Source organism: Wenzhouxiangella sp. XN79A (assembly GCF_012272825.1).
GTDB lineage: Bacteria > Pseudomonadota > Gammaproteobacteria > Xanthomonadales > Wenzhouxiangellaceae.
Map to the genome: position 1 here is coordinate 1 of NZ_JAAWWS010000125.1, position 57671 is coordinate 57671.

The 57671-nt window shown below is 67.9% G+C and carries 46 protein-coding genes and 1 pseudogene (1 of these 47 running past the window's edge); 28 read left to right on the forward strand and 19 right to left on the reverse strand.

Going from position 1 to position 57671, the window contains the following annotated elements; translation table 11 throughout:
- Positions 1-302 precede the first annotated feature (302 nt).
- The 6 genes from HFP89_RS01400 to coaBC form a co-directional block, all read right to left on the reverse strand.
- On the reverse strand, positions 303-773 hold the full coding sequence (locus HFP89_RS01400) for a hypothetical protein (protein WP_168715855.1): 471 nt from the start codon (positions 771-773) through the stop codon (positions 303-305).
- The gene (gene glyS, locus HFP89_RS01405) at positions 770-2848 is read right to left on the reverse strand and encodes a glycine--tRNA ligase subunit beta (RefSeq protein ID WP_168715856.1); all 2079 of its coding nucleotides are present in this window, start codon (positions 2846-2848) and stop codon (positions 770-772) included. Before glyS ends, HFP89_RS01400 begins: the two co-directional genes overlap by 4 nt.
- A complete protein-coding gene (glyQ, locus tag HFP89_RS01410) occupies positions 2845-3744 on the reverse strand; it encodes a glycine--tRNA ligase subunit alpha (RefSeq protein WP_168715857.1) in 900 nt (299 codons plus the stop codon). Before glyQ ends, glyS begins: the two co-directional genes overlap by 4 nt.
- Before the next feature lie 84 nt (positions 3745-3828).
- On the reverse strand, positions 3829-6531 hold the full coding sequence (locus tag HFP89_RS16140) for a hypothetical protein (RefSeq protein ID WP_277347454.1): 2703 nt from the start codon (positions 6529-6531) through the stop codon (positions 3829-3831).
- 101 nt (positions 6532-6632) lie between these two features.
- The gene (gene dut / locus HFP89_RS01420) at positions 6633-7088 is read right to left on the reverse strand and encodes a dUTP diphosphatase (RefSeq protein ID WP_168715858.1); all 456 of its coding nucleotides are present in this window, start codon (positions 7086-7088) and stop codon (positions 6633-6635) included.
- The gene (coaBC, locus tag HFP89_RS01425; protein WP_240955830.1) at positions 7085-8326 is read right to left on the reverse strand and encodes a bifunctional phosphopantothenoylcysteine decarboxylase/phosphopantothenate--cysteine ligase CoaBC; all 1242 of its coding nucleotides are present in this window, start codon (positions 8324-8326) and stop codon (positions 7085-7087) included. Before coaBC ends, dut begins: the two co-directional genes overlap by 4 nt.
- A gap of 91 nt (positions 8327-8417) precedes the next feature.
- Between coaBC and radC the strand changes: the two genes are divergently transcribed.
- A complete protein-coding gene (gene radC, locus HFP89_RS01430) occupies positions 8418-9092 on the forward strand; it encodes a DNA repair protein RadC (RefSeq protein WP_168715860.1) in 675 nt (224 codons plus the stop codon).
- Positions 9093-9454: 362 nt separating this feature from the next.
- On the opposite strand, the gene rpmG is transcribed toward radC, so the two are convergent.
- Entirely contained in the window at positions 9455-9622 is a 168-nt protein-coding gene (rpmG, locus tag HFP89_RS01435) for a 50S ribosomal protein L33 (protein ID WP_168715861.1), read from the reverse strand.
- Positions 9623-9634: 12 nt separating this feature from the next.
- The gene (rpmB, locus tag HFP89_RS01440; protein ID WP_168715862.1) at positions 9635-9871 is read right to left on the reverse strand and encodes a 50S ribosomal protein L28; all 237 of its coding nucleotides are present in this window, start codon (positions 9869-9871) and stop codon (positions 9635-9637) included.
- A 360-nt stretch (positions 9872-10231) separates the two neighbouring features.
- On the opposite strand from rpmB, the gene HFP89_RS01445 reads away from it, so the two are divergent.
- Complete coding sequence (locus HFP89_RS01445) at positions 10232-12952, forward strand: M14 family zinc carboxypeptidase (RefSeq protein ID WP_168715863.1); 2721 nt, start codon at positions 10232-10234, stop codon at positions 12950-12952.
- Positions 12953-13012: 60 nt separating this feature from the next.
- Entirely contained in the window at positions 13013-14764 is a 1752-nt protein-coding gene (locus tag HFP89_RS01450; protein ID WP_168715864.1) for a GGDEF domain-containing protein, read from the forward strand.
- Between the two features lie 103 nt (positions 14765-14867).
- On the opposite strand, the gene HFP89_RS01455 is transcribed toward HFP89_RS01450, so the two are convergent.
- Positions 14868-16976 carry a prolyl oligopeptidase family serine peptidase gene (locus HFP89_RS01455; protein WP_168715865.1) on the reverse strand — a complete coding sequence of 703 codons (2109 nt, stop codon included), beginning with the start codon at positions 16974-16976 and terminating at the stop codon, positions 14868-14870.
- Between the two features lie 416 nt (positions 16977-17392).
- Between HFP89_RS01455 and HFP89_RS01460 the strand changes: the two genes are divergently transcribed.
- Positions 17393-18037: a hypothetical protein gene (locus HFP89_RS01460; protein WP_168715866.1), complete on the forward strand. Its 645-nt coding sequence runs from the start codon at positions 17393-17395 to the stop codon at positions 18035-18037.
- Between the two features lie 105 nt (positions 18038-18142).
- On the opposite strand, the gene cmoB is transcribed toward HFP89_RS01460, so the two are convergent.
- The gene (gene cmoB / locus HFP89_RS01465; RefSeq protein WP_168715867.1) at positions 18143-19081 is read right to left on the reverse strand and encodes a tRNA 5-methoxyuridine(34)/uridine 5-oxyacetic acid(34) synthase CmoB; all 939 of its coding nucleotides are present in this window, start codon (positions 19079-19081) and stop codon (positions 18143-18145) included.
- An 83-nt stretch (positions 19082-19164) separates the two neighbouring features.
- On the opposite strand from cmoB, the gene cmoA reads away from it, so the two are divergent.
- From cmoA to HFP89_RS01480, 3 genes are all read left to right on the forward strand, one after another.
- Positions 19165-19911, forward strand: a complete 747-nt coding sequence (gene cmoA / locus HFP89_RS01470) for a carboxy-S-adenosyl-L-methionine synthase CmoA (protein ID WP_168715868.1) — start codon at positions 19165-19167, stop codon at positions 19909-19911.
- A complete protein-coding gene (locus HFP89_RS01475; protein WP_168715869.1) occupies positions 19904-21262 on the forward strand; it encodes a hypothetical protein in 1359 nt (452 codons plus the stop codon). Before cmoA ends, HFP89_RS01475 begins: the two co-directional genes overlap by 8 nt.
- 262 nt (positions 21263-21524) lie before the next feature.
- Positions 21525-22661, forward strand: a complete 1137-nt coding sequence (locus HFP89_RS01480) for a hypothetical protein (RefSeq protein WP_168715870.1) — start codon at positions 21525-21527, stop codon at positions 22659-22661.
- Between the two features lie 116 nt (positions 22662-22777).
- Here HFP89_RS01480 and HFP89_RS01485 read toward each other — a convergent pair whose 3' ends face one another.
- Genes HFP89_RS01485 through HFP89_RS01510 form a run of 6 tightly spaced genes read right to left on the reverse strand, consistent with a single transcriptional unit; the run spans position 22778 to position 30347 of the window.
- The gene (locus HFP89_RS01485; protein ID WP_168715871.1) at positions 22778-23674 is read right to left on the reverse strand and encodes a ribose-phosphate diphosphokinase; all 897 of its coding nucleotides are present in this window, start codon (positions 23672-23674) and stop codon (positions 22778-22780) included.
- Positions 23671-25197: a thymidine phosphorylase family protein gene (locus HFP89_RS01490; RefSeq protein ID WP_168715872.1), complete on the reverse strand. Its 1527-nt coding sequence runs from the start codon at positions 25195-25197 to the stop codon at positions 23671-23673. Before HFP89_RS01490 ends, HFP89_RS01485 begins: the two co-directional genes overlap by 4 nt.
- Positions 25194-26570 carry an MBL fold metallo-hydrolase gene (locus HFP89_RS01495; protein ID WP_168715873.1) on the reverse strand — a complete coding sequence of 459 codons (1377 nt, stop codon included), beginning with the start codon at positions 26568-26570 and terminating at the stop codon, positions 25194-25196. Before HFP89_RS01495 ends, HFP89_RS01490 begins: the two co-directional genes overlap by 4 nt.
- Positions 26567-27952, reverse strand: a complete 1386-nt coding sequence (locus HFP89_RS01500; protein WP_168715874.1) for a choice-of-anchor B family protein — start codon at positions 27950-27952, stop codon at positions 26567-26569. The genes HFP89_RS01495 and HFP89_RS01500 overlap by 4 nt, the downstream gene beginning before the upstream one ends.
- Positions 27949-29577 carry a M14 family zinc carboxypeptidase gene (locus HFP89_RS01505; protein WP_168715875.1) on the reverse strand — a complete coding sequence of 543 codons (1629 nt, stop codon included), beginning with the start codon at positions 29575-29577 and terminating at the stop codon, positions 27949-27951. Before HFP89_RS01505 ends, HFP89_RS01500 begins: the two co-directional genes overlap by 4 nt.
- The gene (locus tag HFP89_RS01510; RefSeq protein ID WP_168715876.1) at positions 29574-30347 is read right to left on the reverse strand and encodes a glutamine amidotransferase; all 774 of its coding nucleotides are present in this window, start codon (positions 30345-30347) and stop codon (positions 29574-29576) included. Before HFP89_RS01510 ends, HFP89_RS01505 begins: the two co-directional genes overlap by 4 nt.
- A gap of 130 nt (positions 30348-30477) precedes the next feature.
- Here HFP89_RS01510 and HFP89_RS01515 point away from each other — a divergent pair, with 130 nt between their 5' ends.
- The gene (locus tag HFP89_RS01515; protein WP_168715877.1) at positions 30478-31533 is read left to right on the forward strand and encodes an NAD(P)-dependent alcohol dehydrogenase; all 1056 of its coding nucleotides are present in this window, start codon (positions 30478-30480) and stop codon (positions 31531-31533) included.
- A gap of 105 nt (positions 31534-31638) precedes the next feature.
- Here the strand turns inward: HFP89_RS01515 and HFP89_RS01520 are convergent, their stop codons facing one another.
- Entirely contained in the window at positions 31639-33009 is a 1371-nt protein-coding gene (locus HFP89_RS01520; RefSeq protein WP_168715878.1) for a glutamate--cysteine ligase, read from the reverse strand.
- 83 nt (positions 33010-33092) lie between these two features.
- Between HFP89_RS01520 and HFP89_RS01525 the strand changes: the two genes are divergently transcribed.
- The 19 genes and pseudogenes from HFP89_RS01525 (at position 33093) to HFP89_RS01615 (ending at position 54892) form a co-directional block, all read left to right on the forward strand.
- Complete coding sequence (locus HFP89_RS01525; protein ID WP_168715879.1) at positions 33093-34583, forward strand: peptide ABC transporter substrate-binding protein; 1491 nt, start codon at positions 33093-33095, stop codon at positions 34581-34583.
- Positions 34584-36350 (forward strand): peptide ABC transporter substrate-binding protein, encoded by a 1767-nt coding sequence (locus tag HFP89_RS01530; protein WP_168715880.1) that lies wholly within the window; start codon positions 34584-34586, stop codon positions 36348-36350.
- A gap of 465 nt (positions 36351-36815) precedes the next feature.
- Positions 36816-37100 (forward strand): annotated as a pseudogene (locus HFP89_RS01535) (GxxExxY protein); the annotation flags it as partial.
- 208 nt (positions 37101-37308) lie between these two features.
- Positions 37309-38232 (forward strand): oligopeptide ABC transporter permease OppB, encoded by a 924-nt coding sequence (gene oppB, locus HFP89_RS01540; protein ID WP_168715881.1) that lies wholly within the window; start codon positions 37309-37311, stop codon positions 38230-38232.
- Positions 38233-38237: 5 nt separating this feature from the next.
- Complete coding sequence (locus HFP89_RS01545; RefSeq protein WP_168715882.1) at positions 38238-39158, forward strand: ABC transporter permease subunit; 921 nt, start codon at positions 38238-38240, stop codon at positions 39156-39158.
- Between the two features lie 106 nt (positions 39159-39264).
- Positions 39265-40254 (forward strand): oligopeptide/dipeptide ABC transporter ATP-binding protein, encoded by a 990-nt coding sequence (locus HFP89_RS01550; protein ID WP_168715883.1) that lies wholly within the window; start codon positions 39265-39267, stop codon positions 40252-40254.
- A complete protein-coding gene (locus HFP89_RS01555) occupies positions 40254-41291 on the forward strand; it encodes an oligopeptide/dipeptide ABC transporter ATP-binding protein (protein WP_168715884.1) in 1038 nt (345 codons plus the stop codon). Before HFP89_RS01550 ends, HFP89_RS01555 begins: the two co-directional genes overlap by 1 nt.
- A gap of 109 nt (positions 41292-41400) precedes the next feature.
- Positions 41401-41967, forward strand: a complete 567-nt coding sequence (locus tag HFP89_RS01560; protein WP_168715885.1) for a hypothetical protein — start codon at positions 41401-41403, stop codon at positions 41965-41967.
- 179 nt (positions 41968-42146) lie between these two features.
- Complete coding sequence (locus HFP89_RS01565; protein ID WP_168715886.1) at positions 42147-42317, forward strand: hypothetical protein; 171 nt, start codon at positions 42147-42149, stop codon at positions 42315-42317.
- A 53-nt stretch (positions 42318-42370) separates the two neighbouring features.
- Positions 42371-43186 (forward strand): dienelactone hydrolase family protein, encoded by an 816-nt coding sequence (locus HFP89_RS01570; protein WP_168715887.1) that lies wholly within the window; start codon positions 42371-42373, stop codon positions 43184-43186.
- Positions 43187-43259: 73 nt separating this feature from the next.
- On the forward strand, positions 43260-44339 hold the full coding sequence (locus HFP89_RS01575) for a hypothetical protein (RefSeq protein ID WP_168715888.1): 1080 nt from the start codon (positions 43260-43262) through the stop codon (positions 44337-44339).
- A 117-nt stretch (positions 44340-44456) separates the two neighbouring features.
- Positions 44457-47753 (forward strand): S41 family peptidase, encoded by a 3297-nt coding sequence (locus HFP89_RS01580; RefSeq protein ID WP_240955836.1) that lies wholly within the window; start codon positions 44457-44459, stop codon positions 47751-47753.
- Positions 47754-47881: 128 nt separating this feature from the next.
- Positions 47882-48145 carry an addiction module antitoxin gene (locus tag HFP89_RS01585; protein WP_168715889.1) on the forward strand — a complete coding sequence of 88 codons (264 nt, stop codon included), beginning with the start codon at positions 47882-47884 and terminating at the stop codon, positions 48143-48145.
- Complete coding sequence (locus tag HFP89_RS01590; RefSeq protein WP_168715890.1) at positions 48142-48456, forward strand: type II toxin-antitoxin system RelE/ParE family toxin; 315 nt, start codon at positions 48142-48144, stop codon at positions 48454-48456. The genes HFP89_RS01585 and HFP89_RS01590 overlap by 4 nt, the downstream gene beginning before the upstream one ends.
- Before the next feature lie 632 nt (positions 48457-49088).
- Positions 49089-52949 carry an Ig-like domain-containing protein gene (locus HFP89_RS01595; protein ID WP_168715891.1) on the forward strand — a complete coding sequence of 1287 codons (3861 nt, stop codon included), beginning with the start codon at positions 49089-49091 and terminating at the stop codon, positions 52947-52949.
- A 31-nt stretch (positions 52950-52980) separates the two neighbouring features.
- The gene (locus HFP89_RS01600) at positions 52981-53319 is read left to right on the forward strand and encodes a type II toxin-antitoxin system Phd/YefM family antitoxin (RefSeq protein WP_168715892.1); all 339 of its coding nucleotides are present in this window, start codon (positions 52981-52983) and stop codon (positions 53317-53319) included.
- Positions 53320-53372: 53 nt separating this feature from the next.
- Positions 53373-53795 carry a type II toxin-antitoxin system VapC family toxin gene (locus HFP89_RS01605; protein WP_168715893.1) on the forward strand — a complete coding sequence of 141 codons (423 nt, stop codon included), beginning with the start codon at positions 53373-53375 and terminating at the stop codon, positions 53793-53795.
- Positions 53792-54346, forward strand: coding sequence for an inosine/xanthosine triphosphatase (gene yjjX, locus HFP89_RS01610; RefSeq protein ID WP_168715894.1), 555 nt, complete (start codon positions 53792-53794; stop codon positions 54344-54346). Before HFP89_RS01605 ends, yjjX begins: the two co-directional genes overlap by 4 nt.
- Before the next feature lie 72 nt (positions 54347-54418).
- Positions 54419-54892: a hotdog fold domain-containing protein gene (locus HFP89_RS01615; RefSeq protein ID WP_168715895.1), complete on the forward strand. Its 474-nt coding sequence runs from the start codon at positions 54419-54421 to the stop codon at positions 54890-54892.
- Positions 54893-55039: 147 nt separating this feature from the next.
- Here the strand turns inward: HFP89_RS01615 and HFP89_RS01620 are convergent, their stop codons facing one another.
- Complete coding sequence (locus HFP89_RS01620) at positions 55040-55567, reverse strand: cytochrome b/b6 domain-containing protein (RefSeq protein WP_168715896.1); 528 nt, start codon at positions 55565-55567, stop codon at positions 55040-55042.
- A 458-nt stretch (positions 55568-56025) separates the two neighbouring features.
- On the reverse strand, positions 56026-57063 hold the full coding sequence (locus HFP89_RS01625) for a lipid A deacylase LpxR family protein (RefSeq protein ID WP_168715897.1): 1038 nt from the start codon (positions 57061-57063) through the stop codon (positions 56026-56028).
- 189 nt (positions 57064-57252) lie between these two features.
- On the opposite strand from HFP89_RS01625, the gene HFP89_RS01630 reads away from it, so the two are divergent.
- A protein-coding gene (locus HFP89_RS01630; RefSeq protein WP_168715898.1) for a glycosyl hydrolase crosses the window boundary here: on the forward strand, positions 57253-57671 show its beginning. It continues 2866 nt past the right edge of the window; the window shows 419 of its 3285 coding nt (coding positions 1-419); its start codon is at positions 57253-57255; the stop codon falls past the right edge of the window.

Sequence of the window (57671 nt, forward strand, 5' to 3'; positions counted from 1 at the left end):
AGTCCGCGTGGCGAAACGCCTGTAGCCAGAACCCCGGCACAGCCGCCGGACACGGCTCCGGCAAGACGCGAAGAAAGCAAACCACCTCTCAGCCGAAGCCTGTGGCCGACCAACGACAGATCGGCCTGCCCCTGGCTTCTCGGATGCATCCGGGGCCACTGTAAACCGCAGCCGGAGCGAGCCCGGGCGCTTCGCAGACACCGGCCCACCGTCGCTGCCCCGAAAGCCACTGCCCGTTCAGCCGCCTGTAAGAGCGCTTTTGCCTACTTTTGTCGCGACCGAAAAAAGCAGTCGAACGCGGACTACCCGGAACCCCCACCCTCCCGCAACAGCGAGCGCAATTCGACCGCCAGAGACGCTTCATCGCCCAGGCGCCGGACCACGCCCACGGCCTCGGTCAGCGCATCGGCCATGCGGGCGCTGGCGACCAGTGCGATGAGTTGCTGGGATTCGACACCGTAGCGGTCGGCCAGGTCGGACAGCGCGTCGTGCCGTCGGCGCTGCCGGCTGAACAGACCGAAATCGAGGTACAGGACTGCGTCCAGTGCGCCCCCGCCGCGCTGGATGTCGGCCTCGAGCCGGCTCTGCCCTTCCAGCGCCCGATCGACGCGGTTGCGGGTCGGGGTCCAGCGGTCGGGGCGCTCGGCCAGCAGCACCAGTGGTCGATCGAGCCTGTTCATCTCGGCAAAGCGGCGCATCAGGCGATTCCCGATCGGCGCTTCGGCCGTCGGCAGCAGCGCGCGATCGACGAGGATCGGCGCTCGCGCGCTCATGCTCGACCGAGCAGCGCCACGTCGGCCACGTGGAGAAACACGGTACGCAGGCGATGCAGCAGCGCCAGTCGGTTGTTGCGCAATGCGTCGCTCTCGTCCATGACCATGACCTGGTCGAAGAATGCGTCGACGGCCGGTTTCAGCGCGGACAGGCGGCTGAGTGCGGTGGCATCGTCGCCTGCCTCGAGCGCGGCGCGCGTTTCCGCTTCTGCATCCATTACTGCGTCGAACAGGGCGACTTCTGCGTCGATCTGAAGCAGATCGTCGTCAACGTCGCCGAAATCCTCGACGCCTGACTGGCGCAGCAGATTGGCCGCTCGCTTGTTCGCAGCGATCAGGCTTTCCATCTCCGGGTCGTCGGCGAAGCGCTGCAGGGCTTCGGCTCGACGGACGAAATCGGCGATGACGTCAATGCCTGTGGCTTCGACGGCGCGAACGGTGTTGACCGCCAGGCCTCGTTCGGTCAACCAGGCGCGCAGCCGGTCGAGGATGAACGCGGTCACCTCGGCACGGGTCTCGGGGCTGACGGTGAGCTGGTCGGCCAGGACCGTGGCCGCATCATCGACGAGCTCGCTGAGCGATCGACGGACCTCGGCGGCGTGAAGTATCCGGACCACGCCCTGGGCAGCCCGGCGCAGGGCAAAGGGATCCTTGCTGCCTTTCGGTCTCTTGCCCGCGGCGAACACGCCGACCAGCGTGTCGAGGCGGTCGGCAGCCGCCAGCGCGCGGCCGGCCGGATCCTCGGGCAGCGCGTCGCCGGCATGGCGGGGAAGGTAGTGGGATTCGATCGCCACGGCCACGGCCTCCGGTTCGCCGTCGGCCAGCGCATAGTGCCGGCCCATGGTGCCCTGGAGTTCCGGAAACTCGCCGACCATCTCGGTCATCAGGTCGCACTTGGCCAGCGTCGCCGCGCGTTCCACGGTCGTAGGATCGGCCGAGAACGCGTCGGCCAGCGCCCGTCCGAGCGTCCGGATTCGGGCGGTCTTGTCGGCCAGGGTGCCGAGGCGGTCCTGGAACTGCATGGTTGCGAGTCGATCGAGTCGCGCGGCCAGCGGCCGATGCCGGTCCTGTTCGAAGAAGAACCGGGCGTCGGCCAGACGCGGTCGGATCACGCGTTCGAAGCCGTGAATCATCTGGGGCGGATCAAGGCTTTCGAGATTGGCCACCGTGATGAACTTCGGCGCCAGCGTTCCGTCGGCCCGGTACAGCGGGAAACACTTCTGGTGGATCCGCATCGCGCTGACCAGGGCTTCGGCCGGCACCTCGAGAAAGGCCGGATCGAAACTGCCGACGACGGCCACCGGCCATTCGACCAGCCCGGTGACTTCGTCGAGCAGTGCGTCGTCGGGGCGGATTTCCAGCCCGGCCTGTTCGGCGCAGCGGCGGACCTGTTCGGCCATCACGGCGCGCCGCCGGTCGAAGTCGGCCAGGACGAAGGCCGATTCCAGCAGTCGTTCGTAGTCGCCAACCGCGGTGACTTCGTGGGGTCCGGGTGCGTGGATCCGGTGGCCGCGGGTCTGCCGATCGGCGTTCAGCCCGAACAGCGTCACCGGCACGACCTCCTCGCCGTGCAGGGCGAGCAGCCAGCGGACCGGACGCAGGAACCGATCGCTTCGATCCGACCAGCGCATGCTGCGCGCACTGGCCATGTCGCGAACCACCCGTTCGAGCAGCTCCTGGGCGAGTTCGGCCAGTGCTTGCCCGGGCTGTCTGATTTCTGCGTACAGCCAGCGCCCCTGTTCGTTTTCCAGCCGGTCGAGCTTATCGACGTCCAGCCCGACACTGCGCGCGAAACCGAGCGCGGCGCGGGTCGGCTGGCCGTCGGCGTCGAAGGCGGCCTGTTCGGCCGGGCCCTTGCGCTCGATCAGCCGGTCGGGCTGACGTGCCGCGACGTCGTCGATTCTCACGGCCAATCGTCGTGGTGTGGCCAACCAGTTGACCTGGCCTGCCTCGCTGGTCAGTCCGGCGTCGACCAGGCCCTTGAACAGCCCTTCGGCCAGCTGTCGGGCCTGGCTGCGCAGAGCGTTGGCCGGAAGTTCCTCGCAGCCCAGTTCGATCAGCAGCGTCGGATTCATGCCTCGCCCTCCCCGGTCGTTTTCAACCCTGGAAAACCGAGCGCTTCGCGACCGGCGTGGTACGCCTCGGCCACCTGGCGGGACAGGTCGCGGATGCGCAGGATGTAGCGCTGCCGTTCACTGACCGAGATCGCCTGGCGCGCGTCGAGCAGGTTGAAGGTATGGGATGCCTTGAGCACCTGGTCGTAGGCCGGCAGAGGCAGGCCATCCTCGACCAGCGACCTGGCCTCGCACTCGAGCCGGTCGAACAGCGCGAACAGCCCCTGGACGTCGGCTTTTTCGAAGTTGTAGGTCGATTGCTCCACCTCGTTCTGGTGATAGACATCGCGGTAGGTCACCGGGCCGTGCGGCCCGTCGGTCCAGACCAGGTCGAACACGCTTTCCACCCCCTGCAGGTACATCGCCAGCCGCTCCAGACCGTAGGTGATCTCGCCCATGACCGGGCGGCATTCCAGGCCGCCGGCCTGCTGGAAATAGGTGAATTGGGTGACTTCCATGCCGTTGAGCCAGACCTCCCAGCCCAGGCCCCAGGCGCCTAGGGTCGGCGACTCCCAGTTGTCTTCGACGAATCGGATGTCGTGGATCGTCGGATCGATTCCGACGGCATCGAGCGACCCGAGATAGAGTTCCTGGAAGTCCAGCGGCGAGGGTTTCATGACCACCTGGTACTGGTAGTAATGCTGCAGCCGGTTCGGGTTCTCGCCGTATCGGCCGTCGGTCGGACGGCGGCAGGGCTGGATATAGGCCGCGTTCCACGGCTCGGGCCCGATCGAACGGAGGAAGGTCGCCGGGTGGAACGTGCCCGCACCGACTTCGAGGTCGAGCGGTGCGGTGAGAACGCAACCCTGGCGCGCCCAGTAGTCGTCCAGCGTGCGGATGAAATCCTGAAAATTCACGGTCTCGGGGCTCGTGCGCGGCAAACCCCGGAGTATACCGCCCGGCTCCGGCCGCACGGGCCGGCGGCCGGGCCGGGCGGATGTTCAGAACGGCAGTTTCAGTGACGAGTGAATGGCCAGCATCGCATCGCGGAACTGGCCCTGGATGCGCGCCAGCGATTCCTTGGTCGTCCCCTCGAAGCGCAGCACCAGCACCGGCGTGGTGTTCGACGCCCGCACCAGCCCGAAGCCGTCTTCGAAATCGGCCCGGAGTCCGTCGATGGTGTTGACCTCCGCATCGTCGAACCGCGCCTTGTCCTGGAAGGCCTTGACGAACGCGTGCGGTTCGCCCTCCTTCATCGGCACCTTGATTTCCGGCGTGCTTTCGGCCTTGGGCAGCTCGCCGAACACCTGGCCCGGTGCGCGCGTATCGGCGGCCAGGATCTCGAGCAATCGAGCGGCCGAATACAGGCCGTCGTCGAAGCCCAGCCAGCGTTCGGCGAAGAAGAAGTGCCCGCTCATCTCGCCGGCCAACGGCGCCTGGCGCTTCTTCAGCTCGGCCTTGATGAACGAGTGACCGGTCCGGCCCATCACCGGCCGCCCGCCCGCGGCTTCGATCTCGCCGGCCAGCAGACTCGAGCATTTGACGTCGTAGATGATTTCGCCGCCCGGCACGCGCGACAGCACGTCATGGGCGAACAGCATCATCAGACGATCGGGGTAGATGATTTCGCCGTTCGGGCCGACCACGCCGAGCCGGTCGCCATCGCCGTCGAAGGCCACGCCCACATCGGCTTCGAAATTGCGGACGCACAGGCGAAGATCTTCCAGGGTGGCGGGATCGCCGGGGTCGGGGTGGTGGTTCGGGAACGAACCGTCGACTTCGGCGTACAGCGGGATGACGTCCGCGCCGATGGCCTCGAGCAGTCGTGGCGCGATCGCGCCGGCAATCCCGTTGCCGCAGTCGGCGACGACCTTGAGCGGTTTCTCGAGCTGGATATCGGTGGCGATGCGCTCGATGTACTGATTGTTGATCCGCGCTTCGTGGGTCTGGCCTTCGCCGTTGACCAGCCGGCCTTCCTGCAGCCGAGCGTGCAGCGCGGCGATCGCGTCGCCGGCCAGGGTCTCGCCGCCGAGCACGATCTTGAAGCCGTTGTAGTCGGGCGGGTTGTGGCTACCGGTGACCATCACCCCGGAACCTCCGCCGATGTCCTGCGCGGCGAAATACAGCACCGGCGTCGGCACCGCCCCGACATCGACCACGTCCAGGCCGGTACTCATCAGGCCGCGACTCAGTGCCGCCAGCATCCGGGCCCCGGACAGGCGCCCGTCGCGAGCGACGGCGATGCGGGTCAGTTGGCGATCGTGGGCCTCGGAACCGATCGCTCGGCCGATCGCCTCGGCCACGTCTTCGTTCAGCGTCTCGCCGACCACACCGCGAATGTCGTAGGCGCGGAAGATCGACGCATCGGGCACGACGATGGCGGCTGCGCTCGCCGGCGCCGTCGGTTCCGGCCGGGCGCCGTCGGAGTCCGCCTCATCGGCCGGCGTGGGGAGCTCGAACGACTCCGACGCGGCCACGGCCTCATCGGTTTCGTCCATCAGCGAGCGCAGCATCGCGCCGATCGCTTCCTGTTCGTCCTCGTCGTCTTCCGGTGGAGGAATCCCTGCCGCCTTGCGCGAGGGATCCGGCGCCGGTCGGTCGGCGCCGGACGGCTCGGCATCGGCGTCATCGGCCGTTTGCTCTGCTTCGGGGTCGGCCGGCGTGAAACTGCCGAGTTCGGTGGCATCGATCTCGCGCACGTCGGTCGATGCGCGGCGCGGCTCGCCGTCGGCGGTCAGGTCGCCTGGACGGGCTTCCCGGTCCGGCGCAGGGGCCGGGTCGGGCCGCGGCGACGCCAAAGGCGGCTCCTTCGCCGTTTCGGCCGCTGCCGGCGGTTCCGGCTCGGCTGCTGCGCCGGCCGGCTCGACCGGTGCAACCGGCGCGGCAGGTCGGGCGGGCGTTGACGCCGCGGGCTGGTCCGGCGTTCGCTGTTCGGGGCGACGCTTGTGAAGGAGGTCGGACAGCCGGGTCACCGCGGAAGACGAGGTTTCGCGCAGCCGCAGGACGCCGAGCAACACCAGCAGTACGCCGACGGCAAACACCCCGGCCAGTTGCCCGGTGCTCATCGGGCCCAGCAGATGATCGCGATGCCAGGCCAGTTCGAACTGGGTGCCCTCGATCGCAATGCTCGGAGCGCCGGACGGCACCCCCTGGCCCAGGCTCTGCAGCGCGATTGTCGACCCGCCGTCGATCTGGCGCAGGACCATGCCGTCCACCCCGCTCGGCCGCTGAAGCTGGTTGGCCAGCATCGAGCTCGGCAACGCCACCCACAGCACCGTGGCAGGTTCCTGTTCGTCGCTCAGTGGAGCGGCCAGCGCAAGGTATTCATCGGGCGTTCCGGCGAAATGGGCCTGGGCGGGAACGCTGCCCTGTTCGCCGGCTTCGATCACCATGCTCAGGGCCGCGAAGCCACCGCCCGGCAGCCGGCTCAGGTCCATCAGCTCGAACGGTTCGCTGGCATTGACCAGGTACAGCACGTTGCGGATGCCGGCTTCGCGCAGCGCCTGTTCGAGATCGTCGCGGCTCGCCGCCTGCTCCTGCATGCCCCGCGCCACTCCGGCCACCCCCGGGCTGGTCAGGCCCTGGCGCAGCTCGCGGATGCTCCGCTCGAGCGCGGCGGCCTGCTGCTGGGCGCCCAGGCGAGCCTGTTCCTGCGCGTTCTCCGCGCGGAGGGTGTTCCACAGCAGGCTGCCGCCGGCCAGCATGATCCCGATTCCGGCCGTCAGTACGAGCAGCCCCAGAAGGCGGGGGGCGATGCCGCCGACCGGACGTCGTTTCCCTGCCCATTGAGCGAGCTGTGCTGCCCTCACGAAACCCCCGTATGGCCGAATCCGCCTTCCGCGCGATCGCTTGCTTCGAAGGCGTCCACGGGACGAAGTGTAACCTGCACCACCGGCACCACGACAAGCTGGGCGATGCGCTGGCCGGGTTCGATCCGGATCGGCGCCCGGCCGCGGTTCCAGCAGGAAATCCTGACCGGGCCCTGGTAGTCGCTGTCGATCAATCCGACCAGGTTGCCCAGCACCAGGCCCTGCTTGTGGCCCAGTCCGGATCGAGGCAGCAGCATCGCGGCCAGGCCGGGATCGGCCAGATGGATCGCCAGCCCCGACGGAACCAGCACGGCGTCGCCCGGCGCCAGCTCCAGTGGTTCGTCGAGCGCAGCCCGCAGGTCCAGACCGGCCGATCCGGACGTGGCGTACTCGGGCAGCGGCCAGTCGCGACCGAACCGGGAATCCAGCAGTCGAATGTCGAGCGTGGTCATCGCGGGCGCTCCATGCGTTCGATGATGAGATCGACCAGCTGCGCGGCGAGCCGGCTCTTCGCTGCGCTGGCCAGCGGCCAGTCGCGATCGGCGGCAATGACGTGCAGCGCGCTGTCGCCGTCGCCGAACCCTCGATCGGTGCCGACCCGATTGGCCACGATCAGGTCGAGCCGTTTGGCGGCGAGCTTGGCCCGCGCATTGGCCTCGACCATATCGGTTTCGGCCGCGAAACCGACCGTGAACGGGCGCGGCTCGGAGACGGCGACTTCGGCAAGGATATCCGGGTTCGGGACCAGGTCCAGCACGCGGCTTCGGCCGTCCTTCTTGATCTTCGAGTCGGCGACTTCGGCCGGACGGAAGTCGGCCACGGCGGCAACGCCGACGAATCCGTCGGCGGGCAAGGCGTCGAACACCGCAGCGCGCATCTGTTCGGCGGTGGTCACGTCGACCCGGCGCACCCCGGCCGGCGTGGCGCGTTCGACCGGACCGGCGACCAGGACGACCTCGGCGTCGGCCCGGGCCAGTGCGCTGGCGACGGCGAAGCCCATCGCGCCGGACGATCGGTTGCCGAGAAAGCGAACCGGATCCAGCGGTTCATGGGTGGGTCCGGCGGTGACCACGAAGCGGGTCCCCGACAGGCGACCCGGCGCCGGGCGATCGCTCGCGCCGAGCACTGCGGCCGCGATCGCTTCAGGTTCCAGCATGCGCCCGGCGCCGATTTCGCCGCAGGCCTGGTCGCCGCTGCCCGGACCGAGCAGGACCACGCCGCGAGCCTGCAGTCGGCTGCAGTTGTCGACCACCGCCGGGTGCGCCCACATCACGCGATTCATTGCCGGTGCCATCCACACCCGGGCCTCGGTGGCCAGCAGCACGGTGGTCAGCAGGTCGTCGGCCCGCCCGATCGCCGCCCGGGCGATCAGGTCGGCGGTGGCGGGTGCGACCAGCACATCGTCGGCCCAGCGGGCCAGCTCGATATGGCCCATGCCGGCTTCGGCCTCGGCGTCGAGAAGCTCGGTGTGGACGCGATGGCCGCTGACTGCCTGAAGCGTCAGTGGCGTGATGAAGGCCTGCGCGCCGGAGGTCATGACCACCCGGACCTCGGCACCGCGTTCGCGCAGCCGGCGAACCAGTTCGGCGCTCTTGTAGGCCGCGATCCCGCCGCTGACCCCGACCAGCACGCGCCGGGCGCCGATCGGGTCGGTGGACGGCGGGGCGGGTTGTCGGGACGATTCGGTCAATGTCCTACCCGTATTGGGGACGATTTCCGATGGTGCGGACCGCGCCGGTGGGGCACGCTGGCCAGGTCCGACCCGTAAAGGACCCGATTGTATGCGAATCCACGACTGGCCCACCGGCGAACGACCGCGCGAACGCCTGCTGAACGAGGGGGCGGAGGCCCTGAGCGATGCCGAACTGCTGGCCATCCTGCTGCGCACCGGAACCCGGGGTTGTTCGGCGCTGGACCTGGCCCGGCGATTGCTGGCGACGTTCGACGGCCTGCGCGGCCTGCTGGAGGCGCCGGCTGACCGGTTGGTCGCCGAGCCGGGGCTCGGCCCGGCCAAGGTCGCCCAGCTGCAGGCCGCGATTGCGCTGGCCCGGCGCCACCTGCGCGCCCGCCTGACCCGCGGCGATGCCCTGACCAGCCCGGATGCGACCCGCCGCTTCCTGCGCGCCGAGCTGCGTCATCGACCGCATGAAGCCTTCTGCGCGCTGCTGCTCGACACCCGGCATCGGGTCATCGCGTTCCGGGTCCTGTTTCACGGCACCATCGACGCGGCGCACGTGCACCCGCGCGTCGTCGTCGAGACCGCGCTGAGCGACCGGGCCGCGGCGGTGATCGTCGCCCACAACCACCCGTCGGGCGTGGCCGAGCCCAGCCAGGCCGATCTCGCGATCACCCGCCGGCTGCGCGACGCGCTGGCCCTGGTCGACATCCGGTTGCTCGACCACTTCATCGTCGGCGACGCCGAGGTCGTCTCGTTGGCCGAGCGGGGGCTGGTCTGACTCTTCATGACCGGGCCGGAAACGGAACGTCAGGAACAGAAAGCGAGGAACCGCAGAGTACGCAGATTCGCGCAGATGGAAATGACAGACCGCTGCAGTTCTTCCGGTCCGGTCGATCCTCGTCGACTGCAGTGATCGTCGCTGACGGAGAACCGCGCACGAACCCCTCGGATACCCCGCAGCACAGAGTTGGAGCGCGTAACGTCATCCAACAACCCCATCTTCGGAATCGGCATCTGCGTGAATCTGCGTACTCTGCGGTTCTCCTTCCCGTTTCTGGCGCCCGGAAACGAAAAACGCCCGGCGGGGCCGGGCGTTTCGAAGAGGTGCTGTGGTGATGCAGGAGCCGGGGATTCGATCGATTACTTGATCTTGGCTTCCTTGTACATCACGTGCTTGCGCACGACCGGGTCATATTTCTTGAACTCCAGCTTCTGCGGGGTGTTCTTCTTCTGCTTGTCGGTCGTGTAGTAATGGCCCGTCCCGGCGGAGGAGACGAGCTTGATCTTGTCGCGAGCGCTACCGGCCATGTCGAATCTCCTTTAGATCTTCCGGCCCGACGCACGCAGCTCGGCGAGCACGTTGTCGATGCCTTTCTTGTCGATGATGCGAAGGCCCTTGGTCGAGACGCGGAGTTTGATCCAGCGGTTCTCGGCCGGGGACCAGAAACGGTGACTGTGGAGGTTCGGCAGCGAACGACGACGCGTCTTGTTGTTGGCGTGGGACACGTTGTTCCCGACCAACGGGCGCTTGCCGGTTACCTGGCAGACTCTGGACATGACGATTTCCGGATGTTGGGTCGATACGGGCGCAACACGCGCCACGGCGAAAATGCTAGCCGCCTTTTATAGCCCAAAATCGTGGGGAATGCAACGCCAGAGGCAATTTTCTGGACCGAGCCGGTCGATTCGGACCGCAGATCGAAAAAAGCCCGGCGCCGAAGCGCCGGGCAGGCCCCGCATACACCGCGTCCCTTCCCCAGAACAGGCAGCGGCCCCGAGATCGGATCGCATCTCGTATCGAACAGAATTGTGTGATGTATATCACATTGTTTCGGTCGCGCCAAGCCTCGGATACGCCCCGTCGTTCGCTGTCGCTCGGCTATCCTCGACAGCCCGTTCCGATCAAGAGGCGCATCCATGCGCGCACTGCTTTTCGTTCTGACCCTGCTGGCCGCTCTTCCCTCGTCGAACGCCCGTTCCGAACCGGCGATGCCGGACATCGACTTCCGGTCCGGCTACGCCGCAGCACCCGGCGCGCCGTCGCTGGAGACCCTGCTGGGCGTTCCGATCGGCTCGGCGATCAGCGAACCGGGCGAACTCGCGCGCGCCTTCGAGCGGCTGGTCGAGGCCTACCCGGACCGGACCCGGAAGGTGTCGTACGCCACCAGCTGGCAGGGTCGTGACCTGTTCTACGTGATCATCGGTACGCCCGACAGGATCGAGCAGCTCGATGCGATCCGCGACGACATCCTCGCCGTGGCCCGACCCGATCGCCACGACGACGCCCGGATCGAGACGGCCCTGGAGCGACTGCCCGGCACGGTCTGGCTGTCGAATTCCGTGCACGGCAACGAGATCGCACCGGCCGACGCTGCGCTGATGGTCGCCCATCACCTGCTCACCGCCGACAGTGATCCGGTGGTCGATACGATCCTCGCCGAGACCCTGGTGTTCATCGACCCGATGCAGAACCCGGACGGGCGGGCCCGCTTCGTGCAGCGATTCGAAGCGGAGCTGGGGCTGGAGCCGCTGGCCGACCGCCTTGCTGCCGAACACGACGAGCCGTGGCCGTCGGGACGGGTCAACCACTACCTGTTCGACCTGAACCGCGACTGGCTGGCGATCACCCAGCCCGAAACCGAGGGCCGGGTCGCCGCGCTGCTCGAGTGGTTTCCGCTGGCCTTCGTCGACGCCCACGAGATGGGGCCGGACACGACCTTCTTCTTCGCGCCCGAAGCGGTACCCTACAACCCGCTGCTGGTCGAGGATCAGCGTGCCTCGCTCGAACGGTTCGGCCGCAACAACGCGCGCTGGTTCGATGCGCTGGGCCTGCCGTACTTCACCCGCGAGATCTTCGATGCCTTCTATCCCGGCTACGGCGCCAGCTGGCCGTCGTACTACGGTGCCGTGGCGATGACCTACGAACAGGCGTCGGTGCGCGGCCTGAAGATGCGGCGACGAGACGCCACCGAGTGGCGCTACGTCGAGTCGGTCGAGCGCTATGCGGTGGCACTGCTGGCCACCGCCGAGACCGTCGCTCGGAATCGCCAGCGGTTGTGGCGCGATTTTGCCGCCTACCGCGCTTCGGCCGTCGAGCAGGCGCGCCAGCAGGGAACGCGGGCCTGGGTCATTCCGACCCAGCGCGACCAGCGCGGCGCCGACCGTCTGGCCTCGCTGCTGGCCCGCCACGGCGCGGACGTGCACGTGCTCGATGCAGCGCGTTCGGCCTGTGATCGGCAGCTCGAGCCGGGCAGTTACGTGATCCCGGCCGCGCAGCCGGCCTATCGCAAGCTGCGCGTACTGCTCGACGACGACATTGCGCTGCCCGACGATTTCGCCGAAGAACAGGAACGACTCCGGGCGCTGGATCGCCCGGACGAGATCTACGATGTCACCGCCTGGTCGCTGCCGGCGATGTTCAATCTCGAGGTCGCGACCTGCCGGCGCGCGATCGCCGTCGACGACGCTCGCGTGGTCAGGCCCGGGGCGCTGCCGGCCGGTCGGATCACGGGCCCGGACGATGCGGTGGTCTTCCTGGTTGCCGGCGGTTCGCAGGCCACCGGCGAATTCCTGGCCGCGGCGCTGGGCGAGGGACTGTTCGTGCAGTCCAACGAAAAGCCGTTCGAGCACGCCGGCCGGACCTGGCCGTCGGGTTCGGTGATCCTTCCGGCCGCGGCGCTGCCGGCCGACGGACGGACCGCGCTCGCCGCCCTGGCAGCGCGAACCGGAGCCACCGTGGTCGGCGTCGGCGATACCTGGGTGACCGACGGGCCGAATCTGGGCAGCATGACCGTGCGACGGCTGCATCCGCCGCGGGTCGCGCTGGCCTGGGACGCGCCGACCGACATCTATGCACCCGGCGCGCTGCGCTTCGTCCTCGAGCGCCGCTTCGGCGTTCCGGTTACGCCGATCCGCACCGCGACGCTGCGCTCGGCCCCGCTGGATCGCTACGACGTGGTGATCCTGCCCGACGACTCCGGGCGCTGGGGCGGCTACGAAACGGTGCTCGGCACGGCCGGCCGCGACCATCTGGCCGACTGGGTCGAGGACGGCGGTGTCCTGATCACGCTGGCCGGGGCGACCGATTGGGCCGCCGATGCCGATGTCGACCTGCTCGCGATCCGCGCCGAGCGCCAGCTGCGCGATCCGGTGGACGAGGAAACAACCGCTGAAAACGACGAGCACCGGCAACCGGCAGCGCTCGTGCCCGGTACCGAACTGACGTCCATCCAGGAGTTCGAGGCCGCGGTTACCCCGGACGTCGAGCGACCCGACTCGGTGGCCGGCGTGCTGGTGCGTGCCGAGGTCGATACCGAGCACTGGCTGGCTGCCGGACTGGCGCCGACGCTGAACGTGCTGGTCCGTGGCGATCGGGTGTTCGGCCCGATCACCCGCGATCGCGGGCGCAACGTGGTCCGGTTCGCCGGCCCCGACCGGCTTCGTGCCGCCGGCTACCTGTGGGACGAGAACCGCCGCCAGCTGGCCTACAAGCCGTTCGTCGTCGACCAGCCCCTCGGCCGGGGGCGGATCGTCGCGTTTACCGAGGATCCCAGCGTTCGCGCCTACCTCGATGGACTGAACCTGCTCGTGCTCAATGCGGTGCTGCGCGCCCCCAGCTATACCGGACGGGTCCGCTGATCCGGGCTCGCCCCCGACCCGCCCGGTCCGTATACTGGGTCGGGATCCAGGGTGCGAGGGATGCTGTTGCCGCTGCCGCAGAACATGAGCCTGCCCGGGCTGGGCCTGCTGCTTGCCTTCACCGCGCCGGTCGCTGCGATGGACGCCGATCGTTTCGCCGAGCGGCTCGACCGGGCCGCCCGGCTGAACGTATCCGCGCCGTGGCCGGAGTCCCAGCGGATACTCGACGAGCTGCGCGTGCACCTGGATCTGGCAAGCCACGATCAGCGCGTGACCTATCTGATGCTCGAGAGCCGCAACCAGGCGATGGATGGTCAGCTCGAGGCCTCGTTGGACACGGTCGAAACCCTGCTCCAGCTCGAACTCGAACCCCACCAGCGGCTGATCGCGCATGCGCGCGCGGCCAACGTCGGCTATATCGCGAGACGATTCGAAACGACCTTTCGTCACCTCAACGCAGGAATGGCGCTACTGGCGGACGACTCGCTGGAACGTCATGCGGTCAACCTGTACAGCGTGGCCGCGTACATCTACGCGCTGGCCGAGGAACCGGAGGATGCGGTGATCTTCGGTCGCAAGGCGTTGGCGATCGCGCAGCGTTTCGGCCTCGCGCGCGAACAGTGCGCGGCTCGCCAGCGGCTGGGCTTCGTCTTCAAGCGACAGCGCGACAGCACCGCCGCTGCCGAACAGTACCGGGCGGCGATCGACGAATGTGCGGCAACCGGTGACGAACTGCTGATCGGCACCCTGGACTATGCCTACGGTGACCTGCTGCGCTCGATCGGCCGCCACCGAGAGGCCGAACCCCGCCTCGAGCGGGCGATCGAGAAGATGCAGGTCCATGGCTACCGCGAAGGACTGTCGCTGGCCCGACTGTATCGGGCCCGGCTGGCGCTGGCTCGTGACGAAGCCGACCTGGCCGAACGGATGTTTCGAGACGCACTGGTCGACCTGACGGCCGCCGGCAATGACGAATACGTCGCCGAAGCGCACCGCGGACTCGCAGAGCTTGCGCTGGACCAGGAACGATTCGGCGACGCGGTCGATCATCTGCGTTCGTCCATGAACGCTCGCGAGGCGTATCTCCAGGAAGTGCGCGATCGTCGCACCGCGTTTTTGCAGGTGGAGTTTTCGGTGGCCGAGAAGGAACGCGAACTGGCCCGGCTTCGAGAACAGCAGCGGATCGCCGAGCTGGAGCGGCAGAGCCTCGCCCAGCAGTCGCTGATCCGGATCGGTCTGGTCGTCGGCACTCTCTTGCTGCTGTTGCTGCTGCTGATTCTCTGGGTCCGCGCGGTTCGCGACCGCCGCCGGTTCCGGCGCCTGGCGCACCGCGATGCCCTGACCGCGCTCAGCAACCACACCCGTTTCTTCGAATTGGCCGAGACGACCCGCCAACTGGCCATGGCCAAGAAGCGCAACTACACCTTCGTGCTCGGCGACATCGACCATTTCAAGCAGGTCAATGACCGATACGGGCACTTGACCGGCGACGCCGTCCTGCGCAAGGTCGGTGCCGCGCTGCGCGAGCAGTTCGGCGACAAGGGCATCATCGGCCGGGTCGGTGGCGAAGAATTCGGCCTGGCCCTGCCCGGCCCCGACCTGGCCACCTTGCTTACCGGGCTCGAGGCGGTGCGCGCCCGGTTGCGGACGATCCGGGTCGGCGAGCAGCCGATTCCGATCACCATGAGTTTCGGCGTGGCCCGTCCGCGCGACGGCGAGTCGTTGACCGCGCTGCGCGAACGGGCCGATCGGCGCTTGTATGCGGCCAAACAGGCCGGACGCGACCGGGTCGTCGCCGAGGGCGAAGGCTGACCGGACTCGCCCCGGGCGTCGAGCCAGCCTGCGAGGCGGCCGCCTCGGGCCGACCGCCGGCCGGCACCGGCGGGATCGCGTCGGCGGGATCGCCTCGACGGGATCAGTCTTCGGGGTCACTCCTATCGGCCAGCTGCCCGTGCAGGTACGCGTAGATCAGTGCGCTGAGATAGGCCTGCTGCTTCAGATTGGCCGCGCCGCCGTGGCCGCCTTCGATGTTCTCGTAGTACAGCAGATCGTGGCCCTGGTCGAGCATTTTCGCGACCATCTTGCGGGCATGCCCCGGATGGACCCGGTCGTCGCGGGTGGAGGTGGTGAAGAACGCGCGCGGGTAGTCGACGTCGGCGGAGACGTTCTGGTACGGCGAGTACGCGGCCAGGTAGGCCCACTGGTCGGGGTCGTCCGGATCGCCGTATTCGGCCATCCAGCTGGCGCCGGCCAGCAGGCGGTGGTACCGCTTCATGTCCAGCAGCGGGACCTGGCAGACCACCGCGTCGAACAGGTCCGGGCGCTGGACCATCACCGCGCCGACCAGCAGGCCGCCGTTGCTGCCGCCCTGGATGCCGAGGTGGTCCGGCGAAGTGATGCCGCGTTCGATCAGGTCCTCGGCCACGGCAATCAGGTCGTCGAAGGCGCGCTGGCGGTTTTCCTTCAGCGCGGCCTGGTGCCACTTGGGCCCGAACTCGCCGCCGCCGCGGATGTTGGCCAGCACGTAGACCCCGCCGCGCTCCAGCCAGGCCGAACCGGTTACGCCGGAGTAGAACGGCGTGCGTGAAACTTCGAAGCCGCCGTAGGCCGCCAGCAGCGTCGGATTCTGCCCGTCGGCCTCGAAGCCGGCCGGCGTGACGACGAAGTACGGAATGCGCTCGCCGTCGGCCGAGGTGGCCTCGTGCTGCGCGACCTCCATGCCGGCCTTCTCGAACCAGGCCGGTTCGCTGCGCACGTCGGTGTGGGTGTCGCGGGCGGCATCGGCTTCGAACAGCGTCGACGGGGTCAGAAAGCCGGTGTAGTTGTAGTAGAAGCGATCGGACCGGTCGTCCGTCGACACCACGGCGATGCTGCCGAGCTCCGGCACGTCCAGCGGCTCGCTGACCCAGCGGCCGTCGTCATGGGTGAAGCGGTGCAGGGTCGAGACCACGTTGTCGAGCACATTGACCAGCACGGTGTTCTCGGTGGTGGCGACCGATGAGATCGACGCGCGTTCGCCGGGCTGGACGACCACGGCCAGTTCCGGGCTGTCGGTCTCGAAGCTGTCGATCGGCCCGGCGACCAGCGCCCCCTGGGAGTAGGTCGTGCCGGCCACCTCCCAGTCGGACTTCAGTTCGATCAGGACCTGGCCATCCAGCATTCCGGCGAGTTCGGCGTCGTCGGGCACGTTCAGGCGGTGCGGTTTGCCGTCGCGGTACAGGTAGTAGTGGCGTGAAAAGAAGCCGGGCGCGCGCACGATCATGTCGTAGTGATCATCGCCGTCCCAGAAACGCAGGCCCTGCGCCGCGACGTCGCCGCGTTCGCCTTCGAACACGATCGGGGCCTCCGAGGGATCGCTGCCGCGTTCCCAGATCCGCACCGTACGCGGGTAGCCGGAGTCGGTGACCTGATCCTCGCCGAAGGCCGGGCCGTAGAACACCGAGTCGCGGTCGCGCCAGCTGATGGCGCTCTTCGATTCCTCGAGCCTGAACCCGTCCTCGACGAATTCGCGCGTTGCCATGTCCCATTCGCGCGTGACCGTGGCATCGGCGCCGCCGATCGACAGGCGGACCAGGCAGCGGTCGTAGTCCGGATAGCGGCAGCTCGCGCCGGCCCAGACCCAGTTCTCGCCTTCTTCCTCCGCAAGCGCGTCGAGGTCGAGCAATACCTCCCACTCGGGTTCCTCGTTGCGATAGTCCTCGACCGTCGTCCGGCGCCAGATGCCGCGGACGTGCCCGGCGTCGCGCCAGAAGTTGTAGATCATCCCGCCCTGCAGCGACGGATACGCGATCCGGTCGTCGGAGGTCAGGATTTCCAGCGCGCGGTCGTGGATCGGCGCGAACAGCGGGTGGGCCTCGAGCTCGGACAGTGACACCTCGTTCTGCCCGCGTGCCCAGGCCAGCGCGTTCGGGCCCTCGACCTCCTCGAGCCAGAGATAGGGATCGTCGCCGGGTTGTGTCTGTGCCATTGTGATCGAGCCGGCGCCGAGGCCGGCGGCCAGTAGGAGGAAGCAGAAGTGTTTCATGAACGGGTCCATTCGGGGTCGTCGGCCGACCATTCTGGCCGGTCCGGGTCGGCGCGGCGTGTGCCATTGGTTGGTGTGGAACCCTCGTCCGGGACCGTGAAACGGGATTCGACGCGGAAATCGCCCGGCGGCGCGACCGCGTGGAACCACCGGCACGCCGCCGTGGAACGGAAACCGGCATGCCGCGACCTCCGAGCGCGGCTTGAACTTCGGTAAGGCCACCAGAAGGTCTTCCGGCAAGGCCCGGGCACACAGGCCCGCTTGCCGCAGACCACACTCACACCGAACCGGGAGATCCGCTCATGAGACTCCAGAAACGACTTCTTGCAACTGCCATCGCCGCTGCAGTCGCGCTGCCCCTTGCCGCGCCTGCCGACGACCACGAACATCGCCGACACGAAAACCATCATCCGGAAATGAACAAGCACTCCGCGATGAACACCACGAACCCGTCGCGTGACTCCGGAACGCAGGCACAGCGCTACGGTGAACAGCAGACATCGCCGTACGGTGCGCCGGACAACAGCTGGATTTCCATCAGCGGTACGGTGGTGGACGTCGCCCGCGATCAATTCGAGCTCGACTACGGCGACGGTGTCGTGACGGTCGAGATGGACGACGGCGACCGGGACGCGGATGCCTATTCGCTGTTGACCGGTGACAAGGTCCGCGTCATGGGCCGGGTCGACGACGATCTGTTCGAAACCACGACGATCGATGCAATGAGCGTGCAGGTCGACAAGCTGGGCACGACGTTCTATGCCGATCCGAACGATCAGGAAGCGCTGAGCGTTGCGGTTACCGTGCCGATCACCGTTTCCGAGACGGTCGTCAACGGCCGCGTCATCTCGGTCGACCAGGACGACTTCATGATCGATACCGGAATGGCCCACCTGACCGTCGATGTCTCCGATCTGGCGTCGAATCCGCTTGACGACCGCGGCTTCCTGCGGATCGATGTGGGCGATCGGGTCAGCGTGACCGGCGACATGACCCGGGAATTCTTCGAAGGCCGCCAGCTCGACGCCGATGTCATCGTCGAGTTGAGCAATCGACGGTAGTCAGCCCCCGGGCGCCTTCCGCCGCGATCATCGTTCGCAACATCGACCCCGGCTCCTGCGGTCGGGGTCTTTTCCTTGCGCAGCCGGCGCAGGCCCGCGCAGGGTTCAGGCCGGTCGGCGTGCAGTCAGGACCGCGCGGAGCGGCGGCGGATGCCCTTCGATCGTGGCGCTTCGATCCGGGGTCAGCGCGTTGGCCAGGGAATGGAAGGGCATCCAGTCGGTCGGGCGCTGTTCTGCCGTGGTGGTCCGCGTCCGGTCGCAGACCGCGACGCCGGCGTATCCGGCCTCGACCAGCCAGTCACCCAGTCGGGGAACGGTCGGCAGTCGATGAACGTTGCGCATGTTGGCGTAGCGCCCGGGGGGATCGAGTTGCTCGTTTCCGTCGCCGGGCAGGACCAGCGTTTCGAGCACCAGCGTGCCCCCGGGCGCCAGGTGCCGGGCGATCCGGGCCAGGTGCTCCAGCGGGTCGCGACGGTGATACAGCACGCCCATCGAGAACACCACGTCGAACGCACCGATCGCCGGCAGGGCCTCGAAACGCAGCGGCAGGAAGTCCAGCGCCGCCGGGCCGGCCAGTCGTGCGATCGCGCGGTGCTGCATCCAGAACACCAGCGTCGGGTCGCAGACGGTGACACTGGCCGCGCCGGCGTCGAGCATCCGCCAGGCGAAGTAGCCGTTGCCGCCGCCGATGTCCAGCACGTGCCGGCCGCCCAGGTCCACCTGCGGTGCGACCCGGTCCCATTTCCAGTCCGAGCGCCACTCGGTATCGATCGATACGCCGGCCAGCCGCAGCGGGCCCTTGCGCCATGGAATCAGGCCCTTCAGCGCAGTGGCGGCCTCGGTCAGCGTGTCGGCCGGTTCGCCGGCGACCAGCACGCCGTGGTCGATCCGCCAGCCGGCCGGTGCGTCCGGCACTGCGTCCAGCGCGGCCTGCCAGTCGGGCAGCCGGCCGTGCCGATCCGGATGCGTGGCCGCGGCCACGGCCGTGTCGAGATCGGCTGCGCGGACGGCGCCGAAGCGATCGATTCGAACCGCGTCGTTCATGGACCGGATCGGCGCAGGCGGATTCTGGGGCATACAATCACTGCAGGTTCCTGTCGCCGGGTCCGACCCGGCGCTTTACTGGTATGGCTCGAGACGAAATCTACCGCACCCGCGACGTCGACCGACCGGCGGCACCGTTCGAATTCTCCGAGGCCGTGGTCAAGGTCTTCCCGGACATGATCGAGCGCTCGGTGCCGGGGTACCGCTCGATGCTGGACCTGACGCCGCTGCTGGTCCGGCGCGCCGTCCAGCCGGGGTCGCGGATCTACGACCTGGGCTGCTCGCTCGGTGCGGCCACGCTGGCGGCCCGGCGCGCGGTGCAGGTCGACGATGTCGAGATCATCGCGGTGGACCGCTCACCGGACATGGTCGCCCGCTGCCGAGAAGTGATGGCCGCCGACAACTCGCGCGTGCCGGTCGAGGTCGTCGAGGCCGACCTGCTCGACATGGCGATCGAGAATGCTTCTGTGGTGCTGGTCTACTACACCCTGCAGTTCGTTCCGATCGCCGAGCGCGATGCGCTGGTTCGCCGCATCCACGACGGCCTGCGGCCCGGCGGGTTGCTGGTGCTGGCCGAAAAGCTGGCCTTCGAGCCGCCTTCGGTCCAGGACTGGCTGGATACCCACCACCACGATTTCAAGCGCAGCCAGGGCTATTCGGATCTCGAGATCGCGCGGAAACGCCAGGCGCTGGAGAACGTGCTGGTGCCGGAGACCCGGGCGCAGCACCACGAGCGCCTGCGCGCCGCCGGATTCACCGCGATCGTCGACTGGTTCCAGTGCTTCAACTTCGCCGCCATCGCCGCCGTGCGTGGAGCCGCCGATGGTTGAGCGATCGAACACCGACATCGACGAAAAGGAACTCGATCGGATCGAACGACTGCGCGACCGGACCGACGAGATCGAACTGATCATTTCCGGTCTGACCACCGTTGCGCTGTTCACGCTGCCGGGCTGGTTGTTCGATGCGGTCAGCGCTCGCTACTCCCACCAGTCCTACGCCTCTTCGCAGGCGATGGAAATCCTGTTGATCCTGGCACCGGGCGTGTTCTACGCGCTGGGAGGATGTTTTGCCGTCCACCTGATGATCCGTGCCTACTGGGCCGGACTGGTCGGGCTCCGCTCGGTCTACCCCGGCGGCATCGTCTGGGAGCGCGTGCCGGGCATCGGTCGCCAGACCCGCGAACACCACCAGGCGCAGCTGCCGGACCTGCGCCGCGCGATCACCTCGGCCGATCATGCAGCCTCGGGCCTGTTCTCGGTCATCAGCATGATCGCGCTGGGCATGCTGTGGATCTCGGTGCTGATGATCGCGATCCTGATGGGCAGCCAGCTTCTCGGCGCGGTCATCGGCGATTCCGACCGGGCCATCGATCTGTCGCTGTGGTTGCTGGTGGGGCTGTTCATCGGCGCGCCCGGTCTGCTCTGGCTGTTCGATGCCGTGCTCGGTGCCCGGTTTCCCGGACTGGCGGAACGGGCCTGGTTCCGGGGCATGGTTCGAAGGCTGATCGTGATCAACGGGTGGATCTGGCCGCAACGCCTGATCCTGCCGGTCCAGCTCACGCTCCAGACCAACACCCGCCCCTACCTGTTCTCGCTGATGATCGCGCTGGGGAGTTTCGGCATCCTGTTTCTCGGCTTCGTTCGCTACGAGGCCTGGACGCAATTCTCGATCTCCGACCCGTTCCGCTACCTCGACCGATCCACGATCGAGGGCGGCATCGACAGCGCCCACTACGAGAGCCTGCGGGGCCGGCCCGACCGCCTGCGAATGGTTCCGACCCTCGATGACTTCGAGCAGCGCAGCGCGTTCCTGCGGGTGTTTCTTCCCTACTATCCGCAGCGCGACAATCCGGTCCTCGATGCCCGCTGCCCGGAAGCGGCGTCGCCGGTCGACTGCCTGAGGGGGCTGTGGACCGTGCGCCTGGGTCGGCGAACGATCGCGCCCGACACGCTGCTGCCCACGGAACGGCGGGATCTCAATCAGCGCGGCCTGACCGGCCTGGTTCCGCTGACCGACCTGCCACCGGGCCTGCACGTGCTCGAGATCGTCTGGAACGAGGCCGATGCGTCGGGCGGATCCGCTGCTGCAAGGACCTACCGGGTGCCGTTCGTGTTCTCGCCCGACCAGGAGCTCGGTGCGCGGCAGATCGAATCCGCCGACTCCGCCGCAGGGTTCTGAGCCCCCGGGCCGGTTCGGCGGCCTGCTGCAATCGAACCTCGGCGCGCCGCGTCGAGCCGTCCGGGGGTCGAAGGCGTCGCCCATGGTCTCGATCCCGCCTTCGGAACACTCCGACCGGACCGAGTCGCCCGTGGCGCAAGTTCTTTCCGAAATCCGACTTCCTGATTGAAGGGGACAGGCGACGATGGCGGATGCCAGGAGGAACGTGCAGATGTGTGTTCGATTCTCGATTCTCGGTCTCTTGACGGGACTTTCATTCAGCATGGCCTGCTCGGCACAGACCGTTGCGACCAAGGAACTGCAGCTCAGACCGCTGGAGACGTTTCGCCCGGTGATGCTGGATACGGCAAGAAGGACGGCGTTCGATCCAGCCGTGCATGGTTTCCGGTTCGCGAATACCTTTCAGAACGATTTCATCAGCGAGCTCGACGTGCGCACGAATGGTCTGTGCGGTGGAATGGTCTACACCACGCTGGATTTCTTTCATGCTGGCCGTGCCATTCCCCGACAGGGCCATCGTCCGGCCGTGCAGACGCGGCTGCACGACTACATCTATGATCGCCAGGTCCATTCGATCGAGCGCAACGTCGACAAATGGATGGAGGTGGGATTCAACCCGCTCGGCGCACGCGACAGCGAATTCTTCAACTGGGGTCTGCAGGGGTTCGGTGGTGGACGCCTCCAGGAATTGCGAGCCGAGATCGATTCCGGAAGGCCGGTGCCTCTCGGGCTGCAGCAATATGACGGCAACGGTCCGAAGAATCATCAGGTGCTGGCCATCGGCTATGACCTGGGTCGATACAAGGGCGATCTGGGTGACTACAAGGAAGACCTGCGGATCTTCGTCTACGATCCCAATCACGTCGGTCAGACATTGACGCTGGTACCCGACACCAAGCGACAGGCCTTCCACTACCTGGAACGCACCGACCGGGTCTGGAGAACCTACTTCGTCGATCGGAACTATTCGGCACGAACGCCGCCTGCGCTTTCGGAACGGTCATCGTCCAGCGACGGGATCATCGAGGCCCTGCTGATCGAATTCCACACGGGCGGCGATGACCTTCGTGGCGGAAACGACAACGTCAACGTAACGATCTTCTTGCGGGGGTCGGCTCCGCAGACGATGGCCAATGTGAACCGGGGACGTCGCTGGATCGGGAACTACACCCAGACCGTCCGTATCCCGCTGCGACGTCGGGTCCGGATCGAAGACATCGAGAGTGTGCGGATCGACACCACGTTCGGCGGTGGGATCGGTGGAGACAACTGGAACCTGGATCAGATGCGGATCATCGCTGAAGATGGCGCGGCACAACACCAGCTCTTCGATCGAACGGGAACGCCGTTGATGCGCTTTACGGGCGAGAGGAAAACCTATCTCGCTCGGCTCCGGTGAAGATCGGTCGCGCTCGCCGCCGGAGATCGGCGGCGGGCTCGGTTCCTGGTGCTGCTTCGGCCATTCAAGAAGCGACCGCTGTGGTCTCGTTGCGGCCCGTCGCCGGGTGATCCGTCTCAGCAGGACTCCAGCAATTCCCGCACCGCCGGCGCGATGCGCTCGGCCAGGTCGATCCGGGCCTCGGGCGCATCGACGGTGTCGCTGCAGACCACGGTCTCGATCCCGGCCTCGGCCAGCGTCTCCCGGGCGCGATCGCCGAACAGGCCGTGGACGACGGCGCAGGCCGGCATCGGCAGACCGGCCTCGACCAGCACGCGCGCGGCGTCGGCCAGCGTGGCGCCGGACGACAGGATGTCGTCGACCAGCACCGGCCGGCGGTCGTCGAGGCCGGCGAGCGACGGCGCGGTGATGCGCACGTCGTGGTCGCCGAAGCGCTGCTTGGTCATCACCCGCCACGGCAGGCCGCGCGCTTCGGCCACGGCCCGCACCCACTGTTCGCTTTCTTCGTCCGGGCCGACCACCAGCGGTTGTTCGATCGACGCGGCGATCCATGCGGCCAGCGCCGGTGCCGCGGCGACCACCCGGCCGGGAATCGAATAGACCGCATCGAGGGTCGGATAGCGGTGCAGGTGCGGATCGACGGTGACCAATCCGTCGAAGGCCGCCGAAATCCGCTCGGCGAAGCTGACCGAGGTCAGCGCTTCGCCGGGGTGGAAGCGGTGGTCCTGGCGCATGTACGGCAGGTACGGCGCGACCAGCAGCACGGATCGTGCGCCAAGATCGCGGACCAGGTCGGCGGCGAACAGCAGGCGCGGAATCTTCGGGTCCGGCCGGTCCAGCGTGGCCACCAGCACCACGTCCCGGTCGGTCAGCTCGGCGTCGATGCGAAGGTAGCTTTCGCCGTCGGGGAAACGGCGGTAGTGCAGCGCGATCCGGTCGCCGTTCACGGCGGCGGCCAGTCGGTCGGCGCGCGCGTCGTTGCCCGGCAGCGCGATCAAGACGGGGCGGGTCATCGGTCGGCCTCGGTCTGGATGATGTCGCCGTTGTTGCCGGCGAACTCGCGGGCATAGCCCAGCTCCCCGGCAGTTTCGGCGTGGATGGTGTAGAGGGGGTCGCCGGCCCGGACCTCATCGCCGAGATGCACGTGCAGCTCCAGGCCGGCGGCCGGCGCGCCCGGCGCGCCGGCCAGCTTGGCCACCCGCGACAGCCGCCGGTTGTCGAAATGCGTCACGCAGCCGGAGTGCGCGGCGGTGACGACCTCGGTGCGGCTGGCCTTCGGCGGTTCGCGCAGGCCGCCCTGGGCCTCGCAGATGGCCTGGAATTTCTGCCACGCCGCGCCCGATTCCAGCGTCCTGGCGGCCTGCCGTACGCCGTCGCCCGGCTCGGCCTTGCCGCCGAACTCCAGCAGCACGCCGGCCAGGCTCAGCGCCCGGTCGGCCAGGTCGCGGGGGGCGTCCGGATCGCCCTGGAACACGGCCAGCAGGTCGCGCGCTTCCAGTGCCGGACCGATGCCGCGGCCGACCGGCTGGCGGCCGTCGGAGATCACGATCTCGGCGGTCAGGTCGAAGCGCGCCGCGGTGCTGCGCAGGCGCTCCCCGAGCCGTTCGGCGTCTTCGCGACTGCGCAGCTTGGCGGTGGCGCCGACCGGCAGGTCCAGCACCAGGTGGGTCGAGCCGGCGGCGACCTTCTTCGACAGTACCGAGGCGACCAGCTGGGCTTCGGCATCCAGGTCCATGACCCGCGCGACCCGGATCAGCAGGTCGTCGACCGGACTCAGGCCGACCGAGCCGCCCCAGACCACGCAGCCGCCTTCCCGCTCGACCACGCGCTGCATGTGGCCGAGCGTCAGGCTGACCGGCGCCAGGGTTTCCATGGTGTCGGCGGTGCCGGCCGGCGAGGTGATCGCGCGCGACGAGGTCTTCGGAATGACCAGGCCGTTGGCCGCGACGATGGCCACGATCAACGGCGTGGTGCGGTTGCCCGGCAGGCCGCCGACGCAGTGCTTGTCCAGCCGCATCGGGACATCCCAGTCCAGCCGTTCGCCGACCCCGACCATCGCATCGGTCAGGCCGAACAGTTCGTCGTCGTCGAGCGCGCGCGCGGCGATCGCGGTCAGCAGCATGGCCAGCTGGATGTCGTCGTAGCGGCCGTGGACGACATCGCGCATGATCGCGCCGAACTCGCAGGCCCGCAGCGCGCGGCCGTAGACCTTGCCGCGCACGCTGGAAATCGACTCCAGCGGCTTCGGGTGGCTGACGTGGATCTGCTGTCCGTCGCGCACCTGCAGCGCCCTCCAGGCCGCGGTCGACAGGCCGATCTCGTCCGGCGCGAGCAACTCCGAGCCGGTCTGGAACAGGGTCGCGATGACGGTGTCGTGCAGGCTCTCGAGACGCACCCGCGCATGCGCATCGAAGCCCTCGGAGCGACACACCGGCGAGTCCTTGCGCAGCAGCGCGATCGGCTTGTCCAGCGTATCGAGATCCAGGCAGCGAACCCGGAGGTTGTTGCTGCGCTGGTGCAGTTCCGGTGTACTCATCGGGGCGTCAGATCGACCGTTTGGCCGTGTTCGGGCACCGCGGCCGACCAGCCCAGCCGCTCCTCGATGGCCAGCCGGAACGCATCGGCGGCCTCGGCCTCGCCATGCACCACCCAGACCTGGCCCGGCGGCCGCGGTGCCTGCTCCAGCCAGGACAGCAACTCGTTGCGGTCGGCGTGGGCCGACAGCATGTCGAGGTTGTGGACCTCGGCCTTGACGTCCCAGTACCGGCCGTGGATCTTGACCGACTCGGCGCCGGCGATCATCTTCGCCCCGCGCGTGCCGCCGGCCTGGTAGCCGGCGAACAGGATGGTGTTCTGCGGCTGCGGTGCGTAGACCTTCAGGTGGTGCAGCACCCGCCCGCCGGTCGCCATACCGGAGCCGGCGATGATGATCTTCGGCATCGGATCGGCGTCCAGCGCCTTCGATTCCTCGACCTCGCGCACGTAGCGCGGCAGACCGCAGACCGCTCGAGCCTGTTCCGGCGACAGCCGGTGGTCGTCGGGGTGATCGAGGAACACCTCGGTGGCGTTGATCGCCAGCGGGCTGTCCAGGAACACCGGCACGTTCGGAATCCGGCCTTCGCCCATCAGCTTGTGGAGGTAGTACAGCAGCAGCTGGGTCCGTCCCACCGCGAAGGCCGGCACGATCACCGAGCCACCGCGCCCGACCGTGTCGCTGACGATCCTGGCCAGGCGGTCCTCGGCCGAGCCGTTGGTGCGGTCGCGGTCGCCGTAGGTCGACTCGATCATCAAGACGTCGCATTCCGGGGGCGGCTCGGGCGGCGGGATGGTCGGGTTGGTCCCGTGGCCGAGGTCGCCGCTGAACAGGACGCGAAGCCCGCCGACCTCGAACAGCACGCTGGCCGCCCCGAGGATGTGCCCGGCTCGGCTGAATCGGGCGGTCAGGCCCGGCGCCGCTTCGAAGACCCGGCCGAACGGCTGGTCGCGGAACCGGTACAGGCAGTGCTCGGCATCGGCCCGGGTGTACAGCGGTCGGGCCGGGCGGTGCTTGGAGAAGCCGTGCCGGTTGGCGAACGCGGCGTCCTTTTCGTGGAGGAAGCCGGAATCCGGCAACAGGTGCTGGCACAGCGCGCGGGTCGAGGCGGTGGCGAACACATCGCCTTCGAACCCGTCGCGCACCAGCACCGGCAGGTAGCCGGAATGATCGATGTGCGCGTGGGTCAGGACCGTCGCGTCGATCGTCCCGGGCGCGATCGGCAGCGCCTTCCAGTTGCGGTCGCGCAGCTGCTTGTAGCCCTGGAACAGCCCGCAGTCGACCAGCACCCGGTGGCCGGCGTGCTCGAGCAGGAACTTCGAGCCGGTGACCGTGCCGGCCGCGCCGAGGAAGCGAAGCGTCGGCCCGGCACTCACCGGCCGGCGGCCTCGAAGCCGTCGCCGAACACCCCGCGGAACAACGCCACGAGCTCCGGCTCGGTGACCCTGAGCACGAACAGGCCGCGATTGATGTCCGAGACCAGCAGGGTGCCGTTGTCGAAGAACGGATAGACGTTCCAGGCCCCCTGGAAATTGTTGCCGTCGCCTTCCGGGTAGGTGTCGAAATACGCGACTTCGGTCAGCGTGGCGCTGGCCGGGTCGTCGATCCGCAGGATGCGCAGGCCGCGGCGGTAGTTCGACTGGAAGGTGTAGTTGCCGATCACGTACTGGTTGTGGTCGATGGCCGGGCCGTCGGCGATGTAGCTGGCCGGCTCGGGCGCCGAATCGAGCTGCGCCAGGTCGAACACCAGCGTCCGGGTGCCGGGCAGGTTGAACTGGAATTCGTCGACCTCGTCATCGGTGACGAACCAGCGCTGGCCGGGCATCAGCCAGCCCTGGTGGGTGTAGGCGGTCTGGTTGTACGTGTGACGGCCGATCTGCACCGGCTTGGCCTTGTCGGTCACGTCGACGACGGTGACCGAGTCCTCGTTGCTGGCAAAGCAGATCTCGCGGCCGGTGTAGCGGGTGTCGGGCCCGGCGTAGACCACGCACTGGACGTCGTGGGTGTAGCCGTCGGCCGAGAAGCAGCCGGCGAAGCTCGGGTTGCGCGGGTCGCGGATGTCGATCATGTGCAGGCCGCCGCCGCAGGTGTTGCCGCCGGTGGTGTAGGCGAAGCCGGTGTCGGTGTTGATCGCGATGTTGTGCGCCTCGTGATGGGTGGCGGTGGCGCCGCTGGGAAACTCGAACGTCAGGTAGTGCGCGTCCATCGAGAAGGTCTGCGGCGGATTGCTGACCTTGCGCAGGCGGGTCAGGTCGAACACCTGCACGCCGTGGTTGTTGACGTCGTCGGCGACGATGAAGGCGTGGTCGGCGTAGGTCTTGATGTCGGTCCACACGCTGCTCGTCACACCGGGCGGCCGCGGCAGGTTGCCGAGGTAGATCGGGTTGGCCGGGTCGGTGATGTCGACGAAGGCAACACCGTTGGAGCGACCCATCAACGCATAGCGCTGTCCGGTTTCCGTGTCCGTCCAGCCCCAGGAATCCGAGCCCGAGCCGCCGCCGATCTCGGGCAGCTCCAGCCAGCCGGCCAGCTCGATGCCGTCGCAGGGAAAGATGTCGGACAGTCCGTCGACGCAGCCGGCCGGACCCTTGTAGGGGTACTCGATCGGCTCCAGGCCGTGCATGCTGTGGGCCAGGTTCTCGAACTCGATGTCCGGATGCAGCACGCCGAGCACCGCGGCCCGGTCGCTGGTGAAACAGGCCCAGGCCACGGCGGGCGCGAGTGCGGCAAGAAGCAGGAACTGGAGCGGTCGTTTCATGATTCGAATCCGTCGGCGAACAGCGGCACGGGCACGCGAACCATCCGGGGCAGGCCTTCCTGGCCCGCCGAGTCGATGGCGGTCACGAACAGCCGCCCGTTGGCGGGCAGTGTAGCGCCGGTCGGCAGGGTCACGTCGAACGGCGTGACCGGGGCCGGGGCCGCGATCGGGAAGCTCCAGGTCGGCGCGCCGGTGTCGGCCGGCGCGCCGGCGGCCACGCGCAGCTCGACGATGTCACCGATCGGGTCGCTGACCGGGGGTTCGGTCACGCCGCCGCGGAAATACAGCGTGTCGTCGGCGGTGCCGGTCAACCGCACGTCGTCGTCGGTCGTTGCGGCGAGCGCGGTGATCGAGGGTCCGGCCGGTTCGAGGTACGGCCGGCGAGCGGCCTTGGCGGCCAGCAGCAGCGCGTCGCGGTTGTCGGGCCAGATGGTCGATTCGAAGCTCGAGCAGGATTGCTGGAAGGTCGTGCCGACCTCGTAGGTATAGGCCGCAACGCCGAACTCGTGGTAGGCGTAATCGACCGTCGTGCCGCCGGCCGGCCCCAGCAGTTGCCAGCGGCCGACGTCATAGCCGGTCGGTGCTGCCATGCGCCGGCCGAGGATCGCAAGCCCGTCGTGGTTGGGCGCATTGTTCTCGTTGCCGGCGTCCAGACCTTCCCAGGGAAACAGCACCAGTTCACCGAACGAATGGATCGAAATGAACAGGCCTTCGCTATCGAGCGGCGCCGGCGTGGTCAGGTCGCCCGGTCGCTGGTCGGCGAACACCGTGGCCAGGTAGTCCTGGATCGCCTGCGTTTCGGGCTCGGAGGCCACCACCGGGCCGCGGTAGGCGTCCGAACAGGCCGAACCCGACGAGAAATCACCCCAGAAGATCGTGCTGTTGCGGTTCAGGTCGATGCCCGGATTGGTGCTCGGGCAGGCGGTCTCGTTGTGGTTCTTGCGCCAGAAGCTTTCACCGGCCTCGACCTGGCGCCGGCCGTCGGGATTCTGCTGCGCGATCACGTGCACCTGCCGGTGGTCCAGCAGCCAGTCGATATCGGGGTCGTCGGCCGGGTTGGCGACCAGCAGCTCGGCGAAGCGCGTCGCGAGCTCGGCGGTGGCCAGTTCGCGGGCGTGCTGCGCGGCCATGACCACCAGCGGCGCGCGCGGATGCGGCGAGCTGGGGTTCTCGATGACCAGCGCCCGGATCGTGTCGCCGGCCGCCGAACCGTTGTCGGCCTGCCAGGTGTCGCCGACCTCGACCCAGCGGGCCCGGTCCGGGTACTGGACGGCCAGCGCTTCGAGGTCGGCGTGGGTCTGGGTAACGGTCCGGTAGCAGGAAAAGCCCGGGATGCTGCCGCCGGCACCGCGCCGGAAGCCGGAGCGATCGATCGCGTTCCAGGCCGCGAGCTCGGCGTTGCGTTCGCGGTCGGTCTCGATCCGCAGTCCGGCCGCTTCCAGCCGGACCCGGTCCGCGGGCGCCAGCCGGAACACCGCTGCATCGGCCGCGCGGTCGATGCCCCAGAAGTCGTACTCGGCCCGCAGCGCGCCCAGCTGGGCCGGGCTCAGCTCGTGGATGCGAACGACCTCCGCGCCCAGCGGGGCGCCGAGCAGCAGCAGCGCCAGCGCGGCGGCGCGGATCACGCGGCCGCCGGTCGCTGCGCCCGCTCGACCAGCGCGCCGAACCGGGCCAGCACGGCCGGCCCGACAGTGTCGTCGGCGACCCCGCGAACCAGTGCCACCGGGTCCTGGCCCTCGGCGGTGAGCGCCTCTGCGCGGGCCTGGAGGTAGGCGCGCATCACCGCGCGGCCGAACTCGGGGTGGAACTGCACGCCCCAGCTGTGCCGACCGAAGTGCAGCGCGTGGTACGGGTCGTGGTCGGCCTCGGCAACCACGCGCGCGCCCGGCGGCGGCTCCAGCACGGCCTCGGTGTGGCTGACGTGGAAGAATTCCGTCGGCGCGAACCGGCCCATCAGCGGGTCGTCGGCCTCGATCGAATGGATCTCGACGCGGCCCATCCGCCGACCCCTGGGGTTCGGTCCGACTGCCCCGCCGAGCGCATGCGCGAGCAGCTGGTGGCCATAGCAGACGCCGAGCATCGGCAGCCCCGCGCGCTGTGCGCCGGCCAGCCACTCGGCGGTGCGCTCCGACCAGTCGGCGCGGTGGCTGACCATGGCCGGCGAGCCGGTGATCAGGACGCCGGCCAGGCCCTGCGGCGAGGGCAGCGGTTCGTCCCGGTCGACCCGCACCGTGCGGTAGCTGAAGCGCTGGCGACCGAGACCGGCGATGAACCAGTCCTCGAAGTCGCCGCCCAGCGCGCGTGCTTCGGGCACGGCCTGCCCGGTCTTGATGATCAAAAACGGCTTTGGATCGTCGTTCGGGGTGCTGTCGTTCGAAGGGTTGGGGCTTGCCACCGATCGTGGTCTCCATCTCCAGGCTTCAAGCCGCCCATCACAGCACATTTCCGCGGCGATTGCACCCCTTGTTGTCGGCCGTCGGCGCGCCGTGCGATGATGGAGCCTGTTGCCAATCCCGAGAATGCACATGTCCACGCTCCAGGCCTATGGGGCCGAATCCGCAGATTCGGGCGTCCATCCCCTGACGATCGAGCGCCGCGAGCCGAGGCCCGACGACGTCTCTATCGAGATCGATTACTGCGGGGTCTGCCATTCCGACCTGCACTTCGTGCTCAACGACTGGGGCATGACCGAGTACCCGATCGTGCCGGGGCACGAAATCGTAGGAACCGTGACCGCGGTCGGCGATGACGTGGCCGGATTCAAGGTCGGCGAACGGGTCGGCGTGGGCTGCCTGGTGGATTCCTGCCGCGAGTGCGCGTCCTGCGAAGAGGGCCTGGAACAGTACTGTCTGAACGGCTTTGTCGGCACGTACGGGGGAGAGGACCGGCATGACGGAACGAAGACCCACGGCGGGTACTCCGAGCGCATCGTGGTCTCCGAGCGCTTCGTCCTGAAGATGCCCGAGTCGCTGGATCCGGCCGCCGCTGCGCCATTGCTGTGTGCCGGCATCACGACGTACTCGCCGCTGAAGCACTTCGGGCTCCAGGCCGGGGACCGGATCGCGGTGGTCGGGATGGGCGGGCTGGGCCACATGGGCATCAAGTTCGCGAAGGCCATGGGTGCTGAAGTCACGGTGTTCTCGCGTTCGGAAAACAAGCGCTCGGAAATCGAGCGGCTGGGCGCCCACGACATGATCATCTCGACCGACGAAGAGCAGATGGAAGCCGCGGCAGGCCGCTTCGACTTCATCCTCGATACGGTACCCGTGCCGCACGACCTGAACCCCTACGTCAATGCGCTGAAGCCGAGCGGCACGCTGATCCTGGTCGGACTGCTCGAGCCGATCGAGCCCGCGCTGCAGGCCGGCCCGATCGTGTTCGCACGCCGCAGCATCTCGGGTTCGTTGATCGGCGGCCTGCCGGAAACCCAGGAAATGCTCGACTTCTGCGCCGAGCACGACATCGTCAGCGATATCGAGATGCTCGATATCAGGAACATCAACGAAGCCTACAAGCGCATGCAGAACAGCGACGTGCGCTATCGTTTCGTGATCGACATGGAATCGTTGAAGGGCGCCTGATCGAAACGCCATCCGGCGCGTCCTCGTTCTCGGCGTTCCGATCGCGAGTCAGGGCGAGCAGCCTGTCGTTTTCCGATGAGCAACGGGCCGGGGGAGACCGACCCTTCAATAATAAGCGCGCGTCCGGAACAGCGGCTCCAGCGAGCCGCTCCATTCACCGTCGTACAGCTCGAGCAACTTGTCGGCCGGCGTCCTGCCGGATTCCACCGTGGCGTGCAGCGGCTCGAGGAAGCCGGTTTCGTCGTCGCCGGCGGCATTCAGCCGCTTGCGGCGGCCAAGCCCCTGCTGGGCCAGTTCGAGCAGGTCGCCGGCAATCTCGCGCACCGTACGGCCGCCGATCTCGGCGCGCAGGCCGTCGCGGCTGACGTCCTCACGCAGCGTCGCGAGCGCCTCGGTCGACCAGTCGGCGATCAGCTGCTGGCAGGCATCGAGGCTGCCGGCGTCGTAGAGCAGGCCGACCCAGAACGCCGGCAGTGCGCACAGCCGCTTCCATGGACCACCGTCGGCACCGCGCATTTCGAGGAACTTCTTCAGCCGGACTTCCGGAAACGCGGTGGTCAGGTGGTCGTCCCAGTCGGCCAACGTGGGCCGTTCGCCGGGCAGCGCCGGCAGCTTGCCGTCGATGAAGTCGCGGAACGACTGACCCGAGGCGTCGATGTACCGGCCGCCGCGTCGCACGAAGTACATCGGTACGTCCAGCATCCAGTCGACATAGCGCTCGAACCCGAAGTCCTGCTCGAACACGAACGGCAGCTGCCCGGTGCGCTGCGGGTCGGTGTCGGTCCAGATGTGGGAACGGTAGCTGACATACCCGCTGGGTTTTCCTTCCAGGAACGGCGAGTTGGCGAACAGCGCGGTGGCGATCGGCTGCAGCGCCAGGCCGGCGCGGAACTTCGCCGCCATGTCGGCCTCGCTGGAAAAGTCCAGGTTGACCTGCACGGTGCAGGTGCGGGTCATCATGTCCAGCCCCAGCGACCCGACCCGCGGCATGTGCGCGCGCATGATCCGGTAGCGCGCCTTCGGCATCCACGGGATGTCTTCGCGCTTGGCGGTGGGATGGAAGCCCAGGCCGAGGAAGCCCAGGCCCATCGGCTCGGCGACCGCGCGCACTTCGGCCAGGTGCGAGTTGACCTCGTTGCAGGTCTGGTGCAGGTGGTCGAGCAGGTCGCCCGAAAGTTCGAACTGCCCGCCCGGCTCCAGCGTGATCGAGCAGCCGTCGCGCTTCAGCGCGATGACGTTGTCGCCTTCGTACTCCGGCGTCCAGGCATAGCGCTCGGCCAGTCCGCGGAGCAGCGCGCCGATCCCGTGTTCGCCCTCGTAGGGCACCGGCGACCGGTCGTCGAGCCGGAACGCGAACTTCTCGTGCTCGGTTCCGATCTTCCAGTCCTCGACCGGCCGACAACCGGAGGCGAGGTGCTCGACCAGCGTGCGGGGGTCGCCGATCGGTTCGTGCGCAGTGGTGGGGGAATCGGTCATGCGGGACACCGGGCCTGCGGTTCGGATCGGCAATTATCGCCGATGCGAGTGCAGCGTAGGACTGCGCCCCCTACACTACCGTCATGCCCGTTGTTCGACGCCTGTTACTGACGCTTGCGCTGGTCCTGCTGCCGGTCGCCGGTCTGCCGGCCGACGGACCGGTCATCCACCGCGGCCTCGGGCCGTCGCCGGACACGCTCGATATCCACCGCGCCCAGGGCCTGTCGGCGTTCAATCTGCTGCGCGACCTGCACGAGGGCCTGCTGACCCGCGATCCGCACGGCCGGCCGGTTCCCGGCATGGCCTCGGCCTGGTCGGTCAGCGAGGACGGCCGGACCTGGCGCTTCGAGCTCGACCCGGCGGCCCGCTGGTCCGATGGCGCCCCGATCGTCGCGGCCGATTTCGTCCGCGGCGTCGCGCGCGCGCGCGAGCCCGGGACCGCGTCACCGACGGTCGGCTGGCTGGCGCCGATCGAACGGGTCGAGGCGCCGGACCCGGCCACCGTGGTGTTCGAACTCGCCCACCCGGTACCCTGGTTCGAGGAGCTGCTGACCCTGCCGGTCGCCTTTCCCTACCCGCCGGCCGGCCGCGCGGTGTCCAGCGGCGCGTTCCGGTTGGTCGAACAGGTGCCCGGTTCGGTATTCCGGCTCGAGCGCAACCCCTACTTCCGCGCGGTCGACTCGGTCGCGCCGGCGGCCGTCACCTGGCACGTCACCGAGGAACCGTCGGCCGAACTGGCCCGGTTCCGGGCCGGCGAGCTGCACGCCACCGAAACCGTGCCGCCCGGCCGGATCGACTGGCTGCGCGAGCAGTTGGGCGAGGCGCTGCGGATCAGCCCCTACCTCGGCAGCTTCTACCTGGTCTACAACCTGCGCCAGCCGAAGTTCGCCGCCCCCGAGCTGCGCCAGGCGCTGTCGCTGGCCATCGATCGTTCGCTGCTGACCGAACGCGTGCTCGGCGCCGGTGAGCTGCCGGCCACCCGGCTGGTGCCGCCGGGGCTGGACGGCTGGCCGGACGAGACCCGCGACCGCGATTACCGGTCCGACGTCGAACGCGCCCGGGCCCTGCTGCGCCGGGCCGGCCACCCCGGCGGCCGCGGGCTGGACGTCGAGCTGCGCTTCAATTCCTCGCTGGCGCACCGCCGGATGGCCGTCGCGGTGGCCGCGATGTGGAAGCAGCAGCTCGGCGTGCGCACCCGGCTGGTCAACGAGGAATGGAAGGTGTTCGTCACCAACCGCCGGCACGGGCGGATCACCGAAATCGTCCGCGGCGGCTGGATCGCCGACTGGGCCGACCCGGCCAACTTCCTCGACAACTTCCACTCTGCCTCGCCGCTGAACTACGCCTTCCTGAGCGACGCCGAGCTCGATCGGCTGCTCGACGCCGCCCGCGCGCTGCGCGGCCCGGCCCGGCTCGAGACCCTGCTTGCGGCCGAAGACCGGCTGCTCGACCGGCACGCGATCATCCCGCTCTACTACTATGTCTCCAGACATCTCGTCGATCCCCGCCTGAGCGGGTGGGAAGACAACGTGATGGACATCCACCTGTCCCGCTGGCTGGACCTGGAGGACTGAGTGCGCCACGGCCGACTGCTCGCCGCAATCCTTGCGCCCATCGTCGCGCTGCCGCTTGTGGCCGGCTGCGGTGCGCCGGAGGACGCAGCGACACCGAAGCCGTTCGATCTTCCCGAACCGATCGAGCCCTGGCACGGCCAGGACGGCCGGCCGCTGCCCGAAGCGCTGGCCGAGCGACAGGTGCTGCAGCGCGGCAACGGCGAAGAGCCGCAGACGCTCGATCCTCACCGCGCCGAAGGCGTGCCCACCGCCAACCTGCTGCGCGACCTGTTCGAGGGCCTGGCCACTACCGCGGCCGACGGCCGGATCGTGCCGGGCGCGGCCGGGCGCTGGGACGTGTCGCGCGACGGCATGACCTACACCTTCTACCTGCGCGACGACGGCCGCTGGTCGAACGGCGACCCGCTGACCGCCGCCGACTTCGTGTTCAGCTTCCGCCGCTCGGTCGATCCCGCGACGGCCGCTTCCTATGGCCGGATGCTGGCCCCGATCCAGAACGCGCGATCGATCCTGGCCGGCGAGTTGCCGGTCGAAGCGCTCGGCGTCGAGGCGCTGAACGATCGCACCGTGCAGATCCGGCTCGACGATCCGACCCCGTATTTCCTCGGCCTGCTCACCCATGCCTCGACCTATCCCGTCCACCGGCCGTCGCTCGAAGCGCACGGCGACGATTTCGTCCGCGCCGGCAACCTGGTGTCCAACGGCGCCTACCGGCTGGTCGATTGGGTGCCGCGATCGCGCATCGTGCTCGAGCGCAATCCCGACTATCACGGCGCCGACGAGGTGATCATCGAGCGCGTTACCTTCTACCCGATCGAGGATGAGAACACCGAGTTCCAGCGCTTCCGTGCCGGCGACCTGGACTGGACCGACCAGGTGCCGGCCAACCAGTTCCGCTGGCTGAACCAGAACCTCGCCCCGGCGCTGTCGGTCTCGCCGTGGTTCGGGACGTATTTCTTCGGCTTCAACCTGACCCGGCCGCCGTTCGAGGACAACCTGCCGCTGCGGCGTGCGCTGAACCTGGCCGTCGACCGCACCATCCTGACCGAGAAGGTCACTCAGTTCGGCGAGATTCCGACCTTCCACCTGGTGCCCGACGGTCTACCCGATTACGACCCGCCGGTGCCGGACGCCGCCGAGTGGACCCAGGACGAACGCGAGGAACGGGCCCGGGCGCTGTACGACGAGGCCGGCTTCGACGACGACAATCCGCTGGAGGTCGAGCTTCGCTACAACAGCTCGGAAAACCACCGCAAGATCGCCGTGGCGATCGCGGCGATGTGGAAGCAGGTGCTCGGTGTGCGCACCCGGCTGGTCAACGAGGAGTTCCGGGTGTTCCTGCAGAACCGCCAGATGCGCCGCCGCACCGAGGTCTTCCGCGCCGGCTGGATCGGCGACTACCAGGACGCGTTCACTTTCCTCGAACTGTTCCACTCCGAGCATCGCCGCAACGATGTCGGCTACGCCAACCCGCGCTACGACCGACTGCTCGAACAGATCGCCGAAGAACGCATCCCGGCCCGGCGCCGCAACCTCATGGTCGAAGCCGAGCGGATGCTGCTGGCCGATCAGGTCGTCCTGCCGGTCTACACCTACGTCACCAAGCGCCTGGTCAACCCGCTGCTGAAGGGCTGGGAAGAAAACGTCATGGACTTCCACCCCACCCAGCACATGTACCTCCTCCGGGCGGCTTCAGAGACTCTCGATGAGGGTGCCTCTGCCGACGATGCGCAGTCGAGGGAGAGCGCCGAGCCGGAGGTACACTAGTGTGCCCGGCCACTCATTGTGTGACGTATAGAGTGCGCCTGAATCGACAGTGCAAGGCGCGGCCCGCAGTGAATGGCCAGCCCTTTACAAGGGATGCAACGCCGCAATGTCGGTTCAGGCGCGCTCCCGAAGGGCGAGCCGGAGAGCATTCATCTGCGGCGTTCTGTCTCCTGGAAAGGACGCTGCCATTCTTTGCGAGACAGGCCTTGCAGCTAAACGCTCTCCGACTCGCTATACGTTACACAACGAGTGGCGGGGTACACTGGATGACCAGCGCGAAGCGGAGAAGGGGCCAAGAGCGCAAAGAAGATCACGCAGAAATGAACGTCGCTCCGATTTTCTACGCTCCGCCGAGACAGAGTACCGACGACGATCGGATGTCTTGTCCGCAAGACTGTTGGCCGGCCATCGACCGGCACGGGCTTTCGGGCGTCGATGAGAAGCGATGTCGAAACAATCGGAAGAATGGCGTCAATCGTCGTTCACGAGGCGGCAACCCTGCATCGGGAGCTCGGGCCGGGCCTGCTGGAGTCGGTCCACGAAGTCACGCTTGCCGATGCGTTGAGCCGTCATGGTCTGCGCGTTCAACGGCAGACGGCTGTTGCGCTGGATTTCCGCGATCGGTCGTTTCAGGAGGCTTTTCGCGCCGATCTCATCGTCGAACAATCGCGCATCCTGGAAATCAAGTCGATCGATCAGCTCATTGCCGCGCATCGCAAGCAGCTGTTGACCTGTCTTCGCTCGAGCGGCCTGCCTCCGGGTTTTCTCTTGAATTCTGGCGCAGCCTGGATGAAGGACGGAATCGTCAGAAGGGTCAACGGGCTTCCGGAAGCAGGCAAATCACGCGGCTTGCTTTTCGGATCCCGATGTCTTCTTCGCGTTCCTTTGCCCCTTCTCCTGTTCGCGTCTATCCTCTACCGGACCCCGGCCCAACGCCCGAACGGAGCCCGAAAGGCCGATGCTGAACTACTCGCTCAAGCGGCTGGCCTCGGCGGTTCCGACGCTGTTGATCCTGATCACGGTGGCGTTCTTCCTGATCCGGATCGCGCCCGGTGGGCCGTTCGATTCGGAGAAGGCGCTGCCGCCGGAGATCGAGGCCAATCTCGAGGCCAAGTACCAGCTCGACGACCCGCTGGTCGTCCAGTACGTCCGCTACCTCGGCGACATCCTGATGTTCGACTTCGGCCCGTCGTTCCACTACCGCGACTGGACGGTCAACGAGCTGATCGCGCAGGGCGCACCGGTGTCGTTCACGCTGGGCGCGATCGCGCTGGTGCTGGCGATGCTGTTCGGCACCACCATCGGCGTGTGGGCGGCGCTGAAGCAGAACACCGTGGCCGACTACGCGACCATGTCGATCGCGATGATCGGCATCTCGGTGCCCAACTTCGTCATGGCGCCGCTGCTGGTGCTGGCCTTCGCGATCGGTCTGGGCTGGCTGCCGGCCGGTGGCTGGGACGGCAGCGTCTCGAGAATGGTCCTGCCCTCGATTGCGCTGGCCCTGCCGATGATCGCCTATATCGCCCGCATCACTCGCGGCTCGATGATCGAGGTGCTGCACTCGGACTTCATCCGCACCGCGCGGGCCAAGGGCCTGCCGGAACGCGAGGTGCTGGTCCGGCATGCACTGAAGCCCGCGCTGCTGCCGGTCATCTCCTACCTGGGTCCGGCCGCCGCGGCGATCCTGACCGGCAGCGTGGTCATCGAGCGCATCTTCACCATTCCCGGCATCGGCAGCCACTTCGTACAGGGCGCGCTGAACCGCGACTACACCCTGGTCATGGGCGTGGTCATCTTCTACGGTGTGCTGATCATCGTGCTGAACTACCTCGTCGACCTGGTCTATGCCTGGCTGGACCCCCGCATCCGCTATGACAATTGATCGTTATGACGGCTGAATCGACCACGCCACCGCGCGAGCCCGACGCCTTCGAGCAGGCCATGGACCGCCGGCCGGTCAAGGGCCGGTCGCTGTGGGTCGACGCCTGGCACCGGCTGAAGCGCAACAAGGCCGCGCTGGCCGGCGCCGGCCTCCTGGTCGTGATCGTCGTGATGGTCACGATCGGACCGATGTTGAACCCCTGGGACCACGAGATCCCCGACTGGGACCACTATTCCACGCCGCCGTCGCTGGAGACCGGTCACCTGATGGGCACCGACGCGCTGGGCCGCGACCTGTTCGAGCGGGTCATGGTCGGCGGGCGGATCTCGCTGCTGGTCGGCCTGGTCGCCACGCTGGTTTCGCTGTTCATCGGCGTGCTGTACGGCGCCACGGCCGGTTACCTGGGCGGGCGCGTCGACAACTGGATGATGCGCGCGGTCGATGCGATCTACGCGCTGCCGTTCATGTTCTTCGTGATCCTGCTGATGGTGGTGTTCGGTCGCAACATCTTCCTGATCTTCGTCGCGATCGGTGCGGTCAACTGGCTGGACATGGCCCGGATCGTCCGCGGCCAGACCCTCAGCCTGAAGAACAAGGCCTTCATCGAGGCCGCGCGCGCCTCCGGCGCGACCGAACGCCAGGTGATCGTGCGCCACATCATTCCGAACCTGCTCGGGGTGGTGGCCGTCTACGTCTCGCTGACCATTCCCCAAGTGATCCTGGTCGAGTCGTTCCTCAGCTTCCTCGGCCTCGGTGTGCAGGAACCGCTGACCAGCTGGGGCGCGCTGGTCAACGAGGGTGCGCAGGAGCTCGAGACCGCACCGTGGTCGCTGCTGTTCCCGGCCGCGTTCCTGGCCGCGACACTGTTCGCGTTCAACTTCCTGGGAGACGGGCTGCGCGATGCGCTCGACCCGCGCGACCGATGAGAACGCGATGCTGCGAACGGCTGGCGGCCTCCGGCGGTGCGCGGATTCCGCGTCGGCCTACGGGCACCCGGCCGCCGGTTCATGACGCGTCTCAAGGAGTGAAGTAGTGGCCCTGCTCGAAGTCCGCGACCTGACCGTTACGTTCGACACGCCCGACGGCGTGGTGCATGCGGTCAACGGCCTGAGTTTCGACCTCGAACCCGGCCAGACGCTGGGCATCGTCGGCGAATCGGGCTCGGGCAAGACCCAGACCGCGCTGGCGATGATGGGCCTGCTGGCCGAAAACGGCCGGGCCTCCGGCTCGGTGAGGTTCCGCGGCCAGGAGCTTCTGGGCCTGTCGACCTCGGAACAGACGCGCATCCGCGGCTCGAAGATCTCGATGATCTTCCAGGACCCGGTCAGCGCACTGAACCCGTACATGTCGATCGGCGAGCAGCTGATCGAGGTCCTGACCCACCACCGCAATCTCAAGCGCGGTCCGGCCCGCGCGCGCGCCATCGAGATGCTGCGCCAGGTCCGCATCAGCGATCCCGAGCGGCGCATGCGCCAGTACCCGCACCAGCTGTCCGGCGGCATGTGCCAGCGCATCATGATCGCGATGGGCCTGCTCTGTCAGCCCGACCTGCTGATCGCCGACGAGCCGACCACGGCACTCGATGTGACCGTCCAGTCCCAGATCAACCTGCTGATGGGCGAGTTGTCGGAGAAATCGTCGACCGCGATCGTGCTGATCACCCACGATCTCGGCGTGGTGGCGGGTTTGTGCGACAAGGTGCTGGTGATGTATGCCGGCGAAGTGATGGAGATGGCCGACGTGGAACCGTTGTTCGCCGACCCGGCCCACCCCTATAGCCAGGGCCTGCTGGAGTCGGTGCCGCGGCTGGATCGCGAGGACTCCGGCATCCTGCGCGCGATTCCCGGCAACCCGCCGGACCTGGTGTCTCTGCCGACCGGCTGCCCGTTCCGCGCACGCTGCGACTACGCCTTCGACGCCTGCACCGAGCACCCGAAGCTCGAGCCCTTCGACGACGATCGCTGGAAGCGCTGCTTCCTGGAATCGCGCCCGATGCCGAAATCGAGCGAGGAAAACGCCTGATGCGCAACCCGGTGCTCAAGGTCGAGGACCTCTCGGTCCACTTCGAAGTGGACGGCGAGTCGCGCTGGTTCCGGCGCGAGCGCGAGGTCGTCCGCGCCGTGGACGGTGTCAGCTTCGAACTCGGCGCGGCCGAGACGCTGGGCATCGTCGGCGAATCCGGCTGCGGCAAGTCGACGCTGGCCCGCGCCATCCTCGGTCTGGTCAAGCCCGACGCCGGCCGTGTGGTCTGGCTCGGTGACAACCTGATCGGCCTCGACGAAGACGCCATGCGCAAGAAGCGCAGAGAGCTGCAGCTGATCTTCCAGGACCCGCTCGGCTCGCTCGACCCGCGCATGACCGTCGGCCAGATCGTCGGTGAGCCGTTGAGGAATTTCTTTCCTTCGATGTCGGGGATCCAGGTCCGCGAGCGCGTGGCCGGCATGCTGAAGATGGTCGGCATCGCGCCGGAGCTGATCAACCGCTATCCGCACGAATTCTCCGGTGGCCAGTGCCAGCGCATCGGCATCGCCCGGGCGCTGGTCGTCAACCCACGCCTGGTGGTCTGCGACGAGCCGGTCTCGGCGCTGGACGTATCGATCCAGGCGCAGATCGTGAACCTGCTCAAGGAGCTGCAGAAGAAGCTGCAGCTGTCGCTGATCTTCATCGCGCACGATCTGTCGGTGGTCCAGCACGTGTCCGACCGGGTGCTGGTGATGTACCTCGGCAAGGTCATGGAAATCGCCAGCCGCGACCAGCTCTACGCCGATCCGCGGCATCCGTATACCCGCGCGCTGATCGAGGCGGTGCCGATTCCCGACCCGGTGGCCGAGCGTGCCCGCCAGCGCCGCGCGCTGGGCGGCGAACTGCCGTCCCCGACCAACCCACCGTCGGGCTGCGTGTTCCGCACCCGCTGCCCGTACGCCACCGACGACTGCGCCAGGACCACACCGCCGCTCGACGAGATCGACGAAGGCCGGCGCGTGGCCTGCATCCGTCAGGATGTCGTGCCGACCGGGCGCGTCCTGCCGAAGCCGCCGCGAAGCGGTGCAGTCGAATGATCTGTCCGTTCGTTACAGCGATCCCGAACCGGTGCTGGCCGGTTTCGCGGTGGGTTGAGGGATCGGACCATACCGGGATGTGAATCCTTGACCGCATGGGAGCATCGAGATGATCCGCAAGACCACTGCCGCTGTCCTGACCGCCGCCGCGCTGAGCCTGTCGGCGCCCGCCCTGGCCGATGAATTCACCGAAACCATCGATGCCGCACTCGAGGCCTATGCCGCCGACGACATCAATGCCGCCGCCGAGGAGCTGTCCTATGCGGCTACCCTGCTCCAGGCGATGAAGGGCGAGCGCTTCGCCGCCCTGCTGCCCGAGCCGCTGGACGACTGGACCCGCGAAGTCGACATGGAAGCCAACGCCGCGGTCGGCATGTTCGGCGGCGGCGTGACGGCCACCGGCACCTATTCCGGGCCGTCGGGCGATGTCCGCATCCGGATGATGGCCGACAACCCCAGCATCATGACCATGGCCGGCATGTACGCCAATCCGCAGATGCTGGCCAACATGGGCGAGGTCGTCCGGGTCAACCGCCAGAGCTTCGTCAACCAGGACGGCGAACTGACCGGCCTGGTCGGCGGTCGCGTGCTGATCACGGTCGGCGGCACTGCCTCGATCGACGACAAGAAGGCCTACCTCGAGGCCATGGATTTCGCCGCGATCGCGCAGCCCTGAGCCCGGCTCCGATGTCAATCCCGATACCGATACCGATTCCGATTCCGATACCGATACCAATTGCAGCAACGATCTGACCGGCCAGTGCAATGACGATCACGTTCGCGCCGGGCGGCCCCGCCGTCCGGTGCAAGCCCGTGTGGTACGGTCAGTGACACCGACAGCAACGAGGCAAGCGCATGAATGCACACTCCACATCGCTCATTGCGCTCGGCGCGGGCGCCGGAATGATCGGTGGCTGGCTGCTTGCGAACCCGGCCGCCGGTCTGGTGCTCGGCGCCGCGGCGGGACTCGCACTCGACGCCGTCACCGGCCGCCACGGCCGCGATGATGCGCCATCCGGGCGCTGAGCCGTCACGGCGCTTTGCGTAGACTCGATCGCCTCTTCAACGGACGTCGCACGATGAACCCGACTGCAGCGCTTCTCCGCATCGTCCCCGTGCTCGCTGCGCTGGCAGCGGCGATGCTCGCGCAGGCCCAGGAAGGCCGGCACGACGCGATGATGCAGGCCATCACCGGCAACGCCCCGCCGCCGACCGGCCGCGACGTCAACTATTTCTCCAGCGACCCGGCCACCACCGGCTACCTGGCCGTGCCCGAGGGCGAAGGACCGTTCCCGGCGGTGATCCTGATCCACGAGTGGAACGGCCTCGTCGACCGGATTCGCCAGACCGCCGACGCCTTCGCCGAGCAGGGCTACATCGCGCTGGCCGCCGACCTCTATTCCGGCCGCACCGGCAGCAACCGCGAGGAGAACATCGAACTGGTCCGCGAAGTCCGCGCCGCCGAGGCGACCATGGTCGCCAACCTCGACGCCGCCGTCGACTGGCTCGAGGCCAACACCCCGGCCACCGGCAACGTCGCGACGATCGGCTGGTGCTTCGGCGGCGGCATCGCGCTTTCCTATGCGCTGGGCGGCGACGAGCACGAAGGCACGGCGATCTTCTACGGCTCGCTGATCGACGATCCCGAGCAGATGAAGCACATCGGCCACGAGGTCTACGGCACCTTCGCCGCCAACGACCGCGGGATCCCGGTCGAGGACGTCAACGCCTTCGTCGCCGCACTGCGCGAAGCCGGCATCGAGAACGACGTGCACATCTACGACGAGGTCCAGCACGGCTTCTGGCTGCACGTCGACCGCGATCCGGAGACGAACCGCGAACCGGCCGAAGATGCCTGGGAGCGCCTGAAGGCCTACCTCGGCCGGGTGCTCTGAGCCACCGGCCGGGCGCTTGCGGGCCGGGGCCGCTCGGGCAAGAATCCGGGCAGGCCCGCCACGACCTGCTTCCATGAACCGATATCGAATCGAGACCCGGCGCTCCCTCGCGCTCGCCGGGCTGCTGCTGGTCCTGACGCTCCACGGGCTCTCCGCATCGCCGGTCCGGGCCCAGGCCACCGAGTTCCCGAACAATTTCACGCCGCCCCAGGTCGTGCCGAGCGGCTGTTTCATCTTCGCCCCGTCGTTCGTGGCACCGCCGGCGGCGGTGGCCTTCGACGCGACCGTGAGCGTCGAGGATGCCCGGGGCGCGGCCGTCGATGTGCGGGTCCGCGCCTGGCGTGTCGGTTGTCACGAGCCGGGGCGCTCGGCCATTCTCGTCAACTTCGCCCTGCCGGTGCTGCCCGATTCCGTCCTGCTGGCCCCGGCGGTGCAACTCGCACCGACCGGCGGTTCCGTCGCGCTGGATGCGTCTCTCGCGCTGTTTTCCGACCGCGGGCCGGCCACCGGCATCGACCCGGCGCCCGGCCGGCTGCAGGGTCCGGCCAACGAGCCGACAAGCGCCGACGGATTGACCTTCGTGGTGCAGGGCGACGAGACGATCGATGCGGTGACCTACAACGGTGCGGTCGACCTGCTGGTGGACTTCGCGGAAGACCGCCTGGGCGACGGCCGCCGGCTGCGGATTCCCCTGGCCGCCTACGATCCGCAGTCCGACGCCCGCCAGTGGCCGTTTCCGCCGCTGCACGGTCGCTACTCCGGCCAGTGGGTGTCACCGGACCTGCCGCGCACCGGGCTGCAGCTCCAGATCGGCGAGATCGCGCCGAACCGCAATTTCCTGTTCGCCATCTGGTTCACCTATCGCGACGGCGCGCCGTACTGGGTGGTCGGCAACACCGATCTCGGCATCTTCCAGTCCGAGGTGACGTTCGACCTGCTCGAGCTGAGCGGCGGCGGCTTCATCACCGAGCCGGGCGGATTCGACGACGACGAGGTCTCGGTGCGACGCGTCGGCACCATGACGCTGAGACCCCGCCACTGCAACGAGATCGTCGTCGAGCTGGATTTCGGCGAGGCGGGCCTGGGCGCGCAGGCCCTGGTCCTGGAACGTCTGATCCGCATCGCCGGCTACGATTGCGACCAGACCCGCTAGCGGGCATTCGGGCCTTTCGGCACACGCCGCGTCGTCACGCCGCGCGTATGCTGCCCGGTTTCCGACCCTTGTTCGTTGTCACCGCTCCGGATTCCGGGGCGCAAACCGGAGACGTCGATGCGACGCAACCTTTTTGTTTCCAGTGCGCTGGCGCTGTTCGCCGCGCTGCCGATGACCGCGGCCGCTCAATCCGATTCCACCCGCCTGCTGCGCGCGCCGGACCTGTCCGCCGATCACCTGGTGTTCATGTACGCGGGTGACCTCTGGCTGGCCGATCGCGACGGTTCCGATCCGCGCCGCCTGACCAGCCACCCGGCCGAGGAAACGGCGCCGCGCTTTTCGCCGGACGGATCGAAGATCGCGTTCCAGGCCGACTACGACGGCCAGCTCGACGTCTACGTCATCGACGTGGCCGGCGGCCAGCCGAAGCGGCTGACCTGGCACCCGGCCAACGACGAGCTCGTCGACTGGGCGCCGGACGGCTCCGCGGTGGCCTTCGTGTCCGACCGGGAGACCGACCACGGCCGTTCCGGCCAGCTGTACCACGTGCCGGTGGCCGGCGGTTTCCCCGAGAAGCAGATGGCGGCCCGCTTCTTCCGCGGCGCCTACGACGCGACCGGCGAGCGCCTGGCCTACATCGACCACGGCGCCGGCTACAACGGCCTGTTCGGTGGCTCGGCCGGCTGGCAGGGCTACCGCGGCGGCACCACGCCGTCGATCCGCGTGCTGGATATCGACGAGCAGAGCTTCATCGACATCCCTGGCGACCGCGTCACCGACTTCAACCCGATGTGGGTCGGCGACGAGGTCTTCTTCCTGTCCGACCGCGAGAACGAGCGCTTCAACGTGTTCCGCTTCGACCCCGACACGGAACGCCTGGCCCAGGTCACCTTCGAGTCCACCTGGGACATCCGCGCGGCCAACGTCCACGACGGCACGCTGGTCTTCGAAGCCGGCGGCGAGCTGCGCACGATGGACATCGCCAGCGGCGAGTCGACCACGCTGGCCGTCTCGCTCAACCCCGACCTGCCCCAGCTCCGGGGCGGCTGGACCTCGGTCGCCGGCACGGTGCAGGGCATCGATATCTCGCCGACGGGCAAGCGGGCGATCGTCACCGCCCGCGGCGACGTGTTCACCGTGCCCGCCGACAAGGGCCCGACCCGCAACCTGACCGACTCGCAGGGCCGGCGCGAGTACCCCGGCCTGTGGTCGCCGGACGGCGAGCAGGTGGCCTGGATCGTCGAGTCGCTCGAAGGCCAGACGCTGGTGGTGGCCGACCAGTTCGGCGAAGCGCCGACCGAGTACGAGCTGGGCCCGGATTTCTACTCGCTGCAGGCCTGGCACGCCGACACCGGTCGCCTCGTGTTCAGCGACAACCACCTCGGCCTGTTCGCGATCGACCTGGACGGCGGCGAAATCACCCGCATCGCCACCAACGAACGCCGCGCCGGCTTCGACGTCTCGTTCTCGCCGGACGGCCGCTTCCTGGCCTACACGCAGGAGATGCCGAACTTCCATGCCGACCTGGTCATCCACGACTTCGAGTCCGGTGAATCCACGACCGTCTCCAACGGCATGGCCGACGTTGCCTCGCCGGCCTTCTCGCCGGACGGCAAGTTCCTGTACTTCGCCGCCTCGACCAACTCCGGTCCGCTGCAGGTCGGCCTGAACATGACCAGCCAGGAGCGGCCGTACCGCGCCGGCCTGTATGCCGCCGTGCTCGCGGCCGACGGCGACTCGCCGCTGGCGCCGGAATCGGACGACGAACCGCTGTCCGACGAAGAGGACGGCAAGGACGAAGACGAAGACGACGACAATGGTGACGACAACGGCGACAAGGAAACGCCGGAGACCGTCATCGACTTCGAAGGTCTGCAGCGCCGCATCGTCGGCCTGCCGGTGGCCGAGGGTAACTACGGCCAGCTGCAGGTCGCCGGCGACGGCAGCCTGTTCTACATCGAGTCGCCGCAGCCGGGCAGCAGTAACGAGCCGCCGGGCAGCTCCTGGGGCGAGGACAACGAACTCAAGCGCTTCGACTTCGACGAGCGCGAGGCCGGCACGGTGCTGTCCGGAGTGCGCAGCTTCCGCATCGCCGCCGGCGGCAAGCACATGATCCTCCAGCAGGCCGGCAACGGCCTGGCCATCGCCGAGGTCGGCGAGGACCTGAAGCCCGAAGCGCTCGACACCTCGGGCCTGCGCATGGACCTCGATCCGCGCGCCGAGTGGGCGCAGATCTTCGACGAAGGCTGGCGCATGCAGCAGCAGTACTTCTACGCCGACAACCTGCACGGCGCCGACTGGGACGCGGTCTATGCGCAGTATCGTCCGCTGGTCGACCATTTCGGCCGGCGCGAGGACCTGAACGCCGTGATGGTCGAGATGATCGCCGAACTGCAGGCCGGCCACAATCGCGTCGGCGGCGGCGACGTCTACCGCGGCGAAGGCGCGAACACCGGCCTGCTCGGCGCGAACTTCGTCGTCGAGGACGGCCGCTACCGGATCGCGAAGATCTACACCGGCGAGTCCTGGAACCCGTTCCTGCGCGGTCCGCTCGCCGAGCCCGGCAACGAGGCGCGTGAAGGTGAATACATCCTGGCCATCAACGGCGAAGACCTGACCGCCGACGACAACCTGTTCGAGCGGCTGCAGAACACCGCCGACAAGCAGGTCGTCCTGACCGTAAGCCCGCGTGCCGATGGACGTGATTCCCGCGACATCACCGTCACCCCGACCGACGGCGAAGGCGCGCTGCGTCTGTGGAACTGGATCGAGACCAACCGCAAGGCCGTCGATGAGGCCACCGATGGGCGCGTCGGCTACATCTACCTGCCGAACACCGCCGGCGCCGGCTACACCTTCTTCAACCGCTACTTCTTCGCCCAGCTCGACAAGGACGCCGTCATCATCGACGAACGGTCCAACGGCGGTGGCCAGGCGGCCAACTACATCGTCGAAGTGCTCAGCAGAAAACATCTCTCGAGCTGGGTCGATCGCGACGGCACGCCCTACACCACCCCGGCCGGCGCGCTGCACGGCCCGAAGGTCATGCTGATCGACCAGGACGCCGGCTCCGGCGGCGACTACCTGCCCTACGCCTTCCGCGAACTCGGTATCGGCAAGCTCATCGGCACCCGCACCTGGGGCGGCCTGATCGGCATCTCGGCCAACCCCCCGCTCGTCGACGGCGGCTTCATGACCGTGCCGTTCTTCCGCTTCGTCGACACCGACGGCAACTGGAGCATCGAGAACGAGGGCGTGGCCCCGGACATCGAAGTCGAACTCGACCCCATCGCCACCAACCAGGGCCGCGACACCCAGCTCGAGCGCGCGATCGAACAGGTGCTGATGGAACTCGAGACCTATGAGTCACCGGTCCCGCCGATCCCGGCGCTGCCGACGGAGCTGGGGGAGTAAGCGACCCTCCCGGACGTCAAGCAAGACACCAGACGCCCCGGCCTTCCGGGGCGTTTTCCATTCAGGTCGCACTGAACCTGTACTCGATATTGTGTATATTGATGACAGGTTCGACCAGGATCGCCGCCATGACCGAAAAGACCACCCTCACGGTTCGCCTCAGCGGCGCGCTGAGTCGACATGTCGCCGATGCCGTCGGCGAGGAATCCGGTGCGTACGAGAACGTCAGCGAATACGTTCGCGACCTGATCCGCCGGGACATGCAGCGCACGGACGAGGAGCGATTCGAACGTCTCAAGAGTGAACTGCAGCTCGCCTTCGCGCAGCCCGAAAGCAGCTATCAGCCGCTCAGCGCCGAAGACATCATTCGCCGAAACTCAGATCGAGGGTGACTGCGGTTCGCATCCAGGAACGTGCTGCCGCACAGCTGGACGAGATCTACCGTTACACGCGCGATCGCTGGGGCAAGGACCAGGCGGACCGATACGTGCACACCCTGTTCGAATCGTTCGAGCAGGCCGCTGGGGGCGATCTACCCGCCCGCCCGATTCCGGCTGAATTCGGTGTTGCCGGCGTCTTCTATCGCAGCCAGAAGCACTTCGTGTACTGCAAACGGCTGCAAACTGGCGATCTCGGCGTCGTTGCGATTCTCCACGAGCGTATGCACCGGATCGATCGGCTGAAGAACGACTTCACGGGTTGAATCCAATACCCGCCCCGAGTTCAGATTCAGAACCGGCTTCGTGATCCAAGCTCTCAGGTCCTTGCCTGCAACGTACGAAGTATCGAGAACGAAGGCGTGACTCCCGACATCGAGATCGAACTCGATCCCATCGCCACCAATAATGGCCGCGGTCCCCCAGCTGGAACGCGCGATCGAAGAGGTGCTGATGGAACTAGAAACCTAGCCATCCCCCGTCCCGCAGATTCCCGCGCTGCCCGCGGAGCTGGGGGAGTAAGACTCGACGATTACCTCGAACAACAGGGCAGACGCCCCCGGCCATCCGGGGGCGTTTTTTCCGGCCCGGTCCACCTCGACACGCGGCACCCCGAACCGGCCGGATTTTCAATCGAACATCTCATTTGATCATCCTCCCGCCCTGGGCTAGTCTCTTGGTCCCGGATGGGACTGCCGTCAAAGTACGCGACCGAAAAGAGGGTGAATCCGTCGCGCGCTGCCTGCCGCTCCCATGCACAGACCGAAGAGGGGAACTGATGAATGAATGGATCCCGCTGAACTGCGGTCCCGCGCATGCGCGCGCACACCCGTGCGCGATGGTCCGGAATCGGCTCACTGATTGAATCAACCACCGGAAACGACAAGGACCGATAGCCATGCGCAATGACTGCCTGCCCCCCTTCGCCGCGACCCTGGTTGCACTCGTTCTTGTTCTGCCGATGGCGCCGTTGGCCGCCGCAAGCGATGCGGTGGCCGACTCGGGCGTTCAAGCCACGTCGGCCGACGGATTCCCGGAAAAGCCCGACGACGTTTCGCCCGAGCGCTGGGGCAGTCTCAAGTCGGCGGTGGAGCAGGCCAAGCTCTTGCCGTCGCCCAGCGGTTTTGCGGGTCCCAACGGGCAGTTCGGGTATGCCGTGGCCGTGGACGGCAACCGGGCGCTGGTCGGTGGCATCGGCCTGGTCGGGAGCGGCGCGGCGGTGGTGCTGGAAGGCTCGGGCGGTGGCTGGGTCGAGGTGGCGGTCCTTCGGCCCTCGGATGGCGAGCAGGGCGATGAGTTCGGCTGGTCGGTCAGTCTGTCCGGCGACCGCGCGCTGGTCGGTGCACGATTGGACGCCGACAACGGCATCAGCTCGGGCTCGGCCTACGTGTTCGACTTCAACGGCATAAGCTGGGACGAGACGGCCAAGCTGACGCCGGGCGACGGCGCGGCGAGCGACCAGTTCGGGTTCTCGGTCAGTCTGGCGAGCGACCGCGCGCTGGTCGGGGCGTTCGGCGACGACGACAACGGCAGCAGCTCGGGCTCGGCCTACCTGTTCGACTTCAACGGCACGAGCTGGAGCGAGACGGCCAAGCTGACGCCGGCCGACGGCGCGAGGAGCGATGCTTTCGGCTACTCGGTCAGCCTTTCCGGCGACCGCGCGCTGGTCGGGGCGCCCTTCGACGACGACAACGGCACTGACTCGGGCTCGGCCTACGTGTTCGACTTCGATGGGTCGAGCTGGGGCGAGACGACCACGCTGACGCCGGCCGACGGCGCGGCGGGCGACCAGTTCGGCCGGTCGGTCAGCCTGGCGAGCGACCGCGCGCTGGTCGGGGCGAACTTGGACGATGGCAACGGCAGCGGCTCGGGCTCGGCCTACGTGTTCGATTTCAACGGCACGAGCTGGGGCGAGTCGGCCACGCTGACGCCGGCCGACGGCGCGGCGAACGACGAGTTCGGGTTCTCGGTCAGCCTGGCGAACGACCGCGCGCTGGTCGGGGCGCCCTTTGACGCTGACAACGGCAGCAGCTCGGGCTCGGCCTACGTGTTCGACTTCAACGGCACGAGCTGGGGCGAGTCGGCCAAGCTGACGCCGGCCGACGGCGCGGTGGGCGATCAGTTTGGCTACTCGGTCAGTTTGTCTGGCGACCGCGCGCTGGTCGGTGCACGATTGGACGACGACAACGGCAGCGCCTCGGGCTCGGCCTATGTGTTCGACTTCAACGGCACGAGCTGGAGCGAGACGACCAGGCTGACGCTGGCCGTCGGCGCGGCGAGCGACCAGTTCGGCTACTCGGTCAGCCTGGCGGGCGACCGCGCGCTGGTCGGGGCGCCCTTCGACGCTGACAACGGCAGCAGCTCGGGCTCGGCCTATGTGTTCGACTTCAACGGCACGAGCTGGAGCGAGACGGCCAAGCTGACGCCGGCCGACGGCGCGGCGGGCGACCAGTTCGGGTTCTCGGTCAGTCTGGCGAGCGACCGCGCGCTGGTCGGGGCGCCCTTCGACGACGACAACGGCACCGACTCGGGCTCGGCCTACGTGTTCGACTTCGATGGGTCGAGCTGGGGCGAAACGACCAGGCTGACGCCGGTCGACGGCGCGGCGGCCGACCAGTTTGGCTACTCGGTCAGCCTGGCGAACGACCGCGCGCTGGTCGGGGCATTCCTCGACGACGACAACGGCAGCGGCTCGGGCTCGGCCTACGTGTTCGATTTCAACGGCACGAGCTGGGGCGAGTCGGCCAAGCTGACGCCGGCCGACGGCGCGGCGGGCGACCAGTTCGGCTGGTCGGTCAGCCTGGCGAGCGACCGCGCGCTGGTCGGTGCGCGATTGGACGCCGACAACGGCAGCAGCTCGGGCTCGGCCTACGTGTTCGATTTCAACGGCACGAACTGGGGCGAGTCGGCCAAGCTGACGCCGGGCGACGGCGCGGCGGGCGACCAGTTCGGGTTCTCGGTCAGCCTGGCGGGCGACCGCGCGCTGGTCGGGACGCCCTTCGACGACGACAACGGCAGCAGCTCGGGCTCGGCCTACGTGTTCGATTTCAACGGCACGAGCTGGGGCGAGTCGGCCAAGCTGACGCCGGCCGACGGCGCGGCGTTCGACCAGTTCGGCCGGTCGGTCAGTCTGGCGAGCGACCGCGCGCTGGTCGGGACGCCCTTCGACGACGACAACGGCAGCAGCTCGGGCTCGGCCTACGTGTTCGATTTCAACGGCACGAGCTGGGGCGAGTCGGCCAAGCTGACGCCGGCCGACGGCGCGGCGAGCGACCAGTTCGGGTTCTCGGTCAGCCTGGCGAACGACCGCGCGCTGGTCGGGGCGTACCGCGACGACGACAACGGCACCGATTCCGGCTCGGCCTACGTGTTCACGTTCAACCAGCCGCCCGCGGCCCAGGACGACGCCTTCGGCGCGCTCGAGGACCAGCCCCTGAGCGGCAACGTGTTCATCGACAACGGCAGCGGCCCCGATGCGGATCCGGACGGCGACAGCTTCGAGCTGCAGTCGCCCGGCACCTTTGCCGCCAGCGGCATCGGCGGCTCGGTGACGACCCAGGCCAATGGCGACTTCAGCTACACCCCGCCGCTGAATGCATCGGGTGTAGCGACCTTCGGCTACGCCATCGCCGATCCCTCGGGCGCGACCGCTACCGCGACCGTGACGATCACGGTGCTGCCGATCAACGATCCGCCGACGTTCACCGCCGTCGATCCTTCGACCGTGCTCGAAGACGCCGGCGCCCAGGCCGTTCTGGGCTGGGCGGCCTTCGACGCCGGCGCGCCGAACGAGCCGCAGGGTGTGCTGGGCTATACGGTGGCCAACGTCTCGAACCCGGCCCTGTTCGCCGCCGGGCCGACGGTCGCCGGCAGCGGCACGCTGAGCTTCACCCCGGCCAGTGACGCCTTCGGCACCTCGACCTTCGAGGTTACGGTCCAGGACGATGGTGGTGTGGTCAACGGCGGCGTCGATACCTCGGACCCGCAGACCTTCACGATCACGGTCCAGCCGGTCAACGACGCACCGAGCTTCGCTAGCGGCGGCAACGTGACCGAGATCGAGGATGGCGACTACGCCGAGCCTTGGGCCAGCGCCATCAGCGCGGGCCCGGCCAACGAGTCCGGCCAGACCGTGACGTTCATGACCACGGTCACCGCCAACCCCGGCCTGTTCGCCGTGGCCCCGTCGGTCGATCCGACGGGAACCCTGGCGTTCACCCCGGTCGCCGACACGACAGGAATGGCGACGATCGAGGTCGTGGCGATGGACGATGGCGGTGTCGCGAACGGTGGCGTCGACCTGTCCGATCCGGTGTCGTTCACGATCGACGTCATCGCTGCGGCCGATCTGACCATCGACAAGACCTCGGGCTCGTTCTTCACCGAACCGGGTGGCGCGATCACTTACTCGATTGTTGTATCCAACCCGGGCCCGAGTGACGTGACGCAGGCCACGGTCACCGACACTCCGCCTGCGCGCCTCGGCAACGTGACCTGGACCTGCACCCCGAGCGGTAGCGCTGCGTGCAACCCATCCGGCACGGTGGCGATCAACGAACTGGTCAACCTGCCGGAGGGCACGAGCGTCACGTTCACGCTCGACGCCGAACTGCTCGACGACCTGAACGACCCGATCACCAACACCGCCAGCGTGACCGCACCGGCTGGCGTGCTCGAACTTGCCCCGACCAACAACAGCGACAGCGATACCGACCTCGTCGGCCTGTTCGCCGACGGCATGGAGAGCGAGGAGCCCTGAGTCCGGTTTTCGAGCCGGACCACAGCGTCGCTTGAAGACATCGGGTTTCCGGCGGATACTGGAAATCAGACAGTCTGATTTCCTGGGGCCCTTAGTCATGTCGATCAAGCGGATCACGGCCACCGAGCTCGCGCGGAATCTCAGCGCTGTGCTTGACCAGGTGCGGGAGGCCGGTGAGGAGTACGTGGTCGAGCGCGGCAGGCAGCCGGTCGCGCGCGTTTCGCCCAGTCCGGGGATCATGACGGCTGAGCAAGCGCTGGCCGACATGCACGAGAATCTCGAGGCCGAAGTCTCGGAAAGCTGGGAAGCCGACGCTCGGCGAGGTGATGCAGCCTTGTCCGATGAGCTGCGCGACCCCTGGTCATCGTGAGCCCCAGCTGTCGTGAACTCATGTCCAGAATGATGGGTGGTCGCGACTGATCCATGGGCGTCCTGATCGATACCTGCATCTGGATCGACGTCGAGCAGGGACGGCTCCATCCTGAGCAGGTGTCGGCCGTCAGTGGAAACCGTCCCGTGTACCTGTCTCCCGTCACGCTGGCCGAACTTCGGCTGGGTGCGGAGCTCGCGCCGGACGCGGGCGTTCGTCAGAAGCGGCTTCGGGCCTGGCGGCGGATGAACCGGAAGTCGGTCATCCCGATCGACGCCGGTACGGCCGAAGTGTTCGGCGAGCGCGCTGCGCACTTGGCGGCCGACGGGAAACGTCGCCACCGAACCCGGGTCCAGGACCTGTGGATCGCCAGCCAGGCCGTGCAGCACGGCCTCGAGCTGATGACTCGCAATCCTCGCGATTTTCAGCACATTCCCGGTGTCGATCTCATCGGTCCAGCGGCAGCCTCATCATGAAGGAACTGCTTCGATTGGTTGTTTCTTCGACCAATCCGGTCAAGCTGCGCGCGGTCGAGAACGGCGTTCGCGACGCGTTCCCCGATCTTGACGCCACGATCGCGTCCGTTGCCGTCGATTCCGGCGTGTCCGACCAGCCGGCGACCGATGCCGAGACGCGGATCGGCGCCGAGAACCGGGCCCGGGCGGCCAGGGACGCGGAGCCGGAGGCCGACTACTGGTTCGGCGTCGAAGGCGGGGTCGAGGATTCGTCGCAGGGGATGCTGACCTTCGCCTGGATCGTGGTCGTCGACCGCGACGGCCGGGTCGGCCGGGCGCGCAGCGCCGCCTTCGTGCTGCCGGAGGCCGTGGCCGGGAAGGTGCGCGGCGGGATGGAGCTGGGCCATGCCGACGACGAGGTGTTCGGCCGCACCGACTCCAAGCGGCAGGACGGCGCGATCGGCCTGCTGACGGCCGGTGCGCTGGATCGGGCCGGGCTGTATGCGCCGGCGGTGACCGCCGCGATGATCCCGTTCCTGAACCCCGGGCTGTATCCGGTCGAATCGGGCTGAAACCGCGTCATTCGATCCGCGCGGTTGCGGCAGAATGCGTCCTCGTCTTCCGCTGTTGTTGGAGCCCCTTGCATGGCCGATTCGAACTACATGCTCGACCTGTACCACCGCGTCACGAGCTGGCCGGCCGGTCACTGGATCTTCTCGAAGCTGTTCGCCAACAAGGCGCCCTACTTCGCGACCATCTCGCCCCTGGTCACCGAGCTGAGGCCGAACTACTGCGAGGTCCGCTTCCGCAAGCGCCGCAGGGTGCACAACCACATCAAGACCGTGCATGTCATCGCGATCGCCAACGCGCTGGAAATGGCGATGGGCGCACTGGCCGAGGCCTCGATCCCGAAGCATCTTCGGTGGATCCCGAAGGGCATGACGGTGGACTACACCGCCAAGGCGACCAGCGACATCCGCGCCGTGGCCGAGACGAACGCCGAGGACTGGAAACCGGGCGACCTGCCGGTGAAGGTCACCGCCTACCGTGAGGACGGGACGGTGGTCGTCGTGGGCACGATCCTGCTGTACGTCTCCGAGAAGCCGAAGCGGTCCTGAGCGCGCGGATCGACTCGACGGAACCGGTGGCCCGGAGGCGCTGGCCCCCGCCGCGGCGAATGGCGCCAACGGCGCCGAGCCCGTCACCGGCGGCACGAATCCGGGCCGGCGCGGCCGCGCGGTCCGGCCCTGCCGAGGGCTCCGGCGTTACAGTTCGGCCGGTGTCCGTTTGCCGCGGTGACCGAAGATATGCACCACGCCGCCGGCCAGGTGCAGCACCAGCAGCACGACCAGCGCGGGCACGGCCAGGAACTTGTGGACGGCCTCGGCCGGTTCGTGCAGGAACTCCAGCCCGCCCAGCGGCAGGCCGACCGAGAACCAGCCGAACACGTCGATGGCTTCGTTCTCGGTGAACAGGTACAGCGGACCGGTGATGACCAGGCCGGTGATCGCGACCAGGATCAGCACGTGGACGGTGCGGGCGACGACGCGCTGCCACGCCGGGCCGTCGACGCTGTCCGGAAAACCTTCCTTGATTCGCCAGACCACCCGCCACAGCACGAACAGCAGGGTGAAGAAGCCGAGCCCGATGTGGGCCGACATCACGTAGTCCTCGATGCCGTCGTTCGGCGCGTTGCGGGCCAGCAGGCCCAGCGTCAGCATGGCGATGACCAGCAGGGCGGTGATCCAGTGGTTGATCGTGGCCACGGCGGAGTGGCGATCGCGTTCATTCATCTCGAGACTCCCGGTATGAACCCTTCTGACCAGTCCAGTGTACGCCGTCGTTACTCCTGAAGAGCGGTCTCGCCCTTCGGATGAGCGTTCGAGTCGACAGTGCGGCGTTCCGAACCGACGTTGCGACCCGAGCGAAAGGCTTGCCATTCGCTGCGGGTCGCGTCTTGCACTGTCGATTCGGTCGCGCTCTGGATGTCACAGGAGTAATGCGGGGACACACTAGCCCGCAGTATTCATGAATGAGCTCGCGCCCTTGCCTGGTCCTTGTCCGCGCAGCGAATCTTCTTCGCTCGGAAATACAGCAGGGTAGTCCGCTCGGTCGGAAAATCCCCTGTGCGAACGATTCCCGGCGCAATCATCGTGGCGATTCATGAATAATGCGGGCTAGTGGTATCGCTCTCGTGGTATCGAGCGACGCGCATCGCTGTGCCGCGGGAGAGGTCCCCTTGGGCCGGCGCTCAGCGTCCGCCCGGGACCCACTCCAGCGACAGCACCGCGAAATGGTTGCGCGGGTCTTCCAGGCCCGGACCGCCGGGGACGTCGGTGGTGTCGGTGCTCAACACGGCGTGGAAGTGCAGGCCCCAGGTCGGTCGCTCGTAGTGCAGGCCGATCGCGACCTGACCGAGGATGTCCTCGGGTTCGATGACGTTGCGGTCGGTCCAGGCATCGCTGCGCAGCAGGTTGCCGTCGCGGTGGATGGTGTGGACGAAGCCGGTGGCGCGCGCCGCGACGGTCAGGTAGACGTGCTCCGGGTCGCCGGTCGGGATGCGGCCGTCGTAGTCGAAGTCGGCGGCCACCCGGGTCGGCGCAAGCGCAAAGCCCTGCGGCCGGTCGCCGAAGCGGAGCTCCAGCCCGGCCTGGCCGTAGGTCACCGCGTTGCCGAGTCCGGCGTCGATGCTCAAGGCCGCGTCGAAGAACTCGCGGCGAATGAACTTGCGCTTGTAGACGGCATACAGGTTCAGCACCGGTTCGTTGGCCAGCTGGTTGTCCCAGCCTTCGGGTTCGGTTGCGCCGCTGAGTTCGTGGACGGTGGTCTGGATGGGTCCGGCCAGGGTCGCGTCGCCGACCCAGCCCAGCAGCGTGCCGACCCCGGTCAGCTCGCGGTCATCCAGCGCAAGGAAGGAATTGGCCCAGGCCAGCATGCCGGCGTACGGGACGTCGTCGAGGATCAGTTCTTCGACCTGCAGCTGTTCCGGGGTCTGCATGGTATGGCCCAGCGTCCAGGACTCGCGGTAGCGCAGGCCGTGCCGTTCCGGCAGCAGCCAGCCGACCAGCGACTTGCCGAACGCCGGCGTACCGCCGGTTTCGGCCAGCGAGTCGGCCAGCGCCGAGTGCGCCTGCAGTGCCACGCCGTTGGTGAACTGGTTGTCGGTGCCGGCGAACGTGTCGTTGGCCCAGGCCGCGCGCCAGCGCGTGTCGGCGCCGGCCGGCAGGGTGGCGCCGAGAAATATGGCCCCCAGGACCACGATGATGGGAAGTGAACGCTTCGATCGCATCGGGTCACTCTAGGCAATCGCTCGACCGGGTGCCTTAACACGGATCAATCCCCGGTCCCCGTTCGCGCCGACCGGAGGCGCGGCGGCGGCATGACCGACGAGACGCGGTCGAACCGCTCCGGCAGTGCTACGCTTGGCGGCCACGCCGTCTTGCTCAACGGCCGGATGTCCACTTCTGGGAGAACCACCATGCACGATCGATTCGCCCGCCGCGCCCGCCTGCTGGCGCTGGCCCTGTTCGCACTGTTCACCCTGCCGCTGGCCGCGCAGGAGGACGAGGTCACGCTGGAACAGCGGCTGGCCGGGCTGGAACTCCGGACCATCGGCCCGGCGTTCATGTCGGGGCGCATCGCCGACATCGCCATCCATCCCGAGGACGACAGCACCTGGTATGTCGCGGTGGGCTCGGGCGGGGTGTGGAAGACCACCAACTCCGGCACGACCTGGGAGAGCCTGTTCGACGGCCAGCCGTCGTACTCGATCGGTTCGATCGTCGTCGACGAGAACAACCCGAATACCATCTGGGTCGGCACCGGCGAGAACGTCGGCGGCCGGCACGTCGGCTACGGCGACGGCATCTACGTCTCGCACGACGGTGGCGCGTCCTG

Coding starts and splice junctions, on each gene's coding strand:
- HFP89_RS01400 (WP_168715855.1), bottom strand. CDS start 773: ATGAGCGCGCGAGCGCCGATCCTCGTCGATCGCGCGCTGCTGCCGACG.
- glyS (WP_168715856.1), bottom strand. CDS start 2,848: ATGAATCCGACGCTGCTGATCGAACTGGGCTGCGAGGAACTTCCGGCC.
- HFP89_RS16140 (WP_277347454.1), bottom strand. CDS start 6,531: ATGCTGGCCGGCGGCAGCCTGCTGTGGAACACCCTCCGCGCGGAGAAC.
- dut (WP_168715858.1), bottom strand. CDS start 7,088: ATGACCACGCTCGACATTCGACTGCTGGATTCCCGGTTCGGTCGCGAC.
- radC (WP_168715860.1), top strand. CDS start 8,418: ATGCGAATCCACGACTGGCCCACCGGCGAACGACCGCGCGAACGCCTG.
- rpmG (WP_168715861.1), bottom strand. CDS start 9,622: ATGGCCGGTAGCGCTCGCGACAAGATCAAGCTCGTCTCCTCCGCCGGG.
- rpmB (WP_168715862.1), bottom strand. CDS start 9,871: ATGTCCAGAGTCTGCCAGGTAACCGGCAAGCGCCCGTTGGTCGGGAAC.
- HFP89_RS01445 (WP_168715863.1), top strand. CDS start 10,232: ATGCGCGCACTGCTTTTCGTTCTGACCCTGCTGGCCGCTCTTCCCTCG.
- HFP89_RS01450 (WP_168715864.1), top strand. CDS start 13,013: ATGCTGTTGCCGCTGCCGCAGAACATGAGCCTGCCCGGGCTGGGCCTG.
- HFP89_RS01455 (WP_168715865.1), bottom strand. CDS start 16,976: ATGAAACACTTCTGCTTCCTCCTACTGGCCGCCGGCCTCGGCGCCGGC.
- HFP89_RS01460 (WP_168715866.1), top strand. CDS start 17,393: ATGAACAAGCACTCCGCGATGAACACCACGAACCCGTCGCGTGACTCC.
- cmoB (WP_168715867.1), bottom strand. CDS start 19,081: ATGAACGACGCGGTTCGAATCGATCGCTTCGGCGCCGTCCGCGCAGCC.
- cmoA (WP_168715868.1), top strand. CDS start 19,165: ATGGCTCGAGACGAAATCTACCGCACCCGCGACGTCGACCGACCGGCG.
- HFP89_RS01475 (WP_168715869.1), top strand. CDS start 19,904: ATGGTTGAGCGATCGAACACCGACATCGACGAAAAGGAACTCGATCGG.
- HFP89_RS01480 (WP_168715870.1), top strand. CDS start 21,525: ATGGCCTGCTCGGCACAGACCGTTGCGACCAAGGAACTGCAGCTCAGA.
- HFP89_RS01485 (WP_168715871.1), bottom strand. CDS start 23,674: ATGACCCGCCCCGTCTTGATCGCGCTGCCGGGCAACGACGCGCGCGCC.
- HFP89_RS01490 (WP_168715872.1), bottom strand. CDS start 25,197: ATGAGTACACCGGAACTGCACCAGCGCAGCAACAACCTCCGGGTTCGC.
- HFP89_RS01500 (WP_168715874.1), bottom strand. CDS start 27,952: ATGAAACGACCGCTCCAGTTCCTGCTTCTTGCCGCACTCGCGCCCGCC.
- HFP89_RS01515 (WP_168715877.1), top strand. CDS start 30,478: ATGTCCACGCTCCAGGCCTATGGGGCCGAATCCGCAGATTCGGGCGTC.
- HFP89_RS01520 (WP_168715878.1), bottom strand. CDS start 33,009: ATGACCGATTCCCCCACCACTGCGCACGAACCGATCGGCGACCCCCGC.
- HFP89_RS01525 (WP_168715879.1), top strand. CDS start 33,093: ATGCCCGTTGTTCGACGCCTGTTACTGACGCTTGCGCTGGTCCTGCTG.
- oppB (WP_168715881.1), top strand. CDS start 37,309: ATGCTGAACTACTCGCTCAAGCGGCTGGCCTCGGCGGTTCCGACGCTG.
- HFP89_RS01545 (WP_168715882.1), top strand. CDS start 38,238: ATGACGGCTGAATCGACCACGCCACCGCGCGAGCCCGACGCCTTCGAG.
- HFP89_RS01555 (WP_168715884.1), top strand. CDS start 40,254: ATGCGCAACCCGGTGCTCAAGGTCGAGGACCTCTCGGTCCACTTCGAA.
- HFP89_RS01560 (WP_168715885.1), top strand. CDS start 41,401: ATGATCCGCAAGACCACTGCCGCTGTCCTGACCGCCGCCGCGCTGAGC.
- HFP89_RS01565 (WP_168715886.1), top strand. CDS start 42,147: ATGAATGCACACTCCACATCGCTCATTGCGCTCGGCGCGGGCGCCGGA.
- HFP89_RS01570 (WP_168715887.1), top strand. CDS start 42,371: ATGAACCCGACTGCAGCGCTTCTCCGCATCGTCCCCGTGCTCGCTGCG.
- HFP89_RS01575 (WP_168715888.1), top strand. CDS start 43,260: ATGAACCGATATCGAATCGAGACCCGGCGCTCCCTCGCGCTCGCCGGG.
- HFP89_RS01580 (WP_240955836.1), top strand. CDS start 44,457: ATGCGACGCAACCTTTTTGTTTCCAGTGCGCTGGCGCTGTTCGCCGCG.
- HFP89_RS01585 (WP_168715889.1), top strand. CDS start 47,882: ATGACCGAAAAGACCACCCTCACGGTTCGCCTCAGCGGCGCGCTGAGT.
- HFP89_RS01595 (WP_168715891.1), top strand. CDS start 49,089: ATGCGCAATGACTGCCTGCCCCCCTTCGCCGCGACCCTGGTTGCACTC.
- HFP89_RS01605 (WP_168715893.1), top strand. CDS start 53,373: ATGGGCGTCCTGATCGATACCTGCATCTGGATCGACGTCGAGCAGGGA.
- yjjX (WP_168715894.1), top strand. CDS start 53,792: ATGAAGGAACTGCTTCGATTGGTTGTTTCTTCGACCAATCCGGTCAAG.
- HFP89_RS01615 (WP_168715895.1), top strand. CDS start 54,419: ATGGCCGATTCGAACTACATGCTCGACCTGTACCACCGCGTCACGAGC.
- HFP89_RS01620 (WP_168715896.1), bottom strand. CDS start 55,567: ATGAATGAACGCGATCGCCACTCCGCCGTGGCCACGATCAACCACTGG.
- HFP89_RS01625 (WP_168715897.1), bottom strand. CDS start 57,063: ATGCGATCGAAGCGTTCACTTCCCATCATCGTGGTCCTGGGGGCCATA.